This window comes from Pararhodobacter sp. CCB-MM2, from assembly GCF_001691415.1.
GTDB lineage: Bacteria > Pseudomonadota > Alphaproteobacteria > Rhodobacterales > Rhodobacteraceae > Pararhodobacter.
This window is the reverse complement of the sequence record NZ_LRRR01000003.1, coordinates 223,197-269,817: the sequence shown is the minus strand read 5'-3', so window position 1 is coordinate 269,817 and position 46,621 is coordinate 223,197. Positions and strand designations below refer to the sequence as shown.

General features: G+C 64.8%; 48 protein-coding genes and 2 pseudogenes (1 of these 50 running past the window's edge). 27 read left to right on the top strand and 23 right to left on the bottom strand.

Translation table 11 applies throughout. From position 1 onward, the window contains the following. Window positions 1-482: 482 nt before the first annotated feature. The 5 genes from pepT to BCY78_RS06145 form a co-directional block, all read right to left on the bottom strand. Window positions 483-1,718 (bottom strand): peptidase T, encoded by a 1,236-nt coding sequence (pepT, locus tag BCY78_RS06165; protein ID WP_068299317.1) that lies wholly within the window; start codon window positions 1,716-1,718, stop codon window positions 483-485. 50 nt (window positions 1,719-1,768) lie between these two features. Next, window positions 1,769-2,257 carry a DUF2867 domain-containing protein gene (locus BCY78_RS06160; RefSeq protein WP_068299314.1) on the bottom strand — a complete coding sequence of 163 codons (489 nt, stop codon included), beginning with the start codon at window positions 2,255-2,257 and terminating at the stop codon, window positions 1,769-1,771. A 101-nt stretch (window positions 2,258-2,358) separates the two neighbouring features. Beyond that, entirely contained in the window at window positions 2,359-3,522 is a 1,164-nt protein-coding gene (locus BCY78_RS06155) for a cytochrome P450 (protein ID WP_068299311.1), read from the bottom strand. Window positions 3,523-3,640: 118 nt separating this feature from the next. Then, window positions 3,641-4,603 (bottom strand): malate dehydrogenase, encoded by a 963-nt coding sequence (gene mdh, locus BCY78_RS06150; RefSeq protein ID WP_068299307.1) that lies wholly within the window; start codon window positions 4,601-4,603, stop codon window positions 3,641-3,643. A gap of 138 nt (window positions 4,604-4,741) precedes the next feature. After that, the gene (locus tag BCY78_RS06145) at window positions 4,742-5,038 is read right to left on the bottom strand and encodes a hypothetical protein (protein ID WP_068299304.1); all 297 of its coding nucleotides are present in this window, start codon (window positions 5,036-5,038) and stop codon (window positions 4,742-4,744) included. 162 nt (window positions 5,039-5,200) lie between these two features. Between BCY78_RS06145 and BCY78_RS06140 the strand changes: the two genes are divergently transcribed. From BCY78_RS06140 to BCY78_RS06125, 4 genes are all read left to right on the top strand, one after another. After that, window positions 5,201-6,088 carry a CoA ester lyase gene (locus BCY78_RS06140; RefSeq protein WP_369808692.1) on the top strand — a complete coding sequence of 296 codons (888 nt, stop codon included), beginning with the start codon at window positions 5,201-5,203 and terminating at the stop codon, window positions 6,086-6,088. Next, window positions 6,088-6,639: an NnrU family protein gene (locus BCY78_RS06135; RefSeq protein WP_068299301.1), complete on the top strand. Its 552-nt coding sequence runs from the start codon at window positions 6,088-6,090 to the stop codon at window positions 6,637-6,639. The genes BCY78_RS06140 and BCY78_RS06135 overlap by 1 nt, the downstream gene beginning before the upstream one ends. Before the next feature lie 13 nt (window positions 6,640-6,652). After that, on the top strand, window positions 6,653-6,856 hold the full coding sequence (locus tag BCY78_RS06130; protein WP_068299298.1) for a DUF1737 domain-containing protein: 204 nt from the start codon (window positions 6,653-6,655) through the stop codon (window positions 6,854-6,856). A gap of 75 nt (window positions 6,857-6,931) precedes the next feature. After that, window positions 6,932-7,957 carry a MaoC family dehydratase gene (locus BCY78_RS06125; RefSeq protein ID WP_068299294.1) on the top strand — a complete coding sequence of 342 codons (1,026 nt, stop codon included), beginning with the start codon at window positions 6,932-6,934 and terminating at the stop codon, window positions 7,955-7,957. A 13-nt stretch (window positions 7,958-7,970) separates the two neighbouring features. Here BCY78_RS06125 and BCY78_RS06120 read toward each other — a convergent pair whose 3' ends face one another. Beyond that, complete coding sequence (locus tag BCY78_RS06120) at window positions 7,971-8,438, bottom strand: hypothetical protein (protein ID WP_068299291.1); 468 nt, start codon at window positions 8,436-8,438, stop codon at window positions 7,971-7,973. A 642-nt stretch (window positions 8,439-9,080) separates the two neighbouring features. Between BCY78_RS06120 and sdhC the strand changes: the two genes are divergently transcribed. The 4 genes from sdhC to BCY78_RS06100 are packed head-to-tail and all read left to right on the top strand — an operon-like array spanning window position 9,081 to window position 12,462. Beyond that, window positions 9,081-9,464: a succinate dehydrogenase, cytochrome b556 subunit gene (sdhC, locus tag BCY78_RS06115; protein ID WP_068299288.1), complete on the top strand. Its 384-nt coding sequence runs from the start codon at window positions 9,081-9,083 to the stop codon at window positions 9,462-9,464. Between the two features lie 11 nt (window positions 9,465-9,475). Next, window positions 9,476-9,853, top strand: coding sequence for a succinate dehydrogenase, hydrophobic membrane anchor protein (sdhD, locus tag BCY78_RS06110; protein WP_068299284.1), 378 nt, complete (start codon window positions 9,476-9,478; stop codon window positions 9,851-9,853). A gap of 10 nt (window positions 9,854-9,863) precedes the next feature. After that, window positions 9,864-11,669 carry a succinate dehydrogenase flavoprotein subunit gene (gene sdhA, locus BCY78_RS06105; protein WP_068299281.1) on the top strand — a complete coding sequence of 602 codons (1,806 nt, stop codon included), beginning with the start codon at window positions 9,864-9,866 and terminating at the stop codon, window positions 11,667-11,669. A 13-nt stretch (window positions 11,670-11,682) separates the two neighbouring features. Beyond that, a complete protein-coding gene (locus BCY78_RS06100; protein WP_068299277.1) occupies window positions 11,683-12,462 on the top strand; it encodes a succinate dehydrogenase iron-sulfur subunit in 780 nt (259 codons plus the stop codon). A 178-nt stretch (window positions 12,463-12,640) separates the two neighbouring features. Here BCY78_RS06100 and BCY78_RS24545 read toward each other — a convergent pair. The 7 genes and pseudogenes from BCY78_RS24545 to BCY78_RS06065 form a co-directional block, all read right to left on the bottom strand. Then, window positions 12,641-13,184, bottom strand: a pseudogene (locus BCY78_RS24545) (transposase); the annotation flags it as partial. 434 nt (window positions 13,185-13,618) lie between these two features. Next, on the bottom strand, window positions 13,619-14,443 hold the full coding sequence (locus BCY78_RS06090) for a DUF1217 domain-containing protein (protein ID WP_068299274.1): 825 nt from the start codon (window positions 14,441-14,443) through the stop codon (window positions 13,619-13,621). Continuing rightward, window positions 14,440-14,847 (bottom strand): flagellar biosynthesis repressor FlbT, encoded by a 408-nt coding sequence (gene flbT, locus BCY78_RS06085; RefSeq protein WP_068299271.1) that lies wholly within the window; start codon window positions 14,845-14,847, stop codon window positions 14,440-14,442. The genes BCY78_RS06090 and flbT overlap by 4 nt, the downstream gene beginning before the upstream one ends. Then, window positions 14,847-15,227, bottom strand: coding sequence for a flagellar biosynthesis regulator FlaF (flaF, locus tag BCY78_RS06080; protein WP_068299268.1), 381 nt, complete (start codon window positions 15,225-15,227; stop codon window positions 14,847-14,849). Before flaF ends, flbT begins: the two co-directional genes overlap by 1 nt. Window positions 15,228-15,300: 73 nt before the next feature. Then, entirely contained in the window at window positions 15,301-16,578 is a 1,278-nt protein-coding gene (locus tag BCY78_RS06075) for a flagellin (protein WP_068299265.1), read from the bottom strand. A 267-nt stretch (window positions 16,579-16,845) separates the two neighbouring features. Next, window positions 16,846-17,199: a hypothetical protein gene (locus BCY78_RS06070; protein ID WP_068299262.1), complete on the bottom strand. Its 354-nt coding sequence runs from the start codon at window positions 17,197-17,199 to the stop codon at window positions 16,846-16,848. Beyond that, the gene (locus BCY78_RS06065) at window positions 17,196-17,555 is read right to left on the bottom strand and encodes a rod-binding protein (RefSeq protein WP_083194845.1); all 360 of its coding nucleotides are present in this window, start codon (window positions 17,553-17,555) and stop codon (window positions 17,196-17,198) included. The genes BCY78_RS06070 and BCY78_RS06065 overlap by 4 nt, the downstream gene beginning before the upstream one ends. Window positions 17,556-17,655: 100 nt before the next feature. On the opposite strand from BCY78_RS06065, the gene BCY78_RS06060 reads away from it, so the two are divergent. Further along, the gene (locus tag BCY78_RS06060; RefSeq protein WP_068299259.1) at window positions 17,656-20,046 is read left to right on the top strand and encodes a flagellar hook-length control protein FliK; all 2,391 of its coding nucleotides are present in this window, start codon (window positions 17,656-17,658) and stop codon (window positions 20,044-20,046) included. 9 nt (window positions 20,047-20,055) lie between these two features. Further along, a complete protein-coding gene (locus tag BCY78_RS06055; RefSeq protein ID WP_068299256.1) occupies window positions 20,056-20,709 on the top strand; it encodes a flagellar hook capping FlgD N-terminal domain-containing protein in 654 nt (217 codons plus the stop codon). A gap of 210 nt (window positions 20,710-20,919) precedes the next feature. On the opposite strand, the gene ubiB is transcribed toward BCY78_RS06055, so the two are convergent. Both ubiB and ubiE read right to left on the bottom strand, forming a co-directional pair. Next, window positions 20,920-22,449 (bottom strand): 2-polyprenylphenol 6-hydroxylase, encoded by a 1,530-nt coding sequence (gene ubiB, locus BCY78_RS06050; RefSeq protein WP_068299252.1) that lies wholly within the window; start codon window positions 22,447-22,449, stop codon window positions 20,920-20,922. 1 nt (window position 22,450) lies between these two features. Beyond that, complete coding sequence (gene ubiE / locus BCY78_RS06045) at window positions 22,451-23,203, bottom strand: bifunctional demethylmenaquinone methyltransferase/2-methoxy-6-polyprenyl-1,4-benzoquinol methylase UbiE (protein ID WP_068299248.1); 753 nt, start codon at window positions 23,201-23,203, stop codon at window positions 22,451-22,453. A gap of 109 nt (window positions 23,204-23,312) precedes the next feature. Between ubiE and mutM the strand changes: the two genes are divergently transcribed. From mutM to gyrB, 12 genes are all read left to right on the top strand, one after another. Beyond that, window positions 23,313-24,176 carry a bifunctional DNA-formamidopyrimidine glycosylase/DNA-(apurinic or apyrimidinic site) lyase gene (mutM, locus tag BCY78_RS06040; RefSeq protein ID WP_068299245.1) on the top strand — a complete coding sequence of 288 codons (864 nt, stop codon included), beginning with the start codon at window positions 23,313-23,315 and terminating at the stop codon, window positions 24,174-24,176. A gap of 107 nt (window positions 24,177-24,283) precedes the next feature. After that, entirely contained in the window at window positions 24,284-25,060 is a 777-nt protein-coding gene (locus BCY78_RS06035) for an enoyl-CoA hydratase (RefSeq protein ID WP_068299242.1), read from the top strand. A gap of 196 nt (window positions 25,061-25,256) precedes the next feature. Continuing rightward, window positions 25,257-25,523 (top strand): 30S ribosomal protein S20, encoded by a 267-nt coding sequence (gene rpsT / locus BCY78_RS06030; protein WP_068299240.1) that lies wholly within the window; start codon window positions 25,257-25,259, stop codon window positions 25,521-25,523. Window positions 25,524-26,036: 513 nt separating this feature from the next. Continuing rightward, window positions 26,037-27,470 (top strand): chromosomal replication initiator protein DnaA, encoded by a 1,434-nt coding sequence (gene dnaA, locus BCY78_RS06025; RefSeq protein ID WP_068299237.1) that lies wholly within the window; start codon window positions 26,037-26,039, stop codon window positions 27,468-27,470. A gap of 131 nt (window positions 27,471-27,601) precedes the next feature. After that, window positions 27,602-28,720, top strand: coding sequence for a DNA polymerase III subunit beta (gene dnaN, locus BCY78_RS06020; RefSeq protein ID WP_068299235.1), 1,119 nt, complete (start codon window positions 27,602-27,604; stop codon window positions 28,718-28,720). Window positions 28,721-28,960: 240 nt separating this feature from the next. Further along, window positions 28,961-30,049 (top strand): DNA replication/repair protein RecF, encoded by a 1,089-nt coding sequence (gene recF / locus BCY78_RS06015; protein ID WP_068299234.1) that lies wholly within the window; start codon window positions 28,961-28,963, stop codon window positions 30,047-30,049. Next, entirely contained in the window at window positions 30,046-30,462 is a 417-nt protein-coding gene (locus BCY78_RS06010) for a VOC family protein (RefSeq protein WP_068299233.1), read from the top strand. Before recF ends, BCY78_RS06010 begins: the two co-directional genes overlap by 4 nt. Window positions 30,463-30,488: 26 nt before the next feature. Continuing rightward, entirely contained in the window at window positions 30,489-31,109 is a 621-nt protein-coding gene (locus BCY78_RS06005) for a TetR/AcrR family transcriptional regulator (protein WP_068299232.1), read from the top strand. After that, window positions 31,106-31,630: a GFA family protein gene (locus BCY78_RS06000; protein ID WP_068299229.1), complete on the top strand. Its 525-nt coding sequence runs from the start codon at window positions 31,106-31,108 to the stop codon at window positions 31,628-31,630. Before BCY78_RS06005 ends, BCY78_RS06000 begins: the two co-directional genes overlap by 4 nt. Further along, the gene (locus BCY78_RS05995; protein ID WP_068299226.1) at window positions 31,627-31,917 is read left to right on the top strand and encodes a hypothetical protein; all 291 of its coding nucleotides are present in this window, start codon (window positions 31,627-31,629) and stop codon (window positions 31,915-31,917) included. The genes BCY78_RS06000 and BCY78_RS05995 overlap by 4 nt, the downstream gene beginning before the upstream one ends. 63 nt (window positions 31,918-31,980) lie before the next feature. Then, window positions 31,981-32,370: a hypothetical protein gene (locus BCY78_RS05990; protein ID WP_068299224.1), complete on the top strand. Its 390-nt coding sequence runs from the start codon at window positions 31,981-31,983 to the stop codon at window positions 32,368-32,370. A gap of 99 nt (window positions 32,371-32,469) precedes the next feature. After that, entirely contained in the window at window positions 32,470-34,908 is a 2,439-nt protein-coding gene (gyrB, locus tag BCY78_RS05985; RefSeq protein ID WP_068299221.1) for a DNA topoisomerase (ATP-hydrolyzing) subunit B, read from the top strand. 59 nt (window positions 34,909-34,967) lie between these two features. On the opposite strand, the pseudogene BCY78_RS25185 reads toward gyrB, so the two are convergent. Then, window positions 34,968-35,060, bottom strand: a pseudogene (locus tag BCY78_RS25185) (IS5/IS1182 family transposase); the annotation flags it as partial. 60 nt (window positions 35,061-35,120) lie between these two features. Further along, entirely contained in the window at window positions 35,121-36,149 is a 1,029-nt protein-coding gene (locus BCY78_RS05980; protein ID WP_255402850.1) for a LysR family transcriptional regulator, read from the bottom strand. Here BCY78_RS05980 and BCY78_RS05975 point away from each other — a divergent pair. The 4 genes from BCY78_RS05975 to BCY78_RS05960 all read left to right on the top strand — a co-directional run bounded on the left by BCY78_RS05975 (window position 36,087) and on the right by BCY78_RS05960 (window position 40,117). Then, window positions 36,087-36,815 (top strand): glutamine amidotransferase, encoded by a 729-nt coding sequence (locus BCY78_RS05975; RefSeq protein ID WP_068299218.1) that lies wholly within the window; start codon window positions 36,087-36,089, stop codon window positions 36,813-36,815. The genes BCY78_RS05980 and BCY78_RS05975 overlap by 63 nt on opposite strands. Continuing rightward, on the top strand, window positions 36,812-37,510 hold the full coding sequence (locus tag BCY78_RS05970; RefSeq protein WP_139103093.1) for an aspartate/glutamate racemase family protein: 699 nt from the start codon (window positions 36,812-36,814) through the stop codon (window positions 37,508-37,510). The genes BCY78_RS05975 and BCY78_RS05970 overlap by 4 nt, the downstream gene beginning before the upstream one ends. Window positions 37,511-37,870: 360 nt before the next feature. Continuing rightward, window positions 37,871-39,223, top strand: a complete 1,353-nt coding sequence (locus BCY78_RS05965; protein ID WP_233499357.1) for an FAD-binding oxidoreductase — start codon at window positions 37,871-37,873, stop codon at window positions 39,221-39,223. 21 nt (window positions 39,224-39,244) lie between these two features. Beyond that, the gene (locus tag BCY78_RS05960; protein ID WP_068299212.1) at window positions 39,245-40,117 is read left to right on the top strand and encodes a dihydrodipicolinate synthase family protein; all 873 of its coding nucleotides are present in this window, start codon (window positions 39,245-39,247) and stop codon (window positions 40,115-40,117) included. Here BCY78_RS05960 and BCY78_RS25180 read toward each other — a convergent pair. Beyond that, window positions 40,107-40,310: a hypothetical protein gene (locus tag BCY78_RS25180; RefSeq protein ID WP_139103092.1), complete on the bottom strand. Its 204-nt coding sequence runs from the start codon at window positions 40,308-40,310 to the stop codon at window positions 40,107-40,109. The genes BCY78_RS05960 and BCY78_RS25180 overlap by 11 nt on opposite strands. 182 nt (window positions 40,311-40,492) lie before the next feature. Then, window positions 40,493-42,943, bottom strand: a complete 2,451-nt coding sequence (locus BCY78_RS05955; protein WP_068299209.1) for an FAD-dependent oxidoreductase — start codon at window positions 42,941-42,943, stop codon at window positions 40,493-40,495. 37 nt (window positions 42,944-42,980) lie between these two features. On the opposite strand from BCY78_RS05955, the gene BCY78_RS05950 reads away from it, so the two are divergent. After that, the gene (locus BCY78_RS05950) at window positions 42,981-43,322 is read left to right on the top strand and encodes a hypothetical protein (RefSeq protein WP_139103091.1); all 342 of its coding nucleotides are present in this window, start codon (window positions 42,981-42,983) and stop codon (window positions 43,320-43,322) included. A gap of 7 nt (window positions 43,323-43,329) precedes the next feature. Here BCY78_RS05950 and BCY78_RS05945 read toward each other — a convergent pair whose 3' ends face one another. From BCY78_RS05945 to BCY78_RS05930, 4 genes are all read right to left on the bottom strand, one after another. After that, window positions 43,330-44,265: a LysR substrate-binding domain-containing protein gene (locus tag BCY78_RS05945; RefSeq protein ID WP_139103090.1), complete on the bottom strand. Its 936-nt coding sequence runs from the start codon at window positions 44,263-44,265 to the stop codon at window positions 43,330-43,332. Window positions 44,266-44,649: 384 nt separating this feature from the next. Continuing rightward, window positions 44,650-45,417, bottom strand: a complete 768-nt coding sequence (locus BCY78_RS05940) for an SDR family NAD(P)-dependent oxidoreductase (protein ID WP_068299200.1) — start codon at window positions 45,415-45,417, stop codon at window positions 44,650-44,652. Beyond that, window positions 45,410-46,264 carry a hypothetical protein gene (locus tag BCY78_RS05935; protein WP_068299198.1) on the bottom strand — a complete coding sequence of 285 codons (855 nt, stop codon included), beginning with the start codon at window positions 46,262-46,264 and terminating at the stop codon, window positions 45,410-45,412. Before BCY78_RS05935 ends, BCY78_RS05940 begins: the two co-directional genes overlap by 8 nt. Continuing rightward, a protein-coding gene (locus BCY78_RS05930; protein ID WP_068299196.1) for an SDR family NAD(P)-dependent oxidoreductase crosses the window boundary here: on the bottom strand, window positions 46,264-46,621 show its 3' portion. The gene runs 443 nt beyond the window's last position; 358 of the gene's 801 nt are visible here — the last part of the coding sequence; its start codon lies beyond the right edge, outside the window; its stop codon occupies window positions 46,264-46,266. The genes BCY78_RS05935 and BCY78_RS05930 overlap by 1 nt, the downstream gene beginning before the upstream one ends.

The following is a 46,621-nucleotide window of genomic DNA, read 5'->3' as shown; positions in this document are numbered from 1 at the left end:
GCAAAACAGTGAAGCTGACACTCACATCATCGGGAATAAACCCTAGTGAGCCGATATACAGACGTCCGATCCATCGAAACGAACCAAACCGCCCGCATATCCCTTCATCACCAAATTTTCAAAAAGCAGAGGACAAAAATTCCAGCGGCGCTTCCGAACTCTTCCGGCTGCGCTGCCGTCTTTCCCATCCTGTCCACCCCGTCTTCGGTCCGTTTCCGGCGTCGCTTTCGGCGTGTCCCTCAGCGTCTCCGCTTCGGTGAGGCGGTATCTAGGGGTTCCCGCCGGGACCCGCAAGAGGAAAAAACACCGCCCGACAAAAATTCGTCACACGGACCGGTATTTTCCAGCCAAGCCTTTGATAAAAAATGATAACTTTTCGGAAAGGAATGGGGGATTGCCCTTTTTCCCTTGTTTTGTGGGTGTCGGAGGCCCAGCCACGAGATGCTGATTTCACCCCCGACACCCCCTGTCCGCAGCCCCCTTCAGGAACGGGCTGCGCGGGCCGAAAGCGCCAAGCATAGTTGCATGGCGACCTGCATATCCTGGGCCGAGATCCACTCCAGCGGGCCATGGATGTTCTGCATCCCGGTGAACAGATTCGGACAGGGAATCCCCATCTCGGTGAGTCGCGAACCGTCCGTGCCCCCCCGGATCGGGACCGACTCGGGTTCCAATCCCAGATCACGGGCCGCCTCGCGGGCCAGATCGACCGGGGTCATGTCCGATTCCAGCCAGTAGCGCATGTTCCGGTACTGGGGCGAAATCGTGCAGGTGATCTCGGCCCGCGGTTCAGTGGCAGCGACGGCGGCGCATACCTGCTGCAGAATCGCTCCTTTCTCGGCCAGCCCTTCCCGTTCGAAATCCCGGATGATGAACTTGATCCGCATCTCGGAGGAGCCGCCCTCCATATCCGTGGCATGGATGAAGCCCTCACGCTCGGTCGTCGTCTCGGGCGTCATCGTCGCCTGCGGCAACGTCTGGATGATCGTCGAGGCGAGGTGAATCGCATTAACCAGTTTGCCGGTGGCATAGCCGGGGTGAATCGAGACGCCCTTCACCGTCACCACAGCCCCATCGGCCGAGAAGGTCTCATATTCGATCTCGCCGACCTTCCCGCCATCGAATGTATAGGCGAAGTCGGCCCCGAGGTCCTTGGGCAGGCGGGAATCGACGCCGCGGCCGATCTCCTCGTCCGGGGTGAAGGCCAGCCGCAGGGTCGGGCGCTTCACCTCCGGGCTGGCCAGCATGTGGCGGGCGGCGGTCATCAGGATCGACACCCCGGCCTTGTCATCGGCGCCCAGCAGCGTCAGGCCCGAGGCGGTGATGATGTCATGGCCCAGCTTCTCAGCGAGATAGGGGAACTCCTCGGGGTTCAGCGACAGGGCCGGGTCGTCCGGATAGCTGATGGCGCCACCGTTATAGCCCTTGATGATCCGCGGCTTCACGCCCGAGGCGTTGAACTGTGGTGCGGTATCCACATGCGCAAGGAAGCCGACGGTCGGCCCCTCGGCCGTGCCCGGGATGGTGGCGAGGACGGCGCCATACTCGGTCAGGGTCACATCCTGTGCGCCCATCTCGGTCAGCTCGGCCACCAGCAGGTGCTGCATGTCCAGCTGGATCGCGGTCGAGGGGGACGAGGGGCTGTCGGCATCCGACTGGCTGTCGATGGCACAATAGCGCACCAGGCGGTCGGCAAGTTCTTTGGTGAAATCGGTCATGAGGGCCTCCTGCCGCGGATCAGGCCCGGGGCGGGAGGCGAAGTCAAGAATCAGCCCTTCGGGGCGCGCCACATCATCAGTCGAACGATCAAACGATGGGCGGGCGCGACGGGCAGCATATAGAGACGCCCGAAGACATTGTGCGTGACGACCGAGGAGGTGACCGAAAGCCGGCGGTCCTCGACGGTGATCGTGGTCATGACATCGAGGTGCCGGTCGCGCTCGGTCAGCACCATGAGGCCGGGGGCGACCTCCTCCACCAGAAAGAACTCCAGCCGGTCGCCGGGCGCAACGCTGTCGGGCAACCGCCCCTTGAAGCCGCCAAGCTGCTTGACGCCGAACAGGCCCGAGATCGCATCGCGGAGCCGGAAGGCGAGGGCGAAGCCGGGCAGCGGGCGGGCGGTCAGATGTTGCCACGCCTGCAACGGGGTCATCGGGCGCGGCAGTTCCATCGAGCGAGTATCGAAGAAGTCGAGCCGATCGGGCGGCGCGACAAGGCGCAGCGGATTCGGTAGTCGGGCAGGCAGGGTCACGGGCATGAGGCACCTCCGGCCGCCATCAGCGCAGGATCGGGCACCGGGCTCAACGGGACCCAAGGTCGCAGGCGCCCGTAGGGTGGGTTTTCAACCCACCTCCCCCTTCAGACATCCCAGGCGACCGGCATCGTCAGCGGGCCCCGGAAAGCCCAGCCGCCGAAGGGCACCTCGCCTGCCAACCGCAGCCCCGGCAGCGCGCCGAAGATCATCGGCATCGCCACCTCGGCGATCAGGCAGCGCGAGGCCCAGGCCCCGGCGCAGAAATGCGGCCCCGCGCCGAAGGCCACCGACGGCCCCGAATCCTGCGTCACGTCGAACACATCCGGGCGGGCGAAGACCTCCTCATCGCGGTTCGCCGAAGAGAACATCAGGAACACCCGGTCCTCGGGTTCGAAACTCACGCCCTCGACCTCGGCCCGCTGCGCAACACGGCGCGGCGACATGGCGACGGGGGCGATCCAGCGGGCGTATTCCTCGAAGGCAGCGAGCCAGCTCACCTGCCCTTCGCGCACCAGCGCCAGCTGTTCAGGATGGGTCAGCAGCGCCCAGGCCAGACCAGCGATCACGTCGCGCGGCTCGTTCTGCCCGCCAGAAATCGCCAGCTTCACGTTGGCCCTGATCTGCGCATCGTCCAAACCGGCCTGCATCTGCACCGACAGCAGGGACGCATCCGGGGCCACGGCCAGTTCCGGCATCCTCTCGTCTATATAACGGTCGATATCAGCGGTCGCGGCATGGCAGCGCGCCTCGATGGCCTCGTCGCCCGCGTAATTGGCGATCCCGTCCATCATCCCCTGCGAGACCCGGTCCATATCCCGCCACGAGATCTGTGTGAGCCCGGTGATCACCTTCAGCGCCTCGCCCGAGATCCGCGTCGCCACGTCGCGCAGCATGTCCGCCTGCCCCTGCGGCTTCAGCTCAGTCAGGATGTCCCCGGTAAAGGCCCGGAACTGGGCCCTCCACGTATCGCGCACGGTCTTCGGCGAGACCGTCGGGAAGATCGCCTTGCGCTCGGCCTGATGCGCGGCGCCATCCTTGCGCATCATGTTCTGGCCCATGAGCACGGTCATCAACCCGCCCGGCTGATCCGAGGAAAACACCTCGATCCGCTTCTCCTGCGTGAAGACCGTGTCGCGCCGTGTCATCAGCGTAGCACCCAACTGGGGGACAAAGGCGATCGGGGCCTCGGCGCGCAGGCGCTTCAGGGTCGGATAGGGATCGGCCCAGAACTCGGCGAGGTCGATCTCGACCACGGGGGCATTCGACATCTGGCTTCGGGCCTCCCTTCCCTTCTGCTGCGGCCATGAGACAGACGAAGGGTTGAGAGCGCAACGAAAAACGCGCGCCCCTCTCGGGACGCGCGCTCAGGTCTCAGATCGCGATGGCTCAGGCCAGCGAGGGGTCGATGCCTTTGCAAGCCTCGACGAGGCCCTTCACGGCGGCGACCGACTTGTCGAACATCACTTGCTCGTCGGCGTTCAGCTTGATGTCGACGATGCGCTCGATGCCGCCGGCACCGATGATCGTCGGCACGCCGACATACATGCCGTTCAGACCCAGCGCACCGTCCACATAGGCGGCGCAGGGCAGCAGACGCTTCTGGTCCTTCAGATAGGCTTCCGCCATCTCGATGGCCGAGGTCGCCGGGGCGTAGAAGGCCGAACCGGTTTTCAGCAGGCCGACGATCTCGGCGCCGCCGTCACGGGTGCGCTGCACGATGGCGTCCAGACGCTCCTGCGTGGTCCAGCCCATCTGGACCAGATCCGGCAGCGGGATACCGGCAACGGTTGAGTAGCGGGTCAGCGGCACCATGGTGTCGCCGTGGCCACCCAGCACGAAGGCAGTGACGTCACGCATCGAGACATTGAACTCGGTGGCGAGGAAGTGGCGGAAGCGGGCCGAATCCAGCACGCCGGCCATGCCGACAACCTTCTCGGCCGGCAGGCCCGAGAATTGCTGCAGCGCCCAGACCATGGCGTCCAGCGGGTTGGTGATGCAGATCACGAAGGCGTTCGGGGCGTGGGCCTTGATGCCTTCGCCGACCGATTTCATGACCTTCAGGTTGATGCCCAGCAGGTCGTCGCGCGACATGCCCGGCTTGCGCGGCACACCGGCGGTGACGATGCAGACATCGGCGCCCGCGATGTCGGCATAATCATTGGTGCCCTTGAAGCTGCCGTCGAACCCTTCCGACGGACCGCTCTCGGCGATGTCGAGCGCCTTGCCCTGCGGGGTGCCCTCGGAGATGTCGAACAGCACGACATCACCGAGTTCCTTGATCGCGGCGAGATGGGCGAGCGTGCCGCCGATCTGGCCCGCGCCGATCAGCGCGATTTTGGGTCTGGCCATGGGTATCTCCGGTCAGGTGGTTGTTGTTTCGCGACCTGACTAAGACCCTTCCCGACGTCGTGCAAGCCTCGCGGCACTGCAGCGCGACGGAATATGACGCTGTTTGCGCTGTCGGCGATGGATTCTGACCGGCGTGGTTTACGCCGGGTTGCCGCGCGCGGGTTGCAGCTCGCCGGTGGCCGCGAAATTCTCGCCATTGGCCAGCAGGCAGGACCGCCCGTCCGGCAGGTTCAGCAGCATCGTCCACGAGCCCGACTCGCCCGCATAAAGCTCGATCGTAGCGCCGCGCATGGCGTCGCCGGTCGCCAGACGGGTTTCGCCCCGCTGGTCGATGACGAAGCCCAGCACCCTCTCGCGGTTGGCGCAAGGAAGCTGCTGGGCGGCCGCGGATTGGACGCTGAGAATGGTGGCGATGGCGGCAAGCATGAAACGCATGGGATCCCTCCTGACTGGTCCATGGAATGCTGCGCCAGCATGGTGAATTTCCCTCGGACCCCGCGTTCTTCTGCGATGCAGAATTTTAACACTTGCCATTTGTGACCGAATTTGGTGGTTAGTGCGCAAGATTGTTTCACGCCGACTTGACGGGAGATTCCCATGGCCGCTTCGATGGACACCCGCCCCTTCCGCTCTGCCCTCTATATTCCCGGCTCGAAGGAGCGCGCGCTGGAGAAGGCCCGCGGACTGGCGACCGATGCCATCATCTTCGATCTGGAAGATGCCGTGGCCGTCGACGAGAAGGCCAATGCGCGCGAGACGCTGGCCAGTGCCCTCGCCTCGATGGATTTCGGGCCGCGCGCCAAGCTGGTGCGGCTGAACGGCTTCGATACCGACTGGGCCGAGCGCGATCTGGAGGTGATCTCGCTGGCAAAACCGGAGGCGGTGCTGCTGCCCAAGGTGAACTCGGCCGCGGATATCGAGGCACTGGCCGCGAAGCTCGATGCCCGCGCGGACACGGCCGACACCCGGATCTGGGCGATGATGGAAACGCCCGAGGGTATCCTGAACGCCGCCGCCATCGCCAAGGCCCCGCGCATGGCGGGTTTCGTGATGGGCACCAACGATCTGGCCAAGGAGCTGGGCTGCCGTTTCCGCGCCGACCGGCTGCCGATGCAATACGCGCTTCAGACCTGCCTGATGGCCGCCCGCGCCGCCGGGATCATCGCCATCGACGGCGTCTATAATGCCTTCAAGGATGACGAGGGCCTGCGCGGCGAATGCGAACAAGGCCGCGATCTGGGCTTTGACGGCAAGACACTGATCCATCCCGCCCAGCTGGCCATCGCCAACGAGGTCTTCGCGCCCGACGCGGCGGCCATCGACCTCGCCCGCCGCCAGATCGCCGCTTTCGACGAGGCCACGGCCAAAGGCCTCGGCGTCGCGGTGGTGGATGGCAAGATCGTCGAGAACCTGCATATTGAGACCGCCCGGCAGACGCTCGCGCGCGCCGAGGCGATTGAAAACTTGCAGAAAGCGATGAGCTGATGGGATACGCGCTACTTATTCTGGGCCTTCTGGCCTGGTCAGGCAGCCATGTGTGGAAACGCGTCGCGCCGGCCAGCCGCGCCGGCTTTGGCGACAAGGGTCGGGGGCTGGTGGCGCTGGCCTCGTTCGCGGGGATCGTGCTGATGGTGCTGGGCTATCGCTGGGCGCCCTATGACCCGGTCTGGCCTGAGTCGAACGCCCTGCGCCATGTCAACAACCTGCTGATGTTGCTGGCCTTCTACCTGTTCGCCGCCGCCGGCATGAAGACCGCCGCCGCGCGTTATATCCGGCATCCGCAGCTGTGGGGCGTGCGCCTTTGGGCGATTGCCCACCTGATGGTGAACGGCGATCTAGCGTCCTTCATCCTGTTCGGCGGGCTTCTGGTCTGGGCACAGGCCGAGGTCGCGCTGATCAACCGTCAGGAAGCTTGGGCACCGCTGGGCGGCAAGGCCTCGACCGGGAAGGAAATCGGCGCGGTTGTCGGTGCGGTTCTGGTGATGGGCGCCGTGGGCTGGATCCACGGGATGATCGGCCCCTGGCCCTTCGGTTGAACGGGAGACGACAATGAAACTGTATCGATTGCTGACCGAGGACGACACCTCGGCCTTCTGCCATAAGGTGACGGCGGCCCTGAACAAGGGATGGGAGCTGCATGGCTCGCCCGCCTATACCTTCGACACCGCAAAGGGGGTGATGCGCTGCGCGCAAGCCGTCGTGAAGGACGCGCCGGGAACCTACACGCCCGAGACCAAGCTGGGCGAGCAGTGACAGGCGGCGGGACCGGGGGTTTCACACCCCCGGACCCCCGTGGGATATTTCTAGAGTAAAGATGAGGGGCGCGGCGTGAAGACCAATCCGGGGCGGTTTTTCGAAGATTATGCGGTTGGGCAGGTGATCCGGCATGCGGTGCCGCGCACGCTCTCGGGCGGGGAGCGGGCGCTGTATCACGCGCTCTATCCGGCGCGTGGGGCACTGTATTCTTCGGACGAGTTCGCGCGGGCTTGCGGTCTGCCGGAGAGCCCGCTGGATGATCTCATTGTCTTCCATACCGTGTTCGGCAAGACGGTGCCGGATATCAGCCTGAATGCCGTGGCCAATCTGGGCTATGCCGAGGGGCGCTTCCTGAAGCCGGTCTATCTGGGCGACACGCTGTCGTCTTCCTCGGAAGTGATCGGGCTGAAGCAGAATTCCAACGGCAAGTCGGGCGTGGTCTATGTCCGCACCACGGGCGTCAATCAAGACGGCGAGGCCGTGCTGGAATATGTCCGCTGGGTGATGGTCCGGAAGAAGGACCTCGACGCGCCGGCGCCGGAGGTGGTGGTTCCCGATCTGGCCAAGGTCGTCCCGGCCGCCGAGCTGGTGGTGCCTGAGGGGCTGACCTTCGACGGCTATGACGCCGAGCTGGCCGGCGAGCCCTATCGGCTGTGCGATTACGCCATCGGCGAGATCATCGAGCATGTCGATGGCGTCACCGTCGAGGAAGCCGAGCACATGCTGGCCACCCGCCTGTGGCAAAACACCGCCAAGGTGCATTTCGACGCGACCAACCGGCCGGATGGCCAGCGGCTGATCTATGGCGGGCATGTCATCAGTCTGGCGCGGGCGCTGTCCTTCAACGGCCTCGCCAATGCGCAGATGATCGTCGCCATCAACGGCGGTGCGCATGCCAACCCCTGTTTCAGCGGCACCACCGTACGCGCTTGGTCCGAGGTTCTGGACAAGGCCGAAACCGCCGTGCCGGGCGTCGGTGCGATCCGGCTGCGGCTGGTGGCGACCTCGGGGACCGGGACGGCGCTGCGCAATGCCGAGGGCAAATACGAAAACGAGGTCCTGTTGGACCTCGATTATTGGGCGTTGATGCCGATCTGACGGTATGGGGCGATCAGGAGATCGCCTCGACCACCTTTTGCGTCAGACGGGTCTGGATCTGCGCACGCAGGAACGCGGCGGCGCTTTTGCCGGTCGTGCCGAAGGGCTCCTGCAGCCAGGTTTCGAACCGGGCTTCGACCAGATCCTGACCGATCATGTCGGTCGGGAAGGTCGCCCGGAAGCTGGCGAGCATGTAGTCGTAGATCGCGCGGCGATCGAGATCGGCCTGAATCGCGACATCGATATGCGGGGTCTCATCGGTCGGGCGGGTCCAAAGGCGCGCGAAGGCCAGCTCCAGCTGACGGGAATCGCCCAGCAAGGTGGCCTGCCACAGGGCGGCCCATTCCTCACGCGTGCGGCCCGTGCGCTTGAGCCAGCGGGCGTCGGCCTGCTGGTCGGGGCGGAGAACCATGGACTGGATGGTCGAGACGGCGGATTGCGGTGCGGCTGCCGTGGCGGCCCGGGAAAGGGTCTGCGTCATACTCTACCTCATATCATCGTTAAGCGCCGTTGCCCTTCGCAGGCGGGCCCAGCCAGGCTAGGATTGCTGATGCGTTAATGTTTGCCCAGAGATTTTAACCAAAGTTAGGCGACTTGAGGCCGAGGCGTGGCATGATTGGGACATTTTTGTGGCAAGACCCTGTCTAAATCACGTCATGGTTGTAAATTGCCCTCACAACTCCACCCCAATAACCCTTGATTTGCTTGGATTGTTCTCGATTCGGAGTCAAACGGCCCATCGTAGGGCCCGCGAATCTTAATTAACGGAATGCCCCGGCGATCCGTTAACCTTTGACCCCTGAATTAGCCAAACGGATAGCCCGTCCGGAGTTCGGCGCAGTCTGACAGGGTGCCCGAAACCCAGATCCCGCCCGTGCAGACCTCGACGACACTTCCGCCCAGCACGAAGGCAGAGCACCGCGCACTTGTGATCACAGCGCCAAAAACCGTGATCACAATGACGGCTTTTTTCACCATTCCGACGGTTTCACGACGTATTGCGGCAATTGGCTGCGTGACTTGGCGGAAAAATCCGCTATGCAATCGGCAAGCCAGCCGGCCGCAAGGGGGGCGAAGTCGTGAACCCTCCGGCGCCGGGCGCGCCAAGAAGAGAGGGATACCCATGGCAGACGTGAACCGGGGCAACCGGCCGCTTTCCCCGCATTTGCAGGTGTACCGCCTGCCGCTGGTGGCCAAGATCTCCATCATGACCCGTATCACCGGTGTCGCCCTTGGTGGCGCCGCCCTGCTGATCGTCTGGTGGTTCGTCGCAGGCGCCTATTCGCCGGAATATTTCGCTGTGGCCGATGGCCTCCTCAGCAGCCTGCTGGGCAAGATCGTGTTGATCGCCGCCCTCTGGGCGCTGTGGTTCCATTTCGCCAACGGCATCCGCCACTTCTTCTTCGACCTCGGCAAGGGCTTCGACCTGCCGACCGTGGTCAAGACGAACTGGTATGTGATCGGCGCCTCGGTGGTGCTGACCGTGCTGACCCTGCTGCTGGTCTGAGGGAGCATCCGATGAGCTACAAGACCGATTACAACCGCGTCGCAGGCCTGGGCCGGGCGGGCGAAGGCGTGCACCATTTCTGGATGCAGCGCGTGACCTCGATCGCCCTCGTGCCGCTGACCATCCTGTTCCTGATCCCCTTCGGCAAGGCGCTGGGTGGCGGATACGAGGCGCTGGTCGCCACCTATTCGTCCTTCGGCAACGCCCTGACCGCCGCGCTGTTCCTGTTCGTCGCCGCCTGGCACTTCGCCATCGGCATGCAGGTGGTGATCGAGGATTACACGCACGGCGGCACCCGTCTGGTGCTGCTGCTCCTGAACAAACTGCTCAGCTTCGCGCTGGGGGCGGCGGGCGTTCTCGCCATCGCCAAGATCCTGTTCAGCGCCTGAGGACCGAAGAATGACCGCATATAACATCGAACAACACACCTTCGACGTGGTCGTGGTCGGCGCCGGCGGCGCGGGCCTGCGTGCCACGCTGGGCATGGCCGAACAGGGCCTGAAGACCGCCTGCATCACCAAGGTGTTCCCGACCCGCTCGCACACCGTGGCCGCGCAGGGGGGCATCGCCGCCTCGCTGGGCAATATGGGCCCGGATAGCTGGCAGTGGCATATGTACGACACCGTGAAGGGGTCGGACTGGCTGGGTGACACCGACGCGATGGAATACCTCGCGCGCTCGGCCCCCGCCGCTGTCTACGAGCTGGAGCATTACGGCGTGCCCTTCTCGCGGACCGAGGAAGGCAAGATCTACCAGCGTCCCTTCGGTGGCCACACCACCGAATTCGGTGAAGGCCCCCCCGTGCAGCGCACCTGCGCCGCGGCAGACCGCACCGGCCACGCCATCCTGCACACGCTCTATGGCCGCTCGCTGAAGGAAAAGGCGCAGTTCTACATCGAGTATTTCGCCATCGATCTGCTGATGTCGGATGACGGCGAATGCACCGGCGTTCTGGCGTGGAAACTGGATGACGGCACGCTGCACCAGTTCAACGCCAAGATGGTCGTGCTGGCCACCGGCGGTTACGGCCGCGCCTATTTCTCGGCAACCTCGGCCCATACCTGCACCGGCGACGGCAACGGCATGGTCGCGCGCGCCGGCCTGCCCCTGCAGGACATGGAATTCGTGCAGTTCCACCCGACCGGCATCTACGGCGCCGGCTGCCTGATCACCGAAGGCGCGCGCGGCGAGGGTGGTTATCTGACCAACTCGGAAGGCGAGCGGTTCATGGAACGCTATGCGCCGACCTACAAGGATCTGGCCTCGCGGGACGTGGTCTCGCGCTGCATGACGATGGAGATCCGGGAGGGCCGCGGCGTCGGTCCGAACAAGGATCACATCCACCTGCACCTGAACCACCTGCCGCCGGAAACGCTGCATCTGCGCCTGCCGGGCATCTCGGAATCGGCGCGCATCTTCGCTGGCGTGGACGTCAACAAGGAACCGATCCCGGTTCTGCCGACGGTCCATTACAACATGGGCGGCATTCCGACGAACTATTGGGGTGAAGTGCTCAACGCCGATGCCGAGAACCCGACCCGCACCGCGCCCGGCCTGATGGCCGTCGGCGAGGCCGGTTGCGCCTCGGTGCATGGCGCGAACCGCCTGGGCTCGAACTCGCTGATCGACCTCGTGGTCTTCGGCCGCGCCGCCGCGATTCGCGCCGGCGAGATCGTCGACCCGGCGTCCAAGAACCGCGACACCACCAAGGCCGCCGTCGACAAGGCGCTGGAGCGCTTCGACCGCCTGCGCAACGCCAATGGCGCGATCCCGACGGCCGAGCTGCGTCTGGAAATGCAGAAGACCATGCAGGCCGACGCGGCCGTCTTCCGCACCGACAAGACGCTGGCGGAAGGCGTCGAGAAGATGAAGGCCGTGGCGGCGAAGATGCCGGATGTGAAGGTGACGGACCGCTCGCTGGTCTGGAACTCGGATCTGATGGAAACGCTGGAGCTGGAGAACCTGATGCCCTGCGCGCTGTCGACCATCGTCGGCGCCGAGGCCCGCAAGGAATCGCGTGGCGCCCATGCCCACGAGGATTATCCGGACCGCGACGACGTCAACTGGCGCAAGCACACCCTGTCGTGGGTCAACGGTAACGACGTGCGTCTGGACTACCGTCCGGTCGTGCTGGATCCGCTGACCACGCAGGATGAGGGCGGCATCGAACTGAAGAAGATCGCGCCCAAGGCGCGGGTCTACTGAGGAGGGCTAGGCAATGGTACAACTCACGCTCCCGAAAAACTCGACGATCCGCACCGGCAAGACCTGGCCGAAGCCGGCGGGTGCCACCAATCTGCGCACCTTCCGCATCTACCGCTGGTCGCCTGATGACGGTGAAAACCCCCGTGTCGACACCTATTTCGTCGACATGGACAGCTGCGGCCCGATGGTTCTGGACGCGCTGATCAAGATCAAGAACGAGATCGACCCGACCCTGACCTTCCGGCGTTCGTGCCGCGAGGGGATCTGCGGCTCCTGCGCGATGAATATCGACGGGCGTAACACGCTCGCCTGTATCTTCGGCATGGACGAGATCAAGGGCGACGTGAAGATCTACCCGCTGCCGCATATGCCGGTGGTGAAGGACCTGATCCCGGACCTGACGCATTTCTACACCCAGCATGAGTCGATCATGCCGTGGCTGGAAACCAAGTCGAACACTCCGGCCAAGGAATGGAAGCAGTCGATCGAGGATCGTGAGAAGCTCGACGGTCTCTATGAATGCGTGATGTGCGCCTGCTGCTCGACCTCGTGCCCGAGCTACTGGTGGAATGGCGATCGCTACCTCGGCCCGGCCGCGCTGCTGCACGCCTATCGCTGGATCATCGATTCGCGTGACGAATACACTGGCGAGCGTCTGGACGGTCTGCATGACCCGTTCAAGCTGTACCGCTGCCACACGATCATGAACTGCACCTCGACCTGCCCGAAGGGTTTGAACCCCGCCAAGGCAATCGCCGAGATCAAAAAGATGATGGTCGAGCGGGTCGTCTGATCCCCATAACATCAAAGACTAAGGAGGCCGCGGTGTACCGCGGCCTTTTTTGTGGGAACGCGCCCCGATACCCTGCGTGAGCTCTCGCCCTTGAACAACCGGCAGAGGTTGCAGCGAAGCCTGCTCTGATGGTCAGGTTTGTCAGAGACCACCGCCCTGAATTGCCCCGCGTTGTTGACACGCCTTTGTGCCTCAGTGTCTGCTGTCGATTGATGTCGACGGGCGACAGCACTCCCTTCCAGGCGTGCTTGCGCTTCGGGTTGCTGAGCATCTTGATGGGGCCGAACGCGTCCTGCCGTGTCTCCTCACGAGTTCGGCACGGTTGTCTTCTGATCTGCTCGCGCTTGAGGAGGTTGAAGATGCTCTTCGGCGAGACCGCAGAGGGTCGATGACAACGGCGAGGTAAGTGAAGCCCTCCCGCGCGCGAATGCAGGTGATATCACTCGCCATCCTCCTCGAACCGATGGCGGACAAGCCTCTTCCTTTCTTAGGATGTCACGCTCTTCCGAGGCCTGCGCCAATACTTTCTTCAGGCGCCGGATCTCGGCATCTTTCTCCGCGTCGCCGGATGACGCCTGCACAGACTTCTTCTTCCAGGCGAAGAGCGAAGACGCGACGCCCCCGAGCCACTCCGCCACTTCCCTGACCCGGTAGCCCCGGTCGGTGAACTGCGCGGGCGCGTCCCACTCAACCTCGTCGCTGAGCTTGCTGCTGCTCATCATGGCCTCCTTGCCTCAAGACTAGCGAAGAAGGCGTCCACGAAGCGTGGGGCTATTCAGACACCATCTTCATAGAGAGGCTGGGCGCACCCTGACACACGAGTGTGTCTACCTGCATGACTGAAAAAACGGTTCGGAAACAAAGACGGCCATCCGGAAATGAATGAACTTCAACGACCACCAGCACCCGCATTCAGCACTGACCGGTCAGCCTCCGGCCCCGGTCTACAGGCAGAGAAATGATATCAACCAACCGGATCAGCAGGCGCGAGGAGCAGCTTAAACTAATCCATATCCTGTCCGACAGAAGCGGCGTAGCTCAGAAAAATCGACAGTCTGATTTAGTGGCGTGATCCCGAAGGGGTCGAGCACGCAATTGGCACTGCCGCTTTGGCAAATTACGCCGTCAAAGGCGTAAAGGATTACCCTAATAAGCCTTAACGCCCCAGAAAGGAACGGAGCGATGCCTGCCCTTGCTGCAGCATCGTCAAAGCAGTGTTGTTGGTTATTTGGTTCGACTGAATTTCTTGGACCTGCTCAGCAAGGAAGTATCGCTTAATCAATTTTTCAAGCGCTTCAGGGTCCTTGAATTGTTCAACACTGCTAGAGCCAGTCAACTTTTCGGTTCTCTCTTTCATAATCTCGACCTGACGATCAAGATCCAAGGTCCCGAAACTGCTCGGCAGCATGAATGCTGTCTCAAACACCGACCGCATGGATGGCGTCCCAAGTATAGTGAACCATCGCGTGTTCTCAGAGCTATTCTGCTCTGCCAGTGCCGGTAGTTCCCGCTCAAGAGAGAGGGCCAGGCGCATCGATTCGCTTTGTTCACCGACCGCAATTTCGAAGGACCGGCTCTCAAACGAACCAAGAACCTTGTCCGCGAAACCTTCAAATTGGTTCCATGGCATATAGGCGTCCCCGAATCCAAACGCCTGATTGAGTGCCTTGTACCTTTTGTCGGCCAGCCTGTTCACGAAGCTCCCGTCTTCTTTGGCGGAGCTTTCCAAGACTTTCTGAATATAGGCCTTATTGGGCAGGTCGTCTTCCAGGCCGTAAGCCGTCAAAGCAACACTGAGAAGGCGCCGATCCTTCACTAACTCCTCTGCAGATTTAATCTTCCCGATATTCTCGCGGAAGTAATCTTCATCCCGCTGGTTGGCCGGCGAAGCGGCGTGAGCCGCTTGCTGCTTGTCCAGGGTCTTTTGCAGGAAACGCCATCCGACGTAGCCATCGAGAGGAAGGATCGGCTGAAAGCTCATTGGCGTCCTGCGGCCGCGAACAGCCGCTCCTCTCTCGGAAGCAGGGCACGCAAATGGCGCATAGCAGGGTAGAACTCTCGATCCAGCACAGAGCGCGACGCTTTATCCAAGAGCTGGCGGCTATCGGTGTCCGTCAGAACTTGGCTCAACTGCTCGATTCCGCGCAACAGCTGAGGCTCGGCGTCGTCAGGCTCAACATCACCCGAAAGCACCAATTGCGCGATGTAGGCGACGCGACGCACAGGAGTACTGACCTCACCCGGATGGATCGCGTCCCGCAAGCGGAGAATGTTGGCATTCGGGGTAACAATCGAAAGGCGGCTACGACGTTCGCCGTTCTCGATCACAGCCCCATTGATAAGCACACGCTCGTGCGGCGCGAGTTTCAGAATCAGACCGGACATCAGCGTGCCCCCTGTCCACGAAGACCGCGCATGACGGCCATGTTGATCTCTGCCAAGACCGCAGCAGACGCCTTACCGAGCAACACTTGGGCAGTGTGCTTCATGGTAAACTCAGCGAGATAGAAAAGGCGCCCCCGCAGGTCTTGAGGCAAACCGTTGTCAGGATGCGCCAGGTCCGTGGCGAACGAGGCCCAAAGACGACGGTTTTCGTTCAGTGCTTCCGCCAAGGCGCCACTGACGCGTTCACCTGGCTTGGGCAGGTGAGATTGGATGCGACCGGTAATCCGGGCCATCACTTCATATTCGATATCCCGGGGCGTCTTGATTGCCTGGGCGTTGGAGTGTCCGTAGCTGGTACGGGCGTGGGCAGCGTAGCTCATTTCAAGGCCTCATCATGGTGCGAAGTCATGGGAGTAGGGTGGGTCGGGGCCAAAGGGCCCCGACCCGAGGCCTTTAGCGGAACAGCGACAGGATGCTCTGCGGCGCCTGGTTGGCGATCGAGAGTGCCTGCACGCCCAGCTGCTGTTGAACCTGGAGCGCTTGCAGGCGCGCCGAGGTCTCTTCCATGTCGGCGTCGACCAGCGATCCGATACCCGACTTCATCGAGCTCATCAGGCTGTCGACATACTCGGCCTGGATCTCGATGCGGCCTTGAACCGAACCGAAGTCAGCGGCAGCGCTGACGGCGGTTTGGGTCAGACCCTCGATGCTGGCGAGTGCCGCTTTTGCACCCTGCTCGGTCGAAACGTCGAGCTGGGACAGGATCTCCAGACCGCCACCAGCCGTGCCGCCGGTGTTCAGCGTCGAGGTGGTGGTGATGCCCGCCGAGGTGCCGTTGGTGATGCTCAGAGCACCGCCCGAAACCGTGGCAGTGATGGCAATGCCGGACTTCTCAGCCTGGAAGTTCAGCATATCGGCCAGACCTTTGGCGATATCGTTCACGGTGTCGCCGTCACGGGCAACGTAGCGAACGGTACCGGTCACGCCGGTCAGACCACCGATGGTGTAGCCGTCACCGGCGATCACACGGTTGCCTGCACGCGCAGCGGTGGTGGTATCACCGACGACGGTCATCGTCCCGGTCGCACCCGCGGCGATGGCGCCAGCGCCCGTGAAGGCAGTTGCCGCCAGGTCGGTGCCGGTACCGGCAGTCGACGCCTGGGTGCCGAGGTCAGCTTTCGAAGCCGAGATCGACGAGGCCGACACGGAGCCGTTGGCGTCACGATCGAGCGAGGCGAGGATGTCCACGCTGCCCGAACCCATAACGCCAGCACCAGCGCCGGTGTTGCCGACGATCTGAGCGACCGTCGCGCCGCCTTCGCGGTTCGTCAGCAGGTTCAGACCGTTGAACTGAGCCGAGCCCACGATGGTCGAGATCTGGTCACGCAGGGCAACGACGTCTTTCTGGATCTTGTCCCGATCAACGTTCGATTCCTGGGCGGACACGATCTTGCCCTTGATTTCGGTCATCAGGTCGGTGACCTGCTCAGCGGCCGAACGCGCAACCGAAACCGTCGACGAGCCCAGGGCGAGCGAATCAGAGATGCCCTTGAAGCCTTTGACGTCCGATTCCATGGTCTTGGAGATCGCCCAAACGGCCGAATTCTGCTTGGCCGACGAAACCGACTTACCGGTCGAGATTTCGTTTTGGGTGGCCGCCATGTTCGAGTTGATGCTCTTCAGGGTCTGAAGAGCAACCATGGCGGTATTGTTGGTCAGAATCGAGGACATGGATTTTCCCTTGTCATTGCATGGCGCATTCCGCGCCGGATTTTGAATGCCGCCTTGCGACGGCGACCAAGCCCCTTCTGGACCTGCGCCCTTCCGCTTTTCCGGAGTGGCGCGCCACCTCTGTGGTGCTAGGACACTTTCTGCGAGATTCCTTAATAAGCCCTTGCTCGTTCTTCTCGCAGTCACCGGTAATTGGTTAATTTTACTCGCAAATAGGAACAGTTTTATAGATCTCGGGACGGCGCGGAGGACGCGCCCGCCCCAAGGTCAGTAGCGTTTGTGCAGGCTGCCCGTAGGCGGATCGAGCGCCTCACGCGTGCCATTACGGCCGTAGGTCTGACCGCGGCCCCGCTCACGCGCAGAGGTCAGCAAACGCCGGGCGTCGCGGATCCCTGCAATGGCAGCCTCGAACAAACGGGCGTTGCGGCTGGCAGCCTCGTGCACCTGGCGGGCCAGCGATTTGTCCAGCGCATTGTCGGGCACCGCGCCGCCTTCAAGCCGGTCAAGCAAGGTCAACTTGCGCGGCGCCAGCTTCTCAAGCCGGGCGAGATCCCCACGCGACAGCGCGCTTTGTTCGGCCTTGAGAAGTGCCACCAGTCGTTTCAGATCGCTGCGGGTCATGCCGCGCCTCCGTCGATTTCGGGTTGAGTCGCCGCGCCCGCAGCGTGGCCTTGGGCACGCAGACGCAACGCGGATTCGATCGAATCGGCCAAACCGAGGCCGCCGCGAGCGACCAGCGCGCGGGCCTGCTCGTCGGCCAGGAAGGACGAGAATTGTTCTTCCCCCTCCCCGCCGCTGCCGATGCCTTCCGTGGGGCGGAAAAGGTCGGCGGCCTTGAACATCTCAGCGAGGAACGCCGATTCGAGGGCCTCCGCGCTTTGGCGGATCGGGTCGGGCGCCTGGGGCAGCGCCGTCGCCCCCGGGGCGCGTGCCGCGAGGGTGGACGCAAGGGGCGTCGGAACGGATTGGATGGTCATGAATGCCTCCGGATACGATCAGGCCAAGGTGACAGGCCGCGGTAAAGAAGCGGTAACCAACGGCTGCTAGGTCTGGAGCATTCCAGAAGGGAGGCCCGGGATGTTGCCCGCCGCAAATGCCGAGAAGCAGACGACCCTCTTTGCCCTGTCCACGAGCACGGCTGCCCCTCGCGCCGTGACCCCGGCCAGCGACGATGGCGCAAAACGCGACGGTCCCAGTTTCGGGAGCGTCTTCGCCCGGTTGGCTGAGAAAGAGGCGCAGCGACAATCCAGCGAAGAGCCTCAGATGGAAACCGGCAGCGCACCGGAAAAGTCCACAAAATCAAACAATAAGACCGAAGAAGAGTCGGCCGATCCGACGGCCGATCAGGCCGCCACTGTCGTTGCTGAGGGTCCGACGGAATCCGACGGCGTTGCCATCGAGGCCGCAGATGATGCCGCCTCTCGCGAGCAGCCAGCTGCCGAAGAGCACGCGGGCCGGGATGTCGAGAAGACCGCAGCGGTCGGAACGAACAAGCACCGCGAATCGGTCGCAGAACCGATGGACGAGAATGCGCTGGCGGCTCTGGCGACGCCCTTCACTGGCTACGAAGAATTCCTCACGCTGGCGGAAAGCCCTGACGGGGCGGACAGCCCGCAACCGGTGGCCGATGAGGGCACCGTCGCCAGCGCGCTCCCCGCTGCAACCGAGAGTCTGCCGGACGCTGCCCCCATTGATGCGCCTGACGGTCCCGCACCTGCCACCCCGGGACGCCAAATGTCCGCGGAGGCATCCACGGGGCGCTCAGATCAGCGCAGCGAGGGGGGGGAACGCACCGCTTCGGCCCGCGTTCCGGCAGCCGACGCGATGTTCCAAGGACGTTTCTCGCTCAGCGGCCTGCCGATGTTCAACGAACGGGCCGACTCGTCGCGACCCACCGTCCTCCCCGCAGATGTGGCACCGCAGGTGCCAGCGGAACCGGCGCTCTCCGGCACAGGGAACGGCATGCCGGCCGATCCGACGGAAATGAGTGCCCAGACGCTTTCGACCGCTACCGTTGCAACTCCGGCAGCGGTGGATAGTGGCAACCGCGCCAACCAATCGCGCAACGTGGATATGTCGCTGAACGCTGCCGCTTCGACGCAGCAGCCGGTTGATTCTGCGCGTCCCGCAGCGCCGGCAGCTGGCGCCACGGCGCAAGTCGGCGCGACGGGGCAACCCATCGCGCAGCCCGCCATGTCGGCCGCTTCCGAGGTAACGCCGACCGCACAACCCTCCGTGTCGGTCGCACAGCCCTCTCCTTCAACTGAGGGAATCGCTCTGAAAGTTGCGCGAGAGCTGCGCGCCACAATCACGATGGTACCAGCTGATTCCCCGCGCGCAGCCGCCGTTGCGCAGCAGACCTTGCTTGCGACCGGGATGACCCCATCTGCGCAGGCTCTCAACAAGTTCGCCTCCGACACCAAGGACACCCAGACGGACTTGGGTGCGAGGGACATCCCTGGCCCGCGCCGCGATGCCTACATGACCATGCGGGCGATGAGCGCACCGGCGCCAGCCGCTGAAGCTGTCAGCGCCACCGGCGGTCAGAAAGCCGCCAGCGCAACGGAAACCGCGCTCAACCCCATGGCGGCAGGTGCAGCGCCGCTCGGCGCTCAAAGCACGGAGTCGGGCCTTCCGGTCATCGACGGTGACGGCACCCTCATGCCGGCATCTCCCCAAACGAACCTGCCAGCCGCCACGATGACCGCTGTCGGCCCGTCCGCAGCGCTGGTCGCTGCCCCCCGCGGACCGAGGGCGGAAGCGGCGCATGCTCCGGTCGAGGCACCGGCAATGCGCCCGACGCCGGCGACGACCAGCGCCAAACCGCTTCAAGCTGCCGCCACGGACCGCCCTGAGCTGGTTGTCGGTGAGCTGGCCGAGAAGACGGCGCTGCAAGCCGAGCAGACCGGCGATTCGGGCCGCGTGGACACCGACCGGGTCGCCGTCGAAACCCTGTCGCGCAACGAAGGCGCACAGCGCAGCGATGCCTCCGCTGCCCGCCCCGCCCCTGGCGCCGAAACTGCCCGCCAGATCGCCAGCCAGATCGGCGCTCACCTTGAGGGCCCGGATGCCGTGAAAGCCGCCAACGGTGGCTTCGATCTGCGGCTTGATCCCGATGAGTTGGGACAGGTTCGCCTCCGGCTCGTCACACAGGACAACGCAAGCGTGCTGCTGGTGCAGGCCGATCGCCCTGAGACCCTCGACCTGATGCGCCGGCATATCGCCGCGCTGGAACAGGACCTGCGCAACATGGGGCATGAGAACCTGACGCTGCGCTTCTCCGGGCAAGGCACGCAGGACCAGGGATGGACCGGCGCGCAGAATCAGAACTCGAACGCTCAACGCGGCGGCGAGGGGGGCAGCTTCCTGTCCACCCGCGCCACCGACACCCAAGGATCGGCGCCCAGCGCGCCCTCGCAACCCGCGCAGCGCCTCGGCGCCCGCGATTCCCTCGACCTTCGCCTCTGAGAGGATCTCATGGAAGTTACCTCATCCGCCTACGGCACCTATTCGTCCTCGTCCTCGGCCAGCACCCCCACCGCCTCCGAGCAGACGGATTACATCACCTTCCTGCAGATGCTGACCACGCAGATGCAGAATCAGGACCCGCTCAACCCGATGGAAGCCTCGGACTTTGCCGTCCAGCTGGCCACCTTCGCCGGCGTGGAACAAGCGACCTATACCAACCAGTTGCTTGGCGCGATGATGAGCCAGACGGGCCTGTCGGACCTCGGGAACTGGGTCGGCATGGAAGCCCGCATCTATGGCGGCGCCTATTTCGACGGCTCGCCCGTCGAGCTGACGCCGGACCCGGCGCTCGGTGCCGACGAGGTCACGCTGATCGTGCGCGACAGCAATGGCGTGATCGTCGACAACCGGTCGATCGACCCCGAAGGCCTGAGCTACAGCTGGGACGGCACGGATTCGAGCGGCAACCCCCTGCCGGACGGCTCCTATACCTTCGAGATCGAATCGAAACTCAATGGCGAGACGCTCGATACCTCGCCGGTCGCCGCCTATGTCGAGATCATGGAAGCCCGCTACGAAGGGGGCGCAACGATGTTGGTGCTGCCGGGCGGCTTCTATGTCGACAGCTCCAGCGTCACCGGCCTGCGGCGCCCGGTGGGCTGAGAACGCCTGGCATTGGCCGGAACCTGAGGCCGATCCGCGCGCCCCACGAGCCTGCGCCGACCGGCTACTCGCCGCGGCTCCCACGGGCGTTGCGCGCCGTGCCGAAGGCGCGGCGCGCCCGGTCGCGCGAGGCCTGCTGCCCGGAGGGCTGCCGGACGAGGGCGAAACCCCTCCCGGTCGATCGACGACAGCGCCAGCCGTCCCCGTGTCTCAGAACACCAACAGCGTCAGGAACAAGGCCCAGCTCACGGCGGCCCCGGCCACGAACCACGCCAGCGGCGCCGTGCTGCGGGGCGCTGGCGGCGGTGCAACCGGTTCGCGCAGGCGCAGCAGGGCCTCATCCACCACCCCCGGCAGATGCGGGCCGAAGCGCGACAGCACCATCGCCGCGCGGCCGATATCGCGGATCAACGCCCGCGGGCCGAGGTTCGTGCGGATGTATTCCTCGACCACCGGCTGGGCGACATGCCAGATATTGATCGACGGATTCAGCGACCGCGCCACGCCTTCGACCACCACCATTGTGCGTTGCAACAGGATGAGCTCGGTCCGGGTCTGCATGCCGAAGCGCTCGGTCACCTCGAACAGGTAGTTGAGCAGCCGCGCCATCGAGATCCGGGTCGCATCCATGCCGAAGATCGGCTCGCCGACCGCCCGCAGGGCCCGGGCGAATTCCTCGACATCGCGGTCGGCCGGGACGTAACCCGCTTCGAAATGCACCTCGGCCACACGCCGGTAATCCTTGCGGATGAAACCGAACAGGATCTCGGCATAGACCCGGCGAGTGTATTCATCCAGCACACCCATGATCCCGAAATCATAGGCAATGAGGTCGCCATTCGCGCCGACCTTCAGGTTGCCCTGATGCATGTCGGCATGGAAATACCCGTCGCGCAGCGCGTGCTTGAGGAACAGCTGCAGCACGCGCTCGCCCAGCTCATCGCGATCCACGCCCAGCGCGTCGATCGCGTCATTGTCGCCCAGCGAGGCCCCTTCGGCCCAGCCCAGCGTCATCACATTGCGCCCCGAAAGGTGCCAGATCGGCCGAGGCACGCGGAAGCCCGAATCGCCTTCGGTATTCGCGGCAAACTCAGCCGCCGCGGCGGTTTCCAGCCGCAGATCCAGCTCGCCCATCACCACGCCTTCGAAATGCGCGATCACATCCGTGGGGCGCAGGCGGCGGGTGAAGGGCACCAGCCGTTCGATCATCCCGGCAGCGAAATAGAAGGCGTCGATGTCGCGGCGGAAGGCACGGGCGATGCCGGGGCGCAGCACTTTCACGGCGACTTCCTCACCGGTCTCGGCCATGCGGGCGCGGTGCACCTGTGCGATCGAGGCCGCGGCGACGGGCTCGGAGAAGGACGAGAACAGCACGTCGACCGGCTGCTCCAGCTCGGCCTCGATGCTGGCGCGGGCCTGCGCCATCGGGAAAGGCGGCAGCTGATCCTGCAGGTAGCGCAGCTGATTGGCCAGCTCGAGCCCGACGATATCCGGCCGGGTCGAGAGGATCTGTCCGAACTTGATATAGGCCGGGCCCAGCGCAGTGATCGCGCGCGTCACCGGCGGCAAAGCGGGATCGCCCTTCAGCCCGAGCCAGGCAAAGGGCCAGCCCATGACCCGCGCGACAAAGCGCAGGCGCGGCGGCACATTCATCGCCTCCAGCACGGTGCGCATCGCGCCCGTCCGCTCGAAGGTCGCGCCGGTGCGGATCAGCCGCCAGAGGTTATGCGGGCCCTTCACGTCAGATCTTCCAGCCCGAATGCAGCGCGGCGATGCCCAGCGACAGGTTGCGGTATTTGACCTGCTCGAACCCCGCCTCGCGGATCATCGCGGCGAAGGTATCCTGATCGGGGAATTTGCGGATCGATTCCACCAAGTATTGATAGCTGTCACGATCCCCGGTCACGACCTCACCCATCTTCGGGATGACGTTGAAGGAATAGAGGTCGTAGGCCTTCTGCATCATGTCATTGGGGATCTGGCTGAACTCCAACACCATCAGCCGCCCGCCGGGTTTCAGCACGCGGTAGGCTTCCGTCAGCGCATCGGGGATGCGGGTCACGTTCCGGATGCCGAAGCTGATCGTGTAGACGTCGAAGGTGCTGGACGGAAACGGCAGCGCCATGGCGTCGCCACAGACCCAATCCAGACGCTCGGCCATCTTCTCGGCCTCGGCCCGTTTGCGGCCTTCCTCCAGCATCGGCGCGGTCATGTCGCAGACCGTGGCGCGCGCGGTCTCGCCGGCCCGGCCGAGGAAGCGGAAGGACACGTCGCCCGTGCCGCCCGCCACATCCAGCAGGTGCTGACCCGGACGCGGCGCCAGCCAATCCATCATCGCATCCTTCCAGACGCGGTGGATGCCCATGCTCATCAGGTCGTTCATGATGTCGTATTTCGAAGCCACCGACGAGAAGACGCCGTGCACCATGCCGGCCTTCTGATCCTCGTCCACGGTTTGAAAACCGAAATGCGTCGTGCGGTTATCCGGGCTCATGCCGTTCCCCTGATCTTGCGCCGTCACTTGTATCTGGCCCCTCCTTATCCGAGGATGGCGGCCCTCACAATCCAAGCCCCTCCCCAACAACTGCGACCCGGAGTCACCTTTGCCCGAACTGCCCGAGGTGGAAACCGTGCGCCGCGGCCTTGCCCCCGCGATGGAAGGCAAACGCATCGCCTTGGCCGAGGTCCGGCGCCCTGATCTGCGTTGGCCCCTGCCCGAGCGCATGGCCGAGCGTCTGACCGGAGTCCGGATCGAACGCCTGCGCCGGCGGTCCAAGTATATCCTGGCCGATCTGGACACCGGGGAGACGCTGCTCATTCACCTCGGGATGACCGGGCGGATGACGGTCTCGGGGATCGAGGCGCCCTATATTCCCGGGCAGTTCCATCACTCGCACCCGCTGCCGGAAAAGCACGACCACGTCGTCTTCGACATGGAGGATGGCGCGCGGGTGACCTTCAACGACGCCCGCCGCTTCGGCGCGATGGACCTGATGACCACCGCAACGGCCGAAGCCCATCCGCTGCTGGCCGCGCTGGGGCCGGAGCCCTTGGGCAACACCTTCAATGCCGGCCTGCTGGCCGAGCGTCTGGCCGGGCGCAAAGGGCCGATCAAGGCCTTGCTTCTGGATCAGAAAATCGTCGCAGGTCTGGGGAATATCTACGTCTGCGAGGCGCTCCACCGCTCCGGCATTCATCCGGAGCGCGCCGGGGGCCGGATCGGGCGCGCACGCATCGACATGCTGACCACCCAGATCCGCCAGGTCTTGCAGGACGCGATCGAGGCCGGGGGCTCCAGCCTGCGCGATTACCGGCAGGCGGATGGCGAGTTGGGCTATTTCCAGCACTCGTTCCGCGTCTACGACCGTGAGGGCGCCCCCTGCCCGACCGAGGGCTGCGACGGGGTGATCCGCCGGATCGTGCAGGGCGGGCGCTCCAGCTATTTCTGCCCGCGTTGCCAGCGATAGACGCAGCGTCCGCAAGGCGCAGGGCGGAACCGGAGGGGGACGGAATGGCTTGATCCCTTGAGCCGGACTGTTAGACACGGCGAAGGAACGACACCAGGGAACCCCTCATGGCGTATGAATGCATCATCGTTGAGGTCGCGCATTATGTGGCGACGATCCGGCTGAACCGCCCCGAGGCGCTGAACGCGCTGAACTCGCAGCTTCTGGGCGAGCTGGCCGACGCGCTGAAGGCTGCCGACAAGAACGACAAGGTGCGCTGCATCATCATCACCGGCAGCGAGAAAGCCTTCGCCGCCGGGGCCGACATCAGCGAGATGGCGGAAAAGAGCTTCGTCGAGATGTTCGAGGAAGACTTCTTCACCGCCGATACCGAGGCCCTGCTCTCGACCCGCAAGCCGGTGATCGCTGCTGTCTCTGGCTATGCTCTGGGCGGCGGTTGCGAGCTGGCGATGATGTGCGACTTCATCATCTGCGCCGAGAATGCCAAGTTCGGCCAGCCCGAGATCAATCTCGGCGTCGTCGCCGGCATCGGTGGCACCCAGCGTCTGACGCGCTTTGTCGGCAAGTCCAAGGCGATGGACATGCATCTGACCGGCCGCTTCATGGATGCCGAGGAAGCCGAGCGGTCGGGCCTTGTCAGCCGTGTCGTGCCGACGAAGAAGCTGATGGAAGAGGCCATGGCCGCCGCGCAGAAGATCGCGTCCAAATCCGGCATCGCCACCAAGGTCGTCAAGGAAGCGGTCAACCGCAGCTACGAGACGACCCTGCGCGAAGGCCTGCTGTATGAGCGCCGGATCTTCCACGCGCTGTTCAACACCGAGGACCAGAAGGAGGGCATGAACGCCTTCCTCGAAAAGCGCGAAGCGCAGTTCCGCGACCGCTGAGCGACGATTCCATGACGGATCCAGAGGGGGAGGCGATTCCCCCCTTTTCTTTTGGGCCCCGATGCCGTAAGCGACCGCCTTACATGCGCGTGGGCCCGCTTAGGCAAGAATCGACCTGATCCGAAGGGAAGCTTCCCAACTGGATCGGTGGGTCTGTGTGCGACGATATTGAAACAGACCCGAGAGAGCCCAGACCATGGCCAATACGCCCCAGTCCAAAAAGCGCGCCCGCCAGTCGGAAGCCCGCTTTGAAGTCAACAAAGCCCGCCGTTCGCGCATCCGCACCTACCTGCGCAAAGTCGAAGAAGCCATCGCTTCGGGCGACGCTGCTGCTGCCAAAACCGCCCTTGCTGCTTGCGAGCCCGAGCTGATGCGCGGCGTGACCAAAGGCGTGCTGCACAAGAACACCGCCTCGCGCAAGATGTCGCGCCTGTCGTCGCGCGTGAAGGCTCTGAACGCCTGAGCGAGTCGGTAACGCAATCGCGTTAACCTTCTGCGAATCAAGGAAAAAGCGCGCCTCAGGCGCGCTTTTTTCATGCCCGCGATTCGCCCCTGCCGCTGCCTTTGCAGGCGATTCCAGGGACTCCTTTCAGCACCCCAAGAACGGGTGTGGCATCTAAGAGACTCCGACTCCGATTCCTTTGGCCCCGTTTTGTGTCAAGGTCGTTGTTCGGGTTGTCGGCTTGGCGGCCCGCTTGCTAGCTTGCCCCTGCGATTCACGAAACCCTGGGGGGGTCTCCGACAGAACCGCGATTTCGTCACCCCGAGCTGCCGCAACGGGGGCGAGCTGTCGTTTTCTGGTCCGCCGGGCTGCCACCCGGTCGATCCTGCATCCCCATCAGACAACCGAATCCCCTCGGGGAGTCGGCTGGTCTTTGCGTCTCGCGTGAACTGGAACCCGGAAAAATCCGGGCATCACAAGAACGACAATAAAGAAGAACCGCGCCCCTGGGGCGTGGGCATGGGTCAGGACAGAATGACAAATATCGTCTGGGGCGATGTACGCAGTAAACTTCGGGGTGTAGTAGGCGAAAACAACTTTATCACCTGGATCGCGCCCTTGGGCCTGACGGGGATCGAAAGCGGCGTGGCGCGCCTGTCTGCGCCGACCAATTTCATCGCCAACTGGGTGAACCGCAACTTTGCCGATCCGATCGTGCGGGCGCTGAACGGCGCCGGGGCCAATGTCCACCGCATCGAGATTGCCGTCGAAGCCCGCGTACCTGGCGCCACCGCTGCAAAGACCATGACCGGCGCACAACGCGTGCAGGAAACGCTGGGCAAGTCCTCGGACGCGCCCGCCCTGCCCGCTTCTGCGCCGACGCCCGCCGCCCCGGTGACCGCCGCTGCCCCCTCGGGTTCCGAGGACGTGGCCGGCGCCCCGCTGGACCAGCGTTATACCTTCGACAATTTCGTGGTCGGCAAGCCGAACGCGCTGGCTCATGCCGCCGCCCGCCGGGTGGCCGAAGGCGCGGCCGTGACCTTCAACCCGCTGTTCCTCTATGGCGGCGTGGGCCTCGGCAAGACGCACCTGATGCACGCCATCGCCTGGGAATTGCAGACCCGCAATCCCGAGGCCAAGGTGCTGTATCTCAGCGCCGAGCAATTCATGTACCGCTTCGTGCAGGCCCTGCGTGAGCGTCAGATCATGGACTTCAAGTCGCTGTTCCGCTCGGTCGATATCCTGATGGTGGACGACGTCCAGTTCATCGCCGGCAAGGATTCGACGCAGGAAGAATTCTTCCATACGTTCAATGCCTTGATCGATCAGAACAAGCAGATCGTCATCTCCGCCGATCGCGCGCCGGGTGAGATCAAGGATCTGGAAGAGCGCATCAAGTCGCGCCTGCAATCCGGCCTCGTCGTCGACCTGCACCCGACGGATTACGAGCTCCGCCTCGGCATCCTTCAGCAGAAGGCCGACCAGAACCGCAAGGCTTACGGCGAGGTTTCGATCGCGCCGGACGTGCTGGAATACCTCGCGCACCGGATCACCACCAACGTACGCGTGCTCGAAGGCGCGCTGACCCGCCTGTTCGCGCTGGCCTCGCTCTTGGGCCGCGAGATCACGCTCGATATGGCGCAGGATACTCTGGCCGATATCCTCCGCTCGTCCGAGCGCAAGGTCACGGTCGAGGAGATCCAGCGCAAGGTCGCCGAGCATTACAACATCCGCCTCTCGGACATGATTGGCCCGAAGCGCCTGCGCACCATCGCCCGGCCACGCCAGATCGCCATGTATCTCGCCAAGCACATGACCACGCGCTCGCTCCCTGAGATCGGCCGTCGCTTCGGCGGGCGCGATCACACGACGATCCTGCACGGTGTACGCAAGGTCGAGGAACTGCGCGGCAGCGACAGCCAGCTGGCCGAGGATCTGGAACTTCTCAAGCGTCTGCTGGAAAGCTGACAAGAACGGGGCTGTGAACGCCCCGTGAACCTTGACGTTGCCGGCAAAGGGCCGCAAACAAACAGGAACAAGAAAATTCAGGCCGGGTCGGTGATAGCCGGCGCCGGCCCGACGTGTCGGAGGGATCGACGATGAAGATCAGCATCGAACGCGCAACGCTGCTGAAGGCCGTGTCGCAGGCACAGTCCGTGGTCGAGCGTCGCAACACGATCCCGATCCTGGCTAACGTGCTGATCGAAGCGGATGGCGCGACCGTCAGCTTCCGCGCCACCGACCTCGATATAGAGGTCGTGGACAAGGCCGCCGCCATGGTGGAACGCGCGGGCGCCACGACGGTCTCGGCCGTCATGCTGCACGAGATCGTCCGCAAGCTGCCCGATGGCTCGCTGGTCTCCCTGACCGACGACCAGCGCACCGGCCGCCTGACGGTGGAAGCCGGCCGCTCGACCTTCTCGCTGGCGACCCTCCCGCGCGAAGATTTCCCGGTGATGGCCTCGTCCGAGTATCAGTCGAACTTCACCGCCAAGGCCGGCGATCTGAAGCGCCTGTTCGAGAAGTCGAAATTCGCCATCTCGACCGAAGAGACGCGTTATTACCTCAACGGCGTCTACATGCACATCGCCGATGCCGAGGACGGTCGTGTCCTGCGCTGCGTCGCCACCGACGGTCACCGTCTGGCCCGCATCGACGCCCCGCTGCCCGAGGGCGCGGTGGGCATGCCCGGCGTGATCGTCCCGCGCAAGACGGTGAACGAACTGCGCAAGCTGCTGGACGATGACGCGGCCGATATCGCCATCTCTGTTAGCGAGACCAAGGTGCGCTTTGCCACCTCGGAAATCGCCCTGACTTCGAAGGTCATCGACGGCACTTTCCCCGATTACTCGCGCGTGATCCCGGTCGGGAACACCAAGCGGCTGGAAGTGGATGCGTCCGAATTCGCCAAGGCCGTCGACCGCGTGGCGACCGTGTCGTCCGAGCGTTCGCGCGCCGTGAAGCTGATCCTTGACGAGGACAAGCTGACCCTCTCGGTCAACGCGCCGGATAGCGGCATGGCGCAAGAAGAGCTGGTCGTGGCCTATGGCGATGATCACCTCGAGATCGGCTTCAACGCCAAATACCTGCTCGAGATCGCCAGCCAGATCGACCGCGAGAACGCGGTGTTCATGTTCAACTCCTCTGGCGAGCCGGCCTTGGTGCGCGAGGGGTCGGATACCTCGGCGGTCTATGTCGTGATGCCGATGCGCGTCTGACGGACGCTGTACATCGTGAGTTCGGTTGAAAGGGGGGCTGTCTGCCCCCCTCTTTGCATTCGCAAATTCACCCCCCGAGGATATTTGGGGAGCAAAGATGGGCAATTTGTCTAAAATTGTTATCGCCTGAGGGAGCCCGCCCCCATCTTTACTCTCCAAATATCCCAGGGGGCCCGGGGGAGGATCCCCCGGTCGCTCGCCTTCCTTGCGGCGGTTGGATTTGTTCCGTAACCCTTGCGCATGTCCCTACGCCTGCACCGTCTGACCCTGTCTCGCTTCCGCTCGCATCCGCGGGTCGAAGCGGTATTCGACGGGCGGCCCGTGGTGCTGCATGGCGCCAATGGCGCGGGCAAGACGAACCTTCTGGAAGCCATCTCGCTGCTGTCTCCGGGCCGGGGCCTGCGCCGCGCGGCCTCGGAGGAGCTGGGCGCACAGCCCGCCGATCTGGGCTGGAAGATCGAGGGCGAGATCGCCCGCAATGGCACGTTGCATGAGCTGGAGACCGGGGCGGCGCCGGGGCAATCGCGGGTCGTTCGGATCGACGGCAAGACCTCTCCGCAATCCGGGCTGGGGCGGCTGATGCCGATGCTTTGGCTCACGCCCGCCATGGACCGGCTCTGGATCGAGGCGGCCGAGGGACGGCGGCGCTTTCTTGACCGATTGGTGCTGGGGTTCGAACCCGACCACGCCGAAGCCGCTGTCGGTTACGAGAAGGCCATGCGCCAGCGCAACAAGCTGTTGCGCGACAACGTCACCGATCCGCGTTGGTACACGGCGCTGGAGGCGCGGATGGCGGAAACCGGCGGGGTGATGACCCTGAACCGGCAGGCCACCCTCGCCCGTCTGGCCACGGCGCAATCCGCCGACAGCCCCTTCCCCCAGCCCGAGCTGATCCTCGCCGACGACACCCCCGCCGATCTGGCCGAGGCGCTGGCCGAAAGCCGGGGCCGCGACCGTCAGGCCGGACGCACCTTGGTCGGGCCGCACCGCGCCGACCTCTCGGCGCTTTGGGCGGCGCGCGGGCGTCCCGCCGCGCAATGCTCGACCGGTGAGCAGAAGGCGTTGCTCATTTCGACGGTTCTGGCCCATGCCCGCGCCCTGCAGGCAATGGTCGGCCACGCGCCGATCCTGCTGCTGGACGAGGTCGCCGCGCATCTGGATGACGCCCGCCGGGCGGCGCTGTACGACGCGCTTTGCGACCTTGGCGCGCAGGCGTTCCTGACCGGCACCGGGCCGGAATTGTTCACCCCGCTCGGCAATCGCGCCCAGACCTTCCGCGTGTCCGAGACCGCCGGGGACTCGCAGGTAACCGAGGAGGATCTGCCATGAAGCCGCAACGCATCACCCTTGTGACGCTGGGCGTCCGTGATCTGGACCGGTCCAAGGCGTTCTATGCCGCGTTGGGGTGGCAGGGTGACAACAACAATCCCGGGGTCGTGTTCTACGACCTCGGCGGCATGAAGATGGGCCTGTTCGGGCTGGACCCGCTGGCCGAGGATCAGGGGCGGCCCGGCGCCACGCTCGGGACCGGCGCGATGACGCTCGCGCAGAATTTCGACAGCCCCGAGGCCGTGGATGCGGCTTTCGCTTTGGCGCTGGAGGCCGGGGCGACGGCGCTGAAAGCCCCCGAAGCGGTTTTCTGGGGCGGCTATTCCGGCTATTTCGCCGATCCCGACGACCATGTCTGGGAACTGGCGCATAACCCGTTCTGGCCTTTGGACGCCGACGGCAAGCTTGCCTGAATACCGACCGCTTGGTATGGTCAGGCATGCCGCGACCGACCAAGCAATCACCTGAGCGTGGACAGGCCCGCCTGCGGATCCTCGAGGCGGCGCGCGACGTGATCCGCGCCAAGGGATTCGCTGCGACAAGCGTTGACGAGCTTTGCACCGCTGCCGGCGTGACCAAGGGCGCGTTCTTCCACCATTTCTCCAGCAAGGAAGCCCTCGGCGTGGCCGCGGCCGAGTTCTGGGGCAGCACCACGTCCCAGATGTTCGCCGCGGCGCCTTATCACCAGCCCGCCGATCCTTTGGAGCGTGTGCTGGCCTATCTTGCATTCCGGCGCGCGCTGATCGTTGGCGAGATCTGGGAATGGACCTGCCTCGTCGGCACCATGGCCGAGGAGGTTCACGCCAGCCATCCCGCCATCGCCGAGGCCTGTGGCGCCGCGATCCATGGCCACGCCGCCACGCTGGAGGCCGATATCGCGCTGGCCTTGGCGCAGCGCGGGTTGACCACGCCCTCGGCTGCCAGCCTCGCCCGGCATACGCAAACCGTGCTTCAGGGAGCCTTCGTGATGGCCAAGGCCGGGGGCGGCCAAGAGGCCGGGCGGGAAGCAATCGACCATCTGATCCGCTATGTCCAACTGCTGATGGGAGAGCCCGCATGACCGAGATCACCTGCCGTTGCGGGGCTACGACCCTGACCCTGACCGGCGCGCCCATCCTGACGTCAAGTTGCCATTGCCAGTCGTGCCGCGAGGCCGCCGGGCAATTGGCCGACCTGCCCGGCGCCACGCCGATCACCGATGCCCATGGCGCGACGCCCTTCGTGTTGTGGCGCAAGGACCGGGTGGCGGTGACGCGTGGGGCCGGGACCCTGCGTGCCCATACCCTGCGCGACGGGGGCACTCGGCGCGCGGTGGCCACCTGCTGCAACAGCCCGATGTATCTGAATTTCAACGGCGGGCATTGGCTGTCCCTCTATGCCGCCCGCTTCGACACCCCGCCGCCGATCCAGATGCGCACCATGCTGATGGATGCCGAACCCGGTACCGTACCCGATGACGGCATCCCCGGCGCGAGACGCCAATCGGCACGGTTCATGCTGAAGCTGTTGGGCGCCTGGGCCGCGACCGGCTTTCGTTTCTTCAAGATGGAGCCGATGCCCAAGCTGGAGGAGCCGCAATGAGCGAGAAGATCGAGGTCGAGAACGTCAATTCCCCGGGCCGCACTACCCGCGTCGACCGCGCGAAATACGAGGCCGCGCGCGCGGCCCTGATGGCGGTCCTGCCAGCGGAGGCCCCCGGCATGACGCCCGCCGAGGCCCAGAAAGCTATGGTCGCGCATCTCCCCGAGGATCTGTTCCCCGGCGGTGAGAAGGTCGGCTGGTGGATGAAATGCGTGCAGCTAGACCTTGAGGCCAAGCGCCTGATTGCCCGCGCCCCCAAGGCCCCCGTCCGGCTGTGGCGCGTCTGAACGCTTGACCCAAGGGCGGGCGCCGCGCAGCATCGACGGGCCTTTTCCAGATTGGAGACCCGCATGCGCCCGCTCGTCCTGGCCCTCGGCCTGCTCGTCCTGCCCTTTATGGCGCAGGCCCAATCCATCCCGGTCGAATATCAGGGGCAATGGAGCGGCGAGGGACGCCAACGCGGGACTTCCAGTTGGCGCATCGACATCAACCTCGGGCCAGAGGTCGGCGTCGCCTTCTACCCGGAATACCAATGCACCGCGCGCTGGGTGTTCCAGCCGGACGCGGACCCGTTCGCCTTCTGGACAGCCTCGGGCCGGGAAGAAACAGTGACCGGCCACGACCAATGCATTGACGGGTTGGGGCTGTTCCTGCGCATCGGCGAGGACGGAAGCCTGCTGGTCGAATGGCGCGGCGACGACGGAATTCCGATGGCCATCGCGCTGCTTGCGCGGGGATAGGCCGGAAGGGCCCGGAAACCCCCCAAATCTTGTGTCCGAAGCGTGACATTACCCCCGGAATCCGCTATCCGAGGGGGGTAACAAAGACGGACTGAATCCATGACCGCAAATGCCGCTCCCCGTGAGGAATATGGCGCCGATTCCATCAAGGTTCTCAAGGGCCTGGACGCGGTGCGCAAACGTCCGGGGATGTATATCGGCGATACCGATGACGGCTCGGGCCTGCACCACATGGTCTACGAGGTCGTCGACAACGGCATCGACGAGGCGCTGGCCGGGCATGCAACCTCGGTCACGGTGAAGATTCACGCGGATTCCAGCGTCTCGGTGCGCGATAACGGCCGGGGCATTCCGACCGATATCCACCCTGAGGAAGGCGTCTCGGCGGCCGAGGTCATCATGACCCAGCTGCACGCCGGCGGGAAATTCGACCAGAACAGCTACAAGGTCTCGGGCGGCCTGCACGGCGTGGGCGTCTCGGTGGTGAACGCGCTGTCCGACTGGCTGGAACTGCGCATCTGGCGCGGCGGCAAGGAGTGGAAAGCCCGCTTCGAAAACGGCGATACCGTCGAGCATCTGACCGAGGTCGGCCCGGCCGCGCCCGGTGAGAAGGGCACCGAGGTGCGCTTCTTCGCGTCGGCCAAGACCAACCGCCCGGACGGCACCTTCTCGAACCTCGAATACAGCTTCAAGACGCTGGAGAACCGCCTACGGGAACTGGCCTTCCTGAACTCGGGCGTGCAGATCGTCATCGAAGACGAACGCCCGGCGGAATCGCTGAAGTCGGAATTCTGCTACGAGGGCGGCGTGCGCGAATTCGTGCGCTTCCTCGACCGGTCGAAATCCCCAGTCATGCCCGAGCCGATCTTCATCACCGGCGAGAAGGATGGCATCGGCGTCGACGTGGCAATGTGGTGGAACGACAGCTACCACGAGACGGTGCTTCCCTTCACCAACAACATTCCCCAGCGCGACGGCGGCACCCACCTTGCCGGCTTCCGGGGCGCGCTGACGCGGACCATCACCCGTTACGCGCAGGAAAGCGGCATCGCCAAAAAGGAGAAGATCGCTTTCACCGGTGACGACGCCCGCGAAGGCCTGACCTGCGTGCTGTCGGTGAAGGTGCCGGATCCGAAATTCTCCAGCCAGACCAAGGACAAGCTCGTCTCGTCCGAGGTCCGTCCGGCGGTCGAGAACCTCGTGAACGAGAAGCTCGCCGAGTGGTTCGAAGAGAACCCCGGCCCCGCGCGTCAGATCGTCGGCAAGATCGTCGAGGCCGCGCTGGCCCGCGAAGCTGCCCGCAAGGCGCGTGACCTGACCCGCCGCAAGACCGCGCTGGACGTGGCCTCGCTGCCCGGGAAACTGGCCGATTGTCAGGAGCGCGATCCGTCGAAATCCGAACTGTTCCTCGTCGAGGGTGACTCGGCCGGTGGTTCGGCGAAGCAGGGGCGCTCGCGTCTCAATCAGGCGGTGCTGCCGCTGCGGGGCAAGATCCTCAACGTCGAGCGCGTGCGCTTCGACCGCATGCTCTCCAGCCAAGAGATCGGCACGCTGATCACTGCCATGGGCACGGGCATCGGCCGCGACGAATTCGACCTGAACAAGCTGCGTTACCACAAGATCGTCATCATGACAGATGCTGACGTCGACGGGGCACACATCCGGACGCTGCTGCTGACTTTCTTCTATCGTCAGATGCCGTCGCTGATCGAGGCCGGGCACCTCTACATCGCCCAGCCGCCGCTCTACAAAGTCGCGCGCGGCAAGTCCGAGGTCTATCTGAAGGATGTCCCGGCGCTGGAGGATTACCTGATCGCGCAAGGCATTGAAGGCGCGGTGCTGAAGCTCACCAACGGCGAGGAAATCGCCGGGGCCGACCTTCACCGCGTGGTCGAGGGCGCGCGCAGCTTCAAGCGCGTGCTGGATTCCTTCCCGACGCATTATCCGCGTAACATCCTCGAGCAAGCCGCACTGGCCGGCGCCTTCGATCCGGGCCGCGCCGATGCCGACCTGCAGCTTGTGGCCGACAATGTCGCCAAGCGTCTGGACATGGTGGCCGCCGAATACGAGCGCGGCTGGAACGGCCGCATCACGCAAGACCACGGCATCCGCCTGTCGCGCATCCTGCGCGGGGTTGAGGAGATCCGCACGCTCGACGGCGCCGTGCTGCGCTCGGGCGAGGCGCGTCGCCTGTCGCAGGTCTCGGGCGAGACGCGCTCGGTCTACGAGCGGCAATCCTCGCTGGTGCGGCGTGATCGGGGTCAGGTGATCCATGGCCCGATCGAGCTGCTGAACGCGATGCTGGAAGAAGGCGAGCGTGGGCTGTCGCTGCAGCGCTACAAGGGGCTGGGTGAGATGAACCCCGAGCAGCTGTGGGAAACCACGCTGGACCCGGAAGCCCGCACCCTGCTGCAGGTCCGCATCGAGGACGTGGCCGAGGCCGACGACATCTTCTCGAAGCTGATGGGCGACGTTGTCGAACCGCGCCGCGAGTTCATCCAGAAGAACGCGTTGACGGTCGAGAATCTGGACGCCTGATCCACTGACGCGTGGCGCGCAGGGTTTCTTTGCGCGCCCGGGCGGCCGGGCAGTCTTCTTTCCATGGCCAGATGGACCTTGCACCATTGGCGACGGCCTCGCACACCGTGCTTCCGGCCTCGCCACTCGCCATCGCCAAGGCATTTGATGCCTCAGCGCCGGATCGTTTCGTGGTCAGGTAGCAGTCTTGAAGTCGCGGGCGACGAACGCACTCACGCTGCGCCAGGACGGGACGCGAGCATCGTCTGCAGGGCCTTGAGCGGTCCGGACGGTTGCAACGACCGCCAGACCAGATGCGTTTGCACATGGCCGAACGTCGGGGGCAGCTCATTGAGTTGCACCTGATCCTCTGCCCGAAGGGATTCGATGACCGCGTGGGGCATGATGCCGATCCCCGCCCCAGCCACCACGCAGGCAAAGATCGCGTGGTAGGACGCGAGCTCCATCACCCGCGCAGGCTGGACCTGAGCCTCCGCAAGCCAGGCCTCGAAGATCCGGCGATAGGAACAGCCAGTTTCGAACGCGATCATGGTGCGTCCCCGCAGATCCTCAGGTCCGCGCAGGGGCGGCATCGACTTTGGCGCGATCAACGCAAGCCTCTCCGAGAACGCGGGCTGCGTTTCGAACCCCTCCGCGTCGAAGGGTTCTGACACGAAGGCGGCTTCCAGCTCGAATCGGGCAACGCGTTGAAGCAACGTCGCAGTGTCGCCCGTCACCAGGTCCACATGCACATCGGGATACGCGCCATGAAAGGCTGCCAGCAACGGCGGCAGGCGCGCGGCCGTCGTGCTCTCCAGCGCGCCGATCCGCAACGTGCCGCGCAACCCGCCGGGTTTCATCGCGAGCTCCGCCTCATCCGCAAGCAACAGGAGCCGCTCGGCATAGGTCAGGAGGCGCGCGCCATCTTCGGACAGGATCAATCGGTTGCGCTCGCGTCGGAACAGGCTCGTGCCAAGCCGCTCCTCCAACTGGCGGATGCGCGTGGTGATGTTGGATTGCACGCGCCCCAGCTGCGCAGCAGCCGGAGTGATGCCGCCTGTTTCGACCACGGCACGGAAGATTCTAAGGGAGTCGAGGTCAAGGCTTCTCAATTTGAGAACGAACCTTCTCAATAGTTCATTTCTATAGATAGTCTGACAAGCGTAAGAGGCCGTCAACCCGATTGAGGAAGCGCCTCCATGCAAACGAAACCCTTGTTGATCCAGACCGGCACGCCACCGGATGCCTTGCGCGCGGCGCACGGAGATCTGCCCGCCTGGTTTTCGGCGGCCCTGGGCTTGGCGCCCGGACACATGACCGTGGTCCGAGCCTTCGAGGGCGAGACGCCGCCGGCCCCCGACGTCCGCGTTCCGACCATCCTGACCGGATCATGGTCGATGGTCACCGAGCGTGCCGCGTGGAGCGAGAACCTTGCCGCGTGGATCCGCGATGCGATGGCGATCGAGGCGCCGCTCTTTGGCGTCTGCTACGGGCATCAGCTGATCGCGCATGCGCTCGGCGGCGTTGTCGGCTACCACCCCGATGGCCGCGAGATTGGCAGCCAGAAGATCACTCTGACTGCAAGTGGACGCGCCGATCCCGCGCTCGGTGATGCCGGGTCCGACTTTGTCGCCCAGCTGACCCATATGCAGACGGTGCTGACCCCGCCGCCGGGGGCGGTGGTTCTGGCGGCGTCGGCGCATGATCCGCATCAGGTTCTGCGCTACGGACCCAACGCGCTGTCCACCCAGTTTCATCCCGAGTTCACCACCGACATCATGCGCGGGATCATCGCCTCCCGCGAGACTGTCCTGCGCGACGAGGGGCGTGACCCGCAGAACCTGCAAGCCTCAGTGACCGAGGCCCCCTTCCCCCTGCAGATGCTCCGCCGTTTCGTTGCGGGCGCCAACCCCGAGGCATCGGAATGAAGAAGATCGGCTTGATCGGCGGCATGAGCTTTGAAGGCTCGGCGGTCTACTATCGTCACATAAACGAAACGGTGCGGGCCCGCCTTGGCGCGCTGCACTCTGCCGAGATGATGCTGTACTCGGTCGATTTCCAGAAGATCGTCGACATGCAGAAGGCTGGTGACTGGGACAGGGCAGGGTCCTATCTGGCGGATGTCGACACAAGGCTTGAAGCGGCGGGGGCAGAGGCCGTCGTCATGTGCGCGGTGACCATGCACCTGATCGCGCCGCAGGTCGAAGCGGCGCTTTCGGTGCCCTTCCTGCACATCGTCGATGTCACAGCCGAGCGTCTGAAGGCCGCCGGCCTTCGCCGGCCGCTGTTGCTCGCGACCCGCTACACCATGGAGAATGGCTTCTATCCGGCGCGCATGGCGCTGCACGGCATCGAGGTGATGGTGCCCGATGAAGCCGGTCGGGCCAGGGTCCACGCCATCATCTTCGACGAGCTCTGCGCCGGCAGGATTCTTGATATCTCCCGTGACGCACTGCAGGGGTTGATCGAGACCGCGAAAGCGGAAGGGGCGGATAGCGTGATCTTCGGCTGCACCGAGATCTGCCTGATCCTCGAAACCGACAAGCTGGCGCTTCCGGGGTTCGATTCCACCCTCATTCATTGTGAAGCGGCGGTGGATTTCCTGCTGAGCGACGAAGGGTAGGCTGGGGCGTAATTCTGTCAAGCGCCTGCAATACTTGGGGAAAGGCGTTGAAGTGCCGCAGGACGAGGGCGACGAGAACCGCCCTCGTAGGCAGGGTTCGCGTGATGTCGTGCGCCTTTGCGCCCACTGGCTGGCACCGCTTGGTCAACGATCGAGCTTGGTCGAGTCAGTGTCCCGTCTGTCGAAGGCTCAGCGCTTCTCTCGAGCCATCTTCTGGCCCAAGGTCAGTGACCTGACTCATAGATACAGTCTATAATTCAGTCAGGTTTTCCAAGCTGTTTCCAGGTGGGTTCGCGTGGTTATTTGGCGACGGATGCGAACGCTTGCCCGTTGCCATCCGCTTCAACCTGAGAGACCGACGTGACCGCGCGCCACCCCTCTGATCCGACGTTTCTGCCCATCGCCCGGCCAATTGCCGACGCCACGGAGTCCGGCTGGTACCTGACCTCAGGGCCCGACCTGCCTCTGACGCCGCACCACAGCACGTCCCAATGCGATGTGCTGGTGATCGGCGCGGGGTGGATGGGGCTGCACGCCGCGCGGCGTTACGCCGAGCTGGCGCCGCAGGAACGCGTGATCCTCGTCGATGCCGGGCGGATCGGCAACAATGCCTCGGGGCGCTGCATGGGGTTCGCCATCGACCTCGCACATAACCCGCGCAAGCATGACTTCGTCGAGGACATGCAGGGCAACCGCGAGGAGCTGCACGTCAATCTCGAAGGCAACGCCTATCTGCGCTCGGCGGTCGAGGAGCTGGGCGTCGAATGCGACTGGGACCCGCAGGGCAAATACCACAGCGCCGCGACCGACCATGGCATCGAAGACCTCGTGGCCTTTTCCAAGGCGCTCGATGCGATGGGCCAAGGCTATCGCTGGGTCGAGGCCGACGAGATGCAGGCAATGACCGGCAGCCGCCACTATAAGCGCGCGCTGCATCATCCGGGCACGATCCTGATCCAACCGGCGAAGTATCTGAAGAACCTCGCACGCGTCCTGCCCGACAACGTCACGATCCATGAGAACACGGCCGTGACCGCGGCGCGCTTCGACCCGGCCGGCCATGTGTTCCGGACGACGGGCGGCGAGATCCGGGCGCGCAAGGTGATCCTCTGTGCCTCGGGCTATCTGCAGAGTTTCGGCTTCTTCGGCGGCAGCGCGATCCCGGTCTATACCTTCGCCAGCATGACCCGGCGCCTCTTGCCTTCGGAGCTGGCACAGACCGGCGAGGCCGAGGCCTTCGGCCTGATCCCCGCCAACAGCTTCGGTACCACGGTGCGCAAGACCCGGGACAACCGCCTGCTTCTGCGCAATGTCTATGCCTATGCCCGCGACTTCCGCGTGACGAAGCCCGAGGTCGAACGTGCCGCGCGTCAGCAGCAGGTCTCGTTCGACCGGCGCTGGCCCGGCCTGTCCGCGATCGGGTTCGAAAGCATCTGGGGCGGGCTTCTGACCCTGTCGCAGAACGGCGGCATGGTGTTCGGCGAGTTGGGCCCCAACATCTACGGCGCGGCCTATTGCAACGGCACAGGGGTCTCGCGCGGGGCGGCCTTCGGCAAGGCGGTGGCGGAGCTGTCGCTGGGCCGGACCTCGGCGACGATCGACATCCTGAACCGTCGCCCGAAACCCACGCGGGCCTATCCCCGCCTGATCACCCAGACCGGGGTGAACCTCGTGACCGGCTGGCGCTTTCGGCGGGCCGGGCAGGAAGTCTGATTTCATAAGGAGACCACGACCATGGCCGATCTGAGCGGCGTCAACCTTGCCATGCAGACCCCGTTCGACGCGGACGGGGCCATTGATTTCGCGCTTCTGGAACAGCTGATCGAGGCCTATGTCGCCGCCGGCGTCCAGGGTCTGGTGCTGGGTTCGGGGACGGGACAGCATCCCTATCTGACCGAGGCCGAATGCAACGCGCTTTACGAGGCCGGGATCCGGCAGATCGCCGGGCGGGCCCATGTGATCTGCCAGACCTCGGCCCTGAACATGGACGAGGTCCTGCGCCGTTCGCGCCATGCCGAGAAGGCTGGGGCGGATGCGCTGATGATCCTGCCGCCCTATCTGGAGGGGCCGGGCGACGAGGACGGGCTGTTTGACTTCTACCAGAGCATCGATGCCGCGATCGGCATCGATATCGTCGGCTACAACATCCCGCAGGCGACCGGCATCACCGTCTCGGTGCCCCTGCTCAAGCGACTGAGCGGGCTGCGGAATTATCGCTACATCAAGGACAGCGGCGGCGATTTCACCACGCTGCAGGAATATCTGCAGCTGGATATCGGCGTCTTGAACGGCTGCGACACCCTGACCTTCCCGGCGCTGATGGCCGGTGTGAAGGGGCTGATCTGGGGCGGTGCGAACTTCATGCCGCGCGAGGCGGTCGCGTTGCACGCGCTGGTGGCCGCGGGTGATTACGCGGCAGCGCGGGATCTGTGGCAGCGGATCCTGCCGTCGCAGCTTTATATCTGGCGCAACGCCTATGCCCCCGCCGTCCTGCATGCGGCGCATCTGCGCGGCTTCGGCAGCGGCCATGTCCGCCGCCCGCTGCGCGACCTCGGCGCTGCGGATGCCGTCGCACTGCGGGCCGCGATGGCTCCCCTCATGGATTGAGACCTGCGCGCGGCCAGATCACTGGTCGCGCGACCATCCCATTCGGTAGACGCGACCGGCCGTAGGTCACCAGATTGACCTGTCCCATCAGCTTACTGCGCAGGCCGGTCTCGTACTCCGCTTCGGTGAAGCGCGAGAGCGGGGCAAAGGCACCGGCGCCTGCCGTGCAGATGAGCGCATCAAACTCGCCCACGGCTTCGAACAGAGATTTTAAGAATGCGCTGTCGGCAAGATCCGCGCGCAGATCTCCCGACGTCCGACCGACTCGAACAACCTAGTGCCGGGGCAGTACTGCAGCGTGAACCGCGCGACCGATGGTGCCGTCCGCGCCGAACAGGAGACTGTCCCGGGCTTCCTCCTTGGCGTCGGCTCGATTCAGGCGCGCATTCTGCTGGACCGCGGATCGTACATCGGCGTGAGGCTCGCTTCGGCGTCGACGACTTGGCCGGCGATCTCGATCTGATAGCGCGAGGCCATCATCGCCTCGGGCGCTTCGCCGGCCTCAAGGCAGGGCACATAACCCATGCCGATGGCGCCGCCGAGCGCATGGCCGTAATTCCCCGAGGACAGCTGGCCGACGATCTTGCCGTCCCGCAGGATCGGCTCGTTGTGGAAGAGCAGCGGTTGCGGATCAGTCAGTCGGAACTGCACCAGACGCCGGCTCAGCCCCTCATCGCGCTTGCGCAGCACCGCCTCGCGGCCGAGGAAATCGCCCTTGCCCGTCCGCACCGCGAAGCCGAGGCCGGCCTCCAGCACATGATCCTCATCGGTGATGTCGTGGCCGAAATGGCGATAGGCCTTCTCGATCCGGCAGCTGTCCATCGCGTGCAAGCCGCAGAGTTTCAGCCCCATCGACTCGCCCGCCTCAAGCAGCGTCTCGAACACATGCGCGGCCTGATCGGTCGAGACATACAGCTCCCAGCCCAGTTCCCCGACATAGGACACCCGATGCGCACGGGCGAGACCCATGCCGATCTCGATCTCGCGCGCGGTGCCGAAGGGATGGGCCTCATTCGACAGATCGGCGGGCGAGACAAGTGACAGCAACTCGCGCGAGCGGGGGCCCATTACCGGGATCACCGCCTCGCCCGCGGTCACATCGGTGATAACGGCAAAGGCCTCGCCCAGATGCCGCCGCAGCCAGGCCAGGTCGCGCTGCAGCGTCGCGCCGGGGACGACCAGCAGGAAGGCGGTCTCGGTGAGGCGCGTGACGGTCAGGTCGCTCTCGATCCCGCCCTTCGCGTTCAGCATCTGGGTGTAGACGATGCGGCCTTCGGGCACGTCCATGTCATTGGCACAAAGGCGTTGCAGGAAGGGCAGGGCGTCCCGACCCTCGACCCGGATCTTGCCGAACGAGGTCATGTCGAGAAGGCCCACGCCCTCGCGCAGGGCCATATGCTCGGCGCGCTGGTTGTCGAACCAGTTCTGCCGCTGCCAGGAATAGCGATACTCGCGCTCCTGCCCGGGATTGGCGAACCAGTTCGCGCGCTCCCATCCCGCGACCTCGCCGAAGACCGCGCCGCGGGCCTTCAGCGCCTCGTGCAGGGGCGAACGCCGGACACCGCGCGCGGTGGCCATCTGGCGATAGGGGAAATGGTCGGCATAGAGCAGGCCCAGCGTCTCGGTCACGCGCTCTTTCAGGTAGCGGCGGTTCTTCTGGAACGGCTGGGCGCGGCGAATGTCGACGTCCCACAGATCGAAGGGCGGCTCGCCGTCGTTCATCCATTGCGCCAGCGCCATGCCCGCCCCGCCCGAGGAGACGATGCCGATCGAATTATACCCGGCCGCGACCCAATACCCGCGCAGCTCGGGCGCCTCGCCGAGGTAATAGCGGTCGTCGGGGGTGAAGCTTTCCGGGCCGTTGAAGAAGGTATGGATTCCGACCTTGCCCAGCATCGGCATTCGCGCCAGCGCCTGTTCGAGGATCGGCTCGAAATGGGCGAAATCCTCGGGCAACTGGTCGAAGCAGAAATCCTCGCGGATGCCGTCCATGCCCCAGGGCTTGGCCACGGGCTCGAAGGCGCCGAGCAGGATTTTCCCCGCGTCTTCCTTGTAATAGGCGCATTCGTCCGGCACGCGCAGCACCGGCAGCTGGGTCAGTTCCGGGATCGCCTCGGTGACGATGTAGAAATGCTCGCAGGCATGCAGCGGCAGGGTCACGCCGTTCCGCGCCGCCAGATCGCGCCCCCACATGCCACCGCAATTGACCACCAGGTCCGCAGCGATATGCCCGGTCTCGCCGCCGCTCTCCCAATCGACGCCGGTGACGCGGCCCTCGGCCTGCGTGACGCGCGTGACCTTCACCTGCTCGACGATCTGCGCCCCGCGCGCGCGGGCGCCCTTGGCCAGAGCCAGCGCGATATTGGCCGGATCGGCCTGCCCGTCGCCCGGCAGATGCACGCCCGCCACCACGTCGCGCGGCTCCAGATGCGGATAGAGCGCCTTCACCTCGGAGGGCGTCAGTGCGTTCACCTCGACGCCGAAGGCGCGCGCAAGGCTCGCCTGCCGCAGGATCTCCTCGCGCCGTTCCTTGGTCAGCGCGACGGTCATCGAGCCGCATTGCCGGAAGCCGGTGGCAAGGCCCGTCTCGGATTCAAGCTTGCGGTAGAGATCGGCGGAATACTTCGCCAGCCGCGTCATGTTCTGCGAGGCACGAAGTTGACCGATCAGCCCCGCCGCATGCCATGTCGTGCCTGAGGTCAGCTGCTTGCGCTCCAAGAGCACGATGTCGCGCCAGCCAAGGGCCGCGAGGTGATAGGCGACCGAGCACCCCGAGATGCCGCCGCCGATGATGACGACGCGGGCCTGTTGGGGAAGGGAGGACATGGGCGACTCCGGGCAAGTGGGATGCCGATCAGAGAGCATGGCGGAAATGAAAAATCAAAGACATTTTTCATCATTGAGAAATATTGACCATAGAAACGCAGATGCGTGCCTGTCTTCTTTGTCTTTCAAGGCCCGGATCGGCATAGCAGCCCCAAGGCCGGGCAGCGATGAACGCGGACTGATCCAGCGTGCGGCCAACCGAACCGCGATTGGCACCAGCGGAAGCGGCCTGACCGAGGCGTTGCTGTCGCCCGCCCTGAGCGGCGCGTTCGAGATGGTCAAATCGGCCTTCGCGCCGCATTCCTCCAGCGGCCCTTGGCGCAACGCCGGAGACATGCCCGCCGTGGTGATCTGGGTCGTCTTAGCGCCGATCTACTGAGCGTCCCTCAGCTTTCGGCCTCCCAGTCGCGCTGGATCGCCGCGCCCTCGGCGGTCAGCCAGTCGCGGAAATGCCGCGCCATGGGTGACAGCCGCATGCCCTTGGAGGCAACCAGATGAAACCCTCGTCCGGTGGTGACGGCCTCGGACACCGGGCGGATCAGGCTACCTTGTCGCCTTTGATGGTCGGTCATCCCCAGCCAACCCAGAGCGACCCCCTGACCATCGACCGCACAGGCAATCAACGCCTGCTGGTCATCGAAGGTCAGACGGTCCTTCACTTTGCCCAGCGGTCGGCCCAGATGATCGAAGAACCGCCGCCAATCGTCCCGCTCGCGATCCCTCTCGCGCAGGAACAGAAGGTCCGCCGTAGCGATGTCCTCCAGCGTCGCCGGGCGGCCGAGCGCGGCGAAATGGTCGGGCGCACAGAGAGGGAAATAGACCTCGTCAAACAATCTCCAGGCGTCAAGATCGGGCCAGTCCGCATGGCCGAGCCGGATGGCAAAGTCCGCGCCCTCGGCCGCTGGCGTCACATCGCGCGAGACGATGCGGATGCTGAGATCCAGGTCCGGGATTTGCGCCCGCAGACGCGGAAAGCGCGGCAGCAGGAAATTCGCCGCCGCCGAGGAAGACAGGCACAGCGTGACGAGGTTGCCATCGGCGCGATGGGCGATCTCGGCCAGGCCCGCTTCGATGCTGGCGAAACCCTCACCCACCGCGCGGGCGAGGGTCCGGCCGTCCTCGGTCAGCACGATGCCACGGCCGCGCCTTTCGAACAGGCGACGCCCGAGATGCGCCTCCAGCTCGCGGATCTGGTAGGAAATCGACGGCTGCGTCACGTTCAACTCGCCCGCGGCGGCCTGAAAGCTGCCGCGCCGCGCCACGGCTTCGAACACGAACAACGCCATCGGGGACGAGATCTGGCGGCGGATGCTGGAAGTCACGATGCGATCCCTCGGTGGCGACGTCCAAGGATCTTAGCCGCCGCGTCTCGGAACCCCAACAGCGACCAGGGGCGATTGCATCCCGTCAGGGGCATCAATCGGTGCAAGGGCTATCGCAATCCCGGCACCCGTTCAGCATTCCATGAGGCGAAAGCTTCGGTTTCCCCAAGGCGCGTAAGCCAGTCGCCCGCGTCGGACATGTCGAAGAACGGGTAATCCGTCGAGAGCACGGGCCGGTCTATGCCCGGAACATCCCGAACGACGCGATAATGGGGCAGAGGCGGAAGCCCCGTTCCGCCTGCACCGCAACAGGTTGCTGCAGGTCGGTGGACGGCGACGGGCACTCATGGCGGCGTGCCAAGGCAATGTTGCAACAAAGCCCGGTCAGAGCCCCCTTGCTCGCGCATACTCGGCGTAGGGCTTGCCGTTCCCCACGAGGAATCCTGCATCCACGTCAAGGCTTGTTCCCGTGCACATCAAAGAGCCCGTGCCCGAGAAGAACAGGACAGCCTTGGCGATGTCATCGGGCATCACCCAGCGGCCCAGTGGCATCAGGCTCGCGGTAACGGCGCGGTCTTCCTCGGTGGTCATGCCCTCGACCAACGGTGTCAGAACCGGGCCCGGACAGATCGCGTTGACACGGATGCGCTTCGCCGCCAGCTCGAAGGCTGCGTGGCGGGTGAGGCCCAGCATCCCGGCCTTCGACGCCGAGTAATCCGGTCCGCCGTGATAGGACATGCGCTTGCCCGCGATCGACGCGACATTGACGATCGATGGATGTGCGGATTGCGCCATCAGTGGCACCGCCGCCTGAATGCAATTCAACGTCCCTCCCAGATTGACGGCAAAGGTCTGGTTCCAGGCCTCGAGCGTCATGCCCATCAGCCCGTTCGGTCGCCCGATGCCGGCGTTGTTCACCAGCACGTCGATGCCACCGAAAACCTCGGCAACTTCGGCCATCGCGGCGAAAACGCCCTCGCGATCCGTCACATCAACGGGCAGGTCGATGCGCCGATCGCTGACAGAGCGGGTCATCCCCAGATCGAAGGCGGCGACGCGGGCGCCGGCCTCGGCAAAGGCCTCGAGCACGGCGGCACCGATACCGCGGGCGCCGCCGGTCACGACGATGGACAGGTTCTCGAAATTAGACATCACGGGTCTCCAGATGGCGTGCGAGGCAGGCGGCGGCCTGCTGGACGGTTTGCCCCTCGGTCAGGCCGAGGGTACGGGCGGGGTCGTTGACCCAGGACAGGAGGCCGTGCTCCCAAGCGTCATGGGCATTGCCGATCTCGGCCGAGAGATGGCTGTAGCTGGCCGCCGGGATGCCGGCCTCGCCCAACCGGCGCAGACCGAGACGCCCGGCATCCTCGCGCCCGCCGCCGGCATCATTGGCGAGGGCCGCGCGGCTGCCGATCCCCAACAGATGCGCGCCTGTGACGGCCGCGCCGTGCGAAGCAACGATGGCCACCCCGGCGGCATGCGCCGCATCAAGGAAGGACACCGTGTCCGCCAGCCAGATCGGCTGGCCGTGCAGCGTGGCGATACGGGTCACCGGCGCGCGGGCGGTGGCGGCGCTGACCGAACGCGCCATGCGGTCCATCGCGTCCATCACGCTCATGCCCGGCGTGACACCCGCGGCGCCGGCCAACCGGTTCAACCGCGAGATCCGGCCGTTCTGCACCGCGTCCTGACCATCGCCGATCCGCGCCGTCGCGGCGTCGGTGGTGCAGGCGGGAATGCCGAAGGCCTCGTAGACCAGAAGGCCCGCCACGCCACAGTCGTTCTTGCCGATGCCCGCGTCATGGAAGATCGCTGCGCGCGGGGTGAAAGGCAGGGTCAGGCGTGCCGCCATCGCCGAGCCATGCGAACCCGCGATCAGGAAGCAGCCGCGATCGGCCTCGGTCAGGGAAGACCCCGAATCCATGACGAGGACCGAGCCCCAGTCGCGCGCCAGTTCGAAACGGGCGCCCAGCGCGGTCACATGGTCGAACTCGCCCATCAGCTGATCCGTGCGGCCAACCCGCCATCGACGCAAAGCGCCACGCCGTTGATGTACTTCGCCTGATCCGAAGCGAGGAAGATCGCGGCGTTCGCAACATCCCAGGCATCGCCCATCTTGCCCGTCGGGCTCATGGCGTCGCGCGCGGCGATCTGCGCTTCGAAATCGCCGAAGGTCTCGGCCATGCCCTTGGTGGTGCTAATCAGCGGCGTATGGATCAGGCCCGGCAGCACGGCATTCACGCGGATCCCCTCGCGCGCATGGCGGACGGCCAGCGCCTGGGTCAGGTGGTTCACCGCCGCCTTCGAGGCGTAATAGGCCGGCATGTCGTAGCCGGCGATCCGCATCCCTGCCAGC

Excerpts from the sequence above, each read along its gene's own strand:
- ubiE (WP_068299248.1), bottom strand. The coding sequence starts at position 23,203 with ATGAGCCCGGATAACCGCACGACGCATTTCGGTTTTCAAACCGTGGAC.
- BCY78_RS06135 (WP_068299301.1), top strand. The coding sequence starts at position 6,088 with ATGGGATACGCGCTACTTATTCTGGGCCTTCTGGCCTGGTCAGGCAGC.
- mdh (WP_068299307.1), bottom strand. The coding sequence starts at position 4,603 with ATGGCCAGACCCAAAATCGCGCTGATCGGCGCGGGCCAGATCGGCGGC.
- BCY78_RS05990 (WP_068299224.1), top strand. The coding sequence starts at position 31,981 with ATGCGCCCGCTCGTCCTGGCCCTCGGCCTGCTCGTCCTGCCCTTTATG.
- BCY78_RS06060 (WP_068299259.1), top strand. The coding sequence starts at position 17,656 with ATGTTGCCCGCCGCAAATGCCGAGAAGCAGACGACCCTCTTTGCCCTG.
- flbT (WP_068299271.1), bottom strand. The coding sequence starts at position 14,847 with ATGTCCGGTCTGATTCTGAAACTCGCGCCGCACGAGCGTGTGCTTATC.
- BCY78_RS06160 (WP_068299314.1), bottom strand. The coding sequence starts at position 2,257 with ATGCCCGTGACCCTGCCTGCCCGACTACCGAATCCGCTGCGCCTTGTC.
- sdhA (WP_068299281.1), top strand. The coding sequence starts at position 9,864 with ATGACCGCATATAACATCGAACAACACACCTTCGACGTGGTCGTGGTC.
- BCY78_RS06010 (WP_068299233.1), top strand. The coding sequence starts at position 30,046 with ATGAAGCCGCAACGCATCACCCTTGTGACGCTGGGCGTCCGTGATCTG.
- BCY78_RS06070 (WP_068299262.1), bottom strand. The coding sequence starts at position 17,199 with ATGACCCGCAGCGATCTGAAACGACTGGTGGCACTTCTCAAGGCCGAA.
- sdhD (WP_068299284.1), top strand. The coding sequence starts at position 9,476 with ATGAGCTACAAGACCGATTACAACCGCGTCGCAGGCCTGGGCCGGGCG.
- BCY78_RS05995 (WP_068299226.1), top strand. The coding sequence starts at position 31,627 with ATGAGCGAGAAGATCGAGGTCGAGAACGTCAATTCCCCGGGCCGCACT.
- flaF (WP_068299268.1), bottom strand. The coding sequence starts at position 15,227 with ATGAGCTACGCTGCCCACGCCCGTACCAGCTACGGACACTCCAACGCC.
- BCY78_RS06140 (WP_369808692.1), top strand. The coding sequence starts at position 5,201 with ATGGCCGCTTCGATGGACACCCGCCCCTTCCGCTCTGCCCTCTATATT.
- BCY78_RS05935 (WP_068299198.1), bottom strand. The coding sequence starts at position 46,264 with ATGGGCGAGTTCGACCATGTGACCGCGCTGGGCGCCCGTTTCGAACTG.
- BCY78_RS05960 (WP_068299212.1), top strand. The coding sequence starts at position 39,245 with ATGGCCGATCTGAGCGGCGTCAACCTTGCCATGCAGACCCCGTTCGAC.
- BCY78_RS06035 (WP_068299242.1), top strand. The coding sequence starts at position 24,284 with ATGGCGTATGAATGCATCATCGTTGAGGTCGCGCATTATGTGGCGACG.
- dnaA (WP_068299237.1), top strand. The coding sequence starts at position 26,037 with ATGACAAATATCGTCTGGGGCGATGTACGCAGTAAACTTCGGGGTGTA.
- BCY78_RS06090 (WP_068299274.1), bottom strand. The coding sequence starts at position 14,443 with ATGAGCTTTCAGCCGATCCTTCCTCTCGATGGCTACGTCGGATGGCGT.
- BCY78_RS06000 (WP_068299229.1), top strand. The coding sequence starts at position 31,106 with ATGACCGAGATCACCTGCCGTTGCGGGGCTACGACCCTGACCCTGACC.
- BCY78_RS06075 (WP_068299265.1), bottom strand. The coding sequence starts at position 16,578 with ATGTCCTCGATTCTGACCAACAATACCGCCATGGTTGCTCTTCAGACC.
- BCY78_RS06130 (WP_068299298.1), top strand. The coding sequence starts at position 6,653 with ATGAAACTGTATCGATTGCTGACCGAGGACGACACCTCGGCCTTCTGC.
- BCY78_RS05970 (WP_139103093.1), top strand. The coding sequence starts at position 36,812 with ATGAAGAAGATCGGCTTGATCGGCGGCATGAGCTTTGAAGGCTCGGCG.
- BCY78_RS06120 (WP_068299291.1), bottom strand. The coding sequence starts at position 8,438 with ATGACGCAGACCCTTTCCCGGGCCGCCACGGCAGCCGCACCGCAATCC.
- BCY78_RS06055 (WP_068299256.1), top strand. The coding sequence starts at position 20,056 with ATGGAAGTTACCTCATCCGCCTACGGCACCTATTCGTCCTCGTCCTCG.
- BCY78_RS06145 (WP_068299304.1), bottom strand. The coding sequence starts at position 5,038 with ATGCGTTTCATGCTTGCCGCCATCGCCACCATTCTCAGCGTCCAATCC.
- BCY78_RS06005 (WP_068299232.1), top strand. The coding sequence starts at position 30,489 with ATGCCGCGACCGACCAAGCAATCACCTGAGCGTGGACAGGCCCGCCTG.
- gyrB (WP_068299221.1), top strand. The coding sequence starts at position 32,470 with ATGACCGCAAATGCCGCTCCCCGTGAGGAATATGGCGCCGATTCCATC.
- pepT (WP_068299317.1), bottom strand. The coding sequence starts at position 1,718 with ATGACCGATTTCACCAAAGAACTTGCCGACCGCCTGGTGCGCTATTGT.
- BCY78_RS06155 (WP_068299311.1), bottom strand. The coding sequence starts at position 3,522 with ATGTCGAATGCCCCCGTGGTCGAGATCGACCTCGCCGAGTTCTGGGCC.
- BCY78_RS06100 (WP_068299277.1), top strand. The coding sequence starts at position 11,683 with ATGGTACAACTCACGCTCCCGAAAAACTCGACGATCCGCACCGGCAAG.
- recF (WP_068299234.1), top strand. The coding sequence starts at position 28,961 with ATGTCCCTACGCCTGCACCGTCTGACCCTGTCTCGCTTCCGCTCGCAT.
- BCY78_RS05950 (WP_139103091.1), top strand. The coding sequence starts at position 42,981 with ATGGCGGAAATGAAAAATCAAAGACATTTTTCATCATTGAGAAATATT.
- BCY78_RS05955 (WP_068299209.1), bottom strand. The coding sequence starts at position 42,943 with ATGTCCTCCCTTCCCCAACAGGCCCGCGTCGTCATCATCGGCGGCGGC.
- rpsT (WP_068299240.1), top strand. The coding sequence starts at position 25,257 with ATGGCCAATACGCCCCAGTCCAAAAAGCGCGCCCGCCAGTCGGAAGCC.
- BCY78_RS05940 (WP_068299200.1), bottom strand. The coding sequence starts at position 45,417 with ATGTCTAATTTCGAGAACCTGTCCATCGTCGTGACCGGCGGCGCCCGC.
- sdhC (WP_068299288.1), top strand. The coding sequence starts at position 9,081 with ATGGCAGACGTGAACCGGGGCAACCGGCCGCTTTCCCCGCATTTGCAG.
- BCY78_RS06065 (WP_083194845.1), bottom strand. The coding sequence starts at position 17,555 with ATGACCATCCAATCCGTTCCGACGCCCCTTGCGTCCACCCTCGCGGCA.
- BCY78_RS05975 (WP_068299218.1), top strand. The coding sequence starts at position 36,087 with ATGCAAACGAAACCCTTGTTGATCCAGACCGGCACGCCACCGGATGCC.
- dnaN (WP_068299235.1), top strand. The coding sequence starts at position 27,602 with ATGAAGATCAGCATCGAACGCGCAACGCTGCTGAAGGCCGTGTCGCAG.